The organism is Pseudomonas sp. (assembly GCF_035497915.1).
In the GTDB taxonomy this organism is placed as follows: Bacteria; Pseudomonadota; Gammaproteobacteria; order Pseudomonadales; family Pseudomonadaceae; genus Serpens.
The window spans coordinates 111,096-167,584 of sequence record NZ_DATJCS010000036.1 but is presented as its reverse complement, the minus strand read 5'-3'; the positions used below and the strand labels follow the sequence as shown (position 1 = coordinate 167,584).

Genomic DNA, 56,489 nt, shown 5'->3' with positions numbered 1-56,489 from the left:
CTGGAGTTCTACCTGATCGACCAGGAGAACGTGAACGGCCGCCCGCAGCCGCCGCGCTCGCCGATTTCCGGCAAGCGCCCGCATTCCACACAGGTGTACCTGATCGACGACCTCGACGAGTACGCCGACTGCCTGCAGGACATTCTCGAGGGCGCCAAGGTGCAGGGCATTCCAGCCGACGCCATCGTCAAGGAAAGCGCGCCGGCGCAGTTCGAGGTCAACCTGCATCACGTGGCCGACCCGCTGAAGGCCTGCGACTACGCGGTGCTGCTCAAGCGGCTGATCAAGAACATCGCCTACGACCACGAGATGGACACCACCTTCATGGCCAAGCCCTACCCGGGGCAGGCCGGCAACGGGCTGCACGTGCACATTTCGCTGCTCGATCGCGACGGCAACAACATCTTCGCCAGTGAGGATCCCCAGCAGAACGCCGCATTGCGCCACGCGATCGGCGGTGTGCTGGAGACCCTGCCGGCCTCCATGGCCTTCCTCTGCCCGAACGTGAACTCCTACCGCCGCTTCGGCGCCCAGTTCTACGTGCCCAATGCGCCGAGCTGGGGGCTGGACAACCGCACCGTGGCGCTGCGCGTGCCCACCGGCAGTTCCGAGGCCATTCGCCTGGAGCATCGGGTGGCCGGCGCCGACGCCAACCCCTACCTACTGATGGCGGCCGTGCTGGCAGGGGTGCACCATGGTCTGACCCAGCGGATCGAGCCGGGCGAGCCGATCGAGGGCAACTCCTACGAGCAGCTCGAACCCAGCCTGCCGAACAACCTGCGCGACGCCCTGCGCGCGCTGGACGACAGCGAGATCCTGGCGCGCTACATCAGTCCCGACTACATCGACATCTTCGTCGCCTGCAAGGAAAGCGAGCTGGAGGAATTCGAGCACTCGATCTCCGACCTGGAGTACAACTGGTACCTGCACACCGTGTGAGTCGCCGGGCAAATGCGACACGCATCGCACCGCTGCCCGGTCACTTGCCGGACAATGCGCCCCCCGCCGTGGCCCTGAGCCCGGCGGTCGCTGACCTACATCCGAAAATCCGTCCTCGAGTTCCCCATGGCTTGCTCCTCGCCCACTCGTAAACCCCGCGCCAGCAGCCAGGCGCGCATCGACGCCATCCATGCCGCGGCCCGGGCGCTGCTGGCCGAAGGCGGCGTCGCCGAGCTGAGCATCTATGCGGTGGCCGAGCGCGCCGGCATTCCGCCCTCATCGGTCTATCACTTCTTTCCCAACGTGCCCCTGCTGCTGCAGTCGCTGGCCGCCCAGGTGCACGCCGCGTTTCGCGACGTGCTCGCCATTCCGGTGGAACACGCCACGCTGGGCAACTGGCACGACCTGGCGGCGCAGCTGGAGCAGCGCATGGTGGACATCTATGCCGCCGATCCGGCGGCCCGCCAGCTGATCCTCGCCCAGCACGGCCTGAGCGAGCTGACTCAGGCCGACCAGCGGCACGACCTGGAACTGGGTCGCCTGCTGCACAGCCTGTTCGAGCGGCATTTCCTGCTGCCGGCGCTGCCGGAGGACATCGACATCTTCGCCCTGGCCATCGAACTGGCCGACCGGGTATACGCCAGCTCGGTGCAGCAGCATGGCCAGATCACCCCGCGCTGGCGCGAGGAAGGCCTGCGAGTGATCATCGCCTACCTGGGGCTGTATCTGCCGCCCTGGCTGAACAAGCGCGCCGCACCGCACGCCTGAATTCGATATTTATCGGCATTTATCCTGGATAGATGCCCACGGTTCGGATTGGCAGCCTTCATTTATCGATATTTATCGGCTATATATCCCTGCCATTCGAGGCCCGCAGGGGCCATCCTTAGCCTGTCACCGGATCGCGAGGTTACCGCCATGTCCCGCATCGTCACCGTCGCCGCCACCCAGATGGCCTGTTCCTGGGATCGCGAGGCCAACCTCGCCAACGCCGAGCGCCTGGTGCGCGAGGCAGCCGCGCAGGGTGCGCAGATCATCCTGATCCAGGAGCTGTTCGAAACCCCGTACTTCTGCCAGAAACCCAACGCCGATTACCTGCTGCTGGCCACCGAAGCCGAGCAGAATCCCGCCATCGCCCGCTTCAGCAAGCTGGCCGCCGAGTTGCAGGTGGTGTTGCCGATCAGCTTCTTCGAGCGCGCCGGGCGCGCCCGTTTCAACAGCATCGCCATCCTCGACGCCGACGGCCGCAACCTGGGCATCTACCGCAAGAGCCACATCCCGGACGGCCCCGGCTATCACGAGAAGTACTACTTCAACCCGGGCGATACCGGCTTCAAGGTGTGGAACACCCGCTACGCGAAGATCGGCGTGGGCATCTGCTGGGACCAGTGGTTCCCCGAATGCGCGCGCAGCATGGCGCTGCAGGGCGCCGAACTGCTGTTCTACCCGACCGCCATCGGCAGCGAGCCCCACGACGCCAGCATCACCTCCCGCGACCACTGGCAGCGCGTGCAGCAGGGCCATGCCGGCGCCAACCTGATGCCGCTGATCGCCAGCAACCGCATCGGTCGCGAAGAGCAGGACGGTTACGACATCACCTTCTACGGCTCCTCGTTCATCGCCGATCAGTTCGGCGCCAAGCTGCAGGAACTGAACGAAACCGAAGAGGGCATCCTGGTGCAACGCTTCGATCTGGATGCGCTGGAGAAGATCCGCAGCGCCTGGGGCGTGTTCCGTGATCGCCGGCCGAACCTGTACGGCGCGCTGAAGACCCTCGACGGCAGCCTGGAGTCCTGAACATGGCGCTGAAGACCCCACGCGCCGACGGCTTTCGCATGCCGGCGGAATGGGAACCGCACAGCCAGACCTGGATGCTCTGGCCGGAACGCCCGGACAACTGGCGCCTGGGTGGCAAGCCGGCGCAGGCGGCGTTCTGCGCCGTGGCCGAGGCCATTGCCCGCTTCGAGCCGGTGAGCATCGGTGTGTCCGCCGCGCAGTACGAGAACGCCAGCGCACGGCTGGGCGGGCAGCCGAACATCCGTCTGGTGGAAATGAGCAGCGATGATGCCTGGATACGCGACACCGGCCCGACCTTCGTCATCGATGGCGGCGGCCGGGTGCGCGGCGTGGACTGGGACTTCAACGCCTGGGGCGGCTTCAACGGTGGCCTGTACTGGCCCTGGCAGCGCGACAGCCAGGTGGCCGGCAAGGTGCTGGGCATCGAGCGTTGCGCCCGCTACGTCACGCCCGGCTTCGTGCTGGAAGGCGGCGCCATTCACGTGGACGGCGAGGGCACGCTGCTGACCACCGAGGAATGCCTGCTCAACCCCAACCGCAATCCGCACCTGGACCGCACACAGATCGAAGCTGTGCTGCGCGAGCATCTGGCGGTGGAGACGGTGATCTGGCTGCCGGACGGCCTGTTCAGCGACGAGACCGACGGCCATGTGGACAATTTCTGCTGCTTCGTGCGCCCCGGCGAGGTACTGCTGGCCTGGACCGACGACCCTGCCGACCCCAACCACGCCCGCTGCCGCGCGGCGCTGCGGGCCCTGGAAAGCAGTCGCGATGCCCGTGGGCGCCAGCTGACCGTGCACCGCATGCCGATCCCCGGCCCGCTGTACGCGACCGAAGAGGAATGCGCTGGCGTCGACCGCGCGGTCGGCAGCCAGCCGCGCGATCCATCGATCCGCCTCGCCGGCTCCTACATCAACTTCCTGATCGTGAACGGCGGCATCATCGCGCCCGCATTCGACGACCCGCGGGACGCCGAGACCGAGCAGCTACTGCGGCGGCTGTTCCCGGAACACCGGGTGGTGATGGTGCCGGGCCGCGAAATCCTGCTCGGCGGCGGCAACATCCATTGCATCACCCAGCAACAGCCGGCGCCGCAACGGGCCGATTGATTGGGGCCTGTGGGGCCGGCTTCATGCCGGCCGACTGGGTTAGTAACGATACCGGTGCGCCGTATTCGATTCCGCCGGCCGGCGTAAAGCCGGCCCGACAAGGAAGCGGGTGCTTCGCCCAAGCCTGTAGGGCCGGACCTACCCGGCCAGCTTTATGCCGGCCGACTGGGGTGGGAACGGTACCAATGCGCCGTATTCGACTCTGCCGCCGGCCCTACAAAGGCCCCGCGCCTTACGCCCCGCCTTCCAGCCAGACGTCGCGCGCCCAGTGCCACACCGACTCCCAGGTCTCGTCGTCCAGCTCGCCGGTGTCCTCGCGCCACAGGAACACCTCGCCCTCCGGGTCGACCGCGTAGTAGTCGCGGCCGACCTGGCACAGCGGCACCAGGTAGCGCGGCATGCCGGCGTCCCAGGCATTGGCGGCGACTTCCGGCAGGTAGGTGTGAGACTGCGGATCGCTGGCGGTCACCGGCTCCAGGCGGCCGTAGACCACATCGCTGACCTTCAGCAGGAACTCGCGCAGCTCGAAGGGCAGGTGGATGAGGATCTGTTCCTGGATTTCCACCAGGGTCTCCTCCTCCGGCAGTTCCAGCGGCACCGGCACCGGTTCGTTGAGTTCACGCAGCTGATCGATGACGTCTTCCATCGACGGGACTCCTGTGGGAAATGCGCGCTTTATAGCGCAGCCCGAACACCGCGCAAAAGAAAAACCCGGGACAAGCCCGGGTCTTCCTTCTGCCCAATCGTTCAACCGTTCTGGCGGATACCGGCCAGCAGCCAGGGCTGGTTCTCGCCCTGCTCGCGCTCCATGCGCCAGCTTTCGCTGAACACTTCGCCCTGGTCGAAGCGCGAGGTCTTGCTCACGCCAGTGAAGGTCAGGGTGGCCACGGTCTTGTCCGCGTTGTCGTCCACGCCATCGAGCACCACGTTCAGGTTGTCGATGTAGGTGGACTGGAAGCCATCGCCCAGCGACTGACGCTCCTGGGTCAGGAACTCCAGGATCTGCGGGGTGACGAACTCGGCGATCTTGTCCATCTCGGCGGCATCCCAGTGCTGCTGCAGCTCCAGGAAGTGGCCACGGGCCTGCTCGATGAAACGCTGTTCGTTGAACCAGGCCGGCGCGTTGATCACCGGCGCGGCGGACGCCGTGGCGCCGAGGGCCTGCCCGAAGATGTTGGTGCCCTGGGCTTCGCGCTGCATGACCGGCGGCGCGCCGGCGGTGGCGTACTGCTGCTGGGGCATGGCGGCCTGGGCCTTGCGGCGGCGCGCGGCGATCAGCTTGAAGATCACGAAGGCGATCAGGCCGAAGATCAGCATGTCCATGATCTGCAGGCCCTCGAAGCCGTCACCCATGAACATGGAAGCCAGCAGGCCACCGGCGGCGATGCCGGCCAGCGGGCCGAGCCAGCGGGAAGCGCCACTGGCGGCCGGCGCGGCGGCACCCGGACGCGCGGCCGGAGCCTGGGCCTGCTGGGCCGGAGCGGCCTGACGGGTCTGGTGAGACGGAGCGGAACCAAAGCTCTTCTTGTTACCCAGACGCGCCGCGTCGGCATCCAGGGTGAAGGTCAGGCCCAGGCAGAAGGCCAGGGCAATACTGAGAAAATGCTGCATCAGGGATATCCCAATTGATTGATTCACGCGCGTCATCTTGCCCAGCGGCCGGAGTGAATGCCAGCACAGAGTGTTTCTGGCTGCGTCAGCACAACTAGTGCAGCAGGTAGCGCAGCGGGACGCTATCGAAGCGGCGGCGCAGGTAGCGGCGGGTCTCGGCCAGATCCGGATCGGGCCGTCGCAGCCAGTGGCAGAAGGTGCGCAGGAACAGGCCGCTGAGCAGGCATTCCTGGCCGATACGGTTCAGCCAGACACCCCGCAGCCGCGCGCCGGCTCGCCACCACTGCACCACCCGGCTCAGGCTGTGCAGGCCACCCAGTTGCAGGTGCAGATGCCCCGGCTCCAGCTTGTAGAGCAGCATCTGGCCCGCCAGCGCGTGATAGGGCTCCAGTGCTCTCAGCCAGGCCACCAGCAGCTCCTCCAGCCGCTCGGCTGGCAACAGGGCTGCCAGATCCTCATCGCGGGCACGTGCCAGCATCGCCTGTTCGGCGCGGGCGAACCAGGCGTCGACCAGGGCGTCCTTGTCCGGATAGTGGCGGGCGATGGCGTCCAGGCCGATGCCCAGCGCATCGGCCACCTCATACAGCTGCAGGCGTTCCCAGCCGCGGGCTTCGGCCAGTGACAGGGCGGTATCGAGAATCAGCGCGGCGCTCGTGTCGGACATGGCGATCACCTCGCCGGCAAGTATGGCCGGCACACGGCGAGCGACAGCGCAGCGCGACGGGTGGCCGGTAGCCGCTTTCGTGGGCCACGGCTTTGGTGGGAGCGGACTTGTCCGCGAGCTCTTTCGTGCAGGCCGCGCCCAACAGCTCGCGAATGAATTCGCTCCTACCGGGCGCCGTACCAGCTTGCCGCTAGGTCCCGGTACCGCGCCACCAGGACTGGCTGGCCAGGGCGTCCTGGATCTTCTGTTCCTGGCGCACCAGCTCGCGGTTCCACTCGTCGGCCTTGCCGTCGATGAACTGCTCCAGCGCCTTCTCGCTGCGCATGGCGCGCAGCAGATCGCCCTGCAGGCGCTCCAGGTGCTCCTCGGCGGTGGCCAGTTCGCGGCGCTGCAGATCGATCATCTTGTACAGGTTGGTCTTGTACTGCTGCTGGTTGAGACGGTGCAGCCCGGTTTCCGAACCGCCCACGTACTCGCTCAGGCGGCCCAGGCCGCTGATGTTGTTGCGGTAGCGCTGGCACAGGTTGCGCTGGTACTGCACGCGGCCGAGCATCTGCCGCACGCGCATCTGGCGGATGGCGGCCAGCTTGCCGAGGGTGTTCAGCTGGTCCTTCATCCGCGGCTCCCGAGCAGTTGCTGCAGCGTGCGCACGCTGAACTCGAGGTCGGCGTCCTGGCCGGTTTCCTGGCGCAGGAAACGCTCGATGGCCGGCGCCAGCTGCACGGCGCGGTCGGTCTTGGCGTCGGCGCCCGGGGTGTAGCCACCCAGCGGGATCAGTTCGCGGATCTTCTCGTAGGTGCTGTACAGCTCCTTGAGCAGGCGCGCGGCGTTGCGGTGTTCGGGGCCGGTGACCTGGGCCATGCAGCGGCTCACCGAGGCGCCGATGTCGATGGCCGGGTAGTGGCCGACCTCGGCCAGCTTGCGCGACAACACGATGTGGCCGTCGAGAATCGCCCGGGCGCAGTCAACGATCGGATCCTGATGGTCGTCGCCCTCGGCCAGCACCGTGTACAGCGCGCTCAGGCTGCCGGTCGGACTGGCGCCATTGCCGGCGCTTTCCACCAGCTCCGGCAGCATGCCGAACACCGACGGCGGATAGCCCTTGGTGGCCGGCGGCTCGCCCAGCGCCAGGGCGATCTCGCGCTGGGCCATGGCGTAGCGGGTCAGCGAATCCATCAGCAGCAGCACGTCCTGGCCGCGGTCGCGGAAGTACGCGGCGATGCTGTGGCATAGGTCGGCGGCCTTCAGGCGCATCAGCGGCGACTCGTTGGCCGGGGCCACCACCACCACCGCCTTGCGCAGACCCTCCGGGCCGAGGGAATGCAGGATGAACTCCTGCACTTCACGGCCGCGCTCGCCGATCAGGCCAACCACCACCACGTCGGCCTTGGTCTGCCGGGTGATCATGCCCAGCAGCACGCTCTTGCCCACGCCGCTGCCGGCGAACAGGCCGACCCGCTGGCCCTTGCCGAGGGTGAGCATCGAGTTGATGGCGCGCACGCCGACGTCCAGCGGCTCTTCCACGGGACGGCGGCGCAGCGGGTTGACTGGCGGCGGCAGCGGCGGCAGCAGGTCGTGGCCGGTCAGCTTGCCCTGGTCGTCCAGCGGCTCGCCGAGGCCGTTGACCACCCGGCCGAGCCAGGAGTCGTCGATGCGCAGGCGTGCTTCCTCGCGGATCGGGAAGATGCGCGCGCCGGTGGCCAGGCCCAGCGGCTTTTTGAACGGCATCAGGTAGGTGATTTCGCGGTTGAAGCCCACCACCTGGGCTTCCAGCAGGCTGCCGTCGGTCTGTTCCACGTAGCAGCGCTGGCCGGTCGGCTGGTGACAGCCGAGCCCTTCCAGGATCAGCCCGGACACCCGCACCAGGCGTCCGCTGACCTTGGCCAGCTGGACGCTGTCGAGGGATTTCAGGGCCTCGTCGAGGGCGTCACTGTCCAGCAGCATGGCCGATTACTCCTCGACCTTGAGGTGCCCGGCCAGGGTATCCATGCAGGCGTCCAGACGCTGCTGGCAACCGATGTCGGCTTCCGCCTCGGAGGTGACCACGCGGCATTCGCCGTGGGCCAGACGGTCGTCGGGCACCAGCTTCCAGCGCCGCGCGCGCTCCGGGTCGATGTCGCGGATGCGTGCGCATTCCTCGGGGTTGAGGTGGATCTGCACGTCCTCGTGATTGCCGGGCAGGGTGTTGAGCACTTCCTCGGCCAGGGTCAGCAGCTGTGCCGGATTCAGCGTCAGCTCGACGCGGATCACCTGGCGGGCCACCTTGGCGACCATTTCCAGCAACTGCTCGCGGCGGCCGCGCTCGTATTCGCCCACCGCCGCGCGGAACGATTCCATCATGCGGTCCAGCGGCGCGCTGGCCTGCTCGAAGACACGTCGGCCCTGCAGACGACCGTCTTCCAGGCCCTTGGCCAGACCTTCCTCCAGCCCACGCTGGTAGCCTTCGGAGCGGCCGGCTTCCACACCCTCCTCGCGGCCTTCCTGAAAGCCGCGTTCCTGGCCTTCCTGATAGCCCTCGGCCAGGGCGCGCTGCAGCGCGGCCGGATCGGTGGTCAGGGTTTCCTGACTGTCACCGGCCACCACGCTGCGATGGCGCGGCGGGAAACGGTAGACGCGCCACCCACGGGCATCGCCTCTGATCACTCGTACCGTCATGCGCTCACCTGTCACTCGACCGTCTGTTCACGGAACAGCTGAATCTGGATTTCGCCGTCGGCCGCCATTTCGCGGACGATGGACATGATGTCCTTGCGCACCTGCTCGACGCGGCTGATGGGCACCGGGCCCTGGCGACGCTTGATGTTTTCCATCTGCTGCGCCTGGCGGCGCGGCATGGCGCCCAGCACGGCCTTGACCAGCTCGGCTTCGGCACCCTTGAGCGCGACCACCCACTCTTCCAGCGGCACGGCCTCGATGAGCGCCTGCAGCACTTCCTGGCTCTGACGGGCGAGGATGAAGAAGTCGTACATCTGGTCTTCGATGCGGTCGACCAGCGACTCGTCGTGGCTGCGCAGCAGCTCGAACATCTGCATGCGGTCGCCCTTGAAGCGGTTGAGGATGTCCGCCACCTGCTTCAGGCCGCGCACCTGCGAGCCCTGGGCGGACAGCACGCTGAGGCTGCGGCCGATCAGCTGTTCCAGCTCGGCGATCACGTCGCCGCTGATCTCGTTCAGGTTGGCGATACGGTAGAGCAGGTCATCCTGCTGCTCGATCGGCAGGCATTCGAGCACCTCGGTGGCCTGACCCGGCGGCAGGAAGGCGATGAACACCGCCTGCATCTGCGCGTGCTCGGTGGCGATCAGCGTGGCCAGCTGGCGCGGGTCGAGCCATTCGAGCCGGGACATCTTGGCGCGGATTTCCTCGCCATAGATGCTGTCCAGCAGGGTGCGGGTAATCTCGCCGCCCAGCGCCTTGGCCAGCATGCCATCCAGGTAGCTGCGGCTGGCGCCCTTGATGCTGCTCTGCTCCTTGTAGTCCTCGAAGAAGCGCCCGATCACCTCGGTGACCTGGTTCAGCTTGATGTTGGACAGGCGCGCCATGGCCTGGCTGACGGCAATGATCTCCTCGCGGGAGAAGTGCTTGAGCACGCCGGCGGCGGCCTCGTCGTCCATGCTCAGCATGAGGATGGCGGCCTGCTCGATCGGGCTGGGCAGGGTGTTCGTGGTGACTACCCGGCTGACCGGCTCGGTCGAGTTGGTGGTGTCGCTGCTTTGGGTACTCATGCTTTCTTCTCGTTGCGGCCGATCCAGTGCTTGAGCACCTCGGAGACCCGTTCGGGCTCATTGAGGGCAAGCATCTGCAGGTGTTCGATCTGATGCTCCAGGCCCGAACCGGGCGCCGGCAGGCGGATCTCGGCCAGCGGGTTGAGTTCGCTGAAGATCTTCGGCAGGGCGGGTGTCGGCAGTTCGGGGGCGACCGGCGCCAGCAGGTGCGAATCGTCGCCGGCGATGGCCGTCTGGGCACTGGCGGCCAGGGCCGCGGCGGCCGCCGCCTCCTCGTCCTTGCGCGGGTTGAGGGCGCGGATCGCCGGACGCACGCCGAACAGCAGGATCAGCAGGCTGACCAGCCCGGCCAGACCCAGCTTGCCCCACTCCAGAACCTTGTCGTCCTGCCACCAGGCCAGGTCCGGCTCGACCAGGGTCATCGGCGCGAAGGGCAGGGTGCTCAGGGCCAGCAGGTCGCCGCGCTCGGCGTTGAAGCCGGCGGCGGTGCGCACCATGGTTTCCAGTTGGGCCAGCACGCCCTCGGGCCAGCCGCCCTCGGGCGCCACGTCGGCATTGATCACCACCGCCACGCTCTGCTGACGCAGGCGGAAGGCCGGGTGCTTGATGTGGGTGATGGTCTGGTCGTAGTCGTGGCGACGGTTGCTTTCCATCCGGGTGGAGGTGGCGGCGCGGTTCTCCGCATCGCCGTCGGCATTCGGGGCATTGGCGATCGGCCGGTTGGTCAGCGAACCGGGCACGCCGAGGGCCAGCTGGTCCAGGGTTCGCTCGTCACGCAGCACCTCGCTGCGCAGGCGCGGCGTTTCGCCGTAGACCTGCTGGGTTTCCTCGCGCTGGCTGAAGTCGATGTCGGCGGCCACGCTCACGCGGTAGTTGCCCAGGCCCAGCACCGGGGCCAGCACCTGCTCGATGTTGCTGGCAACCTTCTTCTGGTACTCCTCGTTGGCCTTCCACTGCTGGGTCGGGCCGGTGCCGCCGGCCGCCAGGGCGCGGGTCAGCAGCACGCCATACTGATCGACCACGTGCACGTCTTCGGGCTTGAGGTTGGGCAGGCTGCCGGCCACCAGGTTGGCGATGGCGGTGACCTGGTCGGGCTCCATGCTGTAGCCCGGATCGAGCTGCACCATCACCGAGGCCTTGGCCGGGGCGCGCTTGCCGACCACGAAGGAATGGCTTTCCTCCTGGGCCAGATGCACGCGCGCACTGTTCACACCGCGCAGGGTCATGATGGTCTGCGCCAGCTCGCCTTCCAGGCTGCGCTTGAAGCGCACGTTCTGCACGAACTGGCTGGTGCCCAGCGGCTCTTCCTTGTCGAACAGCTCGTAGCCGGCCGGGCGGCTGACCTTGACGCCCTTGGAGGCCATCAGCATGCGCGCGCGGGCCAGGTCCGACTCGGCGACCAGCACCTGGCCGTTGACCGGGTGCACCCGGTAGCGCACGCCTTCGGCGTCCAGCACCTGCATGACCTCGGAGGCCTGATAGGTTTCGCCGCTGCCATACAGCGGGCGCAGCGTTTCGCTGTCACGCCACAGGTAGAAGACCACCAGCAGCGCCAGGATCGCGGCCACGGCGGCCAGGCTGGCCAGGAACCAGCGGGGGTCGAGCTTCAGGCCCCGCTCGCGGAATGTATTCAGTAGGTTTTGCAGCACGGGTCGGCTCTCGTGACGCTTACAGCGGCGTCTTCAGGATCTCGTCGAAGGCGGAGGACAGCTTGTTGCGTACCTGCAACAACGCCGAGAAGGACACGCTGGCCTTCTGGCTGTCGACCATGGCGCCCACCAGGTCGTCGCTCTCGCCCATTTCCACGGCGCGCTGGGCGGCGCTGGCGCGGTGCTGATCGGCGTCCACCGCGCGGATCAGTTGTTCGAAGGACACGCCGAAACTGCCCGGCTGTGCCTCTTCCGCACGCAGCGCCTCGCGCACCGCGCCGCCCTGGGCGACGCTGGTGAACTGCTGCATGCGCGTGAGCATGTCCATGCGCACCTGTGTGATTGAATCCATGCCCGTCTCCCGCCGGTCAAAAATTGATCTGCATGCCCTGCTCGCGCATGGCGTTGAGGCGATACCGCAGGGCGCGCGGGGTCATGCCCAGGCTCTGTGCGGCCTTGGCCTTGTGCCCGTCGAAACGCCGAATGGTGTCCAGCACATGTTGGTATTCGGCCAGTTTGCCGCTGGCTTTAAGCGCAGCCCGCCCGCCGGTGCCTTCCTGAGGCGCGCCGACCAGGCTGACTGTCGCCGGCTCGGGGGCCGCCAGACCCAGGTCGATCGGCTGGATGAACAGGCCGTTGCGCAGCACCAGGGCGCGCTGCAGGGTGTTCTCCAGCTCGCGCACGTTGCCCGGCCAGGCATGCTGCAGCAACGCCTGGCAGGCGCTTTCGGTGAGCAACTGGTCGGGGTCTTCGTGGGGGGCGCAGCGCCGGATGAAGCTGCGCGCCAGCGGCAGGATGTCCTCGCGGCGTTCGCGCAGCGGCGGAATGTGCAGCGGCAGCACGTCCAGGCGATAGAGCAGGTCTTCACGGAAGCGGCCCTGGGCCACTTCCTCGCGCAGGTCGCGGTTGGTGGCGGCGATGATGCGCACATCCAGTTCGATCTCGCGGCGCCCGCCCAGGCGCTCCACCCGGCGTTCCTGCAACACGCGCAGCAACTTGGCCTGCAGGCCGAGCGGCAGCTCGCCGATCTCGTCGAGCAGCAGGGTGCCGCCGTTGGCCAGTTCGAACTTGCCCGCCTGGCTGTTCACCGCGCCGGTGAAAGCACCGCGCTCGTGGCCGAACAACAGGGATTCGAGCATCGCCTCGGGGATCGCCGCGCAGTTCACCGCGACGAAGGGCGCCTCGGCGGACGCGCCGAAGCCGTGGATGTAGCGGGCCATCAGCTCCTTGCCGGTGCCGGTTTCGCCGCTGATCAGCACCGGCATGCGGGTCAGCGCCACGCGCTGGGCCATGGCCAGCAGGCGCCGGCCGGCGGCCGACTGGCTGATCAGGCCCTCGCGGGCCAGTCCGGCCTGGGCATGGCGCTGCAGCAGGGCGCCAACCTGGGTGGCGCTGAACGGCGCCAGCAGATAGTCGATGCAGCCCAGCTCGAGCAGGCGCGCCGCCACCGCCTGGTCGGCGTACTCGACGATGGGCACCACATGCAGGCGCTGGCAGCCGACCAGCGGCAGCAGCTGCAGCTCGAGCGTGGAAATTTCCAGATCGCGGACGAAGAGAAAGAGGATGTCCAGCCGGGCCTGGCGCACCAGGGCGGGCGCCGGCGGCTCGGCGAAATGCTCAACGGCGCAGCCGGCCACCTGCAACTGCTGCAGCAGCAATGCATAGCTGTGATTGTCCCGACTGCCGACCACGCCGATCGCCGGCGAAGTTAATTCAGCGGCTGCTGGTCGCTCATTGAAGTTATGCATATACCAATCCAGGCAAGTCACGTTTCAGGAACGTACAACGACTACCATCCTTTCCGCGCCATTAGACCAACGGCCAAGTCGGGATTGCCGCGGCGGCAGCTTGTGCACAAGTATCTGGCAGGGCATGGCTGCATTTTGCGCAGCGAGTGTGGCACGCTAGCAGCCAGTCGCCACTGTGCACAGTACCGGACACGATTAATACCCTCAGCCGCCATCAAAATCAATGAAACCGGGGCTTTTGATCTTTTTTGATTTAAGGTTTCGCCCCCCCTGCCGATAGGGTTGCGGAATGGGGTAGGCGCGCCTGACGAGACGGCGCAGCCAGTGGGCCGGCGGCAGCCGTCGGGACCCGAATCCGATGGACAGCAAGACCCGACCACGGATCGCTTACTTATATTCAGGATGTACCTCACCATGACTGGCAACCCGAAAGTGCTCCATGATGTGCCGGCGGACAAACTGCTCCGCCTGAAGACGCACAAGCTGGGCCGGCATTATCACAAGGTGCCGATTTTCATTAAGGAAAGTTCCAGCAAACATCCGCGCATCATTGCCGACTATTTTCTGCGCAACTTTCGCATCACCCTGGAACTGATCCAGGTCAATGTTCATGAAGATTGTCCGCGCGAGCCCGCGCTGCGGTTGTGCAGCCCGCTGGGCCGTATCGGCTTTTCCATCGATCGCGCCCTGCTGGCCGAAGTTCTCGAAAGTTATTACGGCGGTACCGCGCTGACCGGCGAACTGCCGCCGCCGAACACCTCCGAGCAGCGCCTGGGCGAGCGCCTGGGCAAGGAAGTGGCCGACCTGTTCGGTCGCATGCTGCTGGGCGGCAAGTCCATCGGCGCGCTGGAGCGCTACGAGAACGCCTACGAGGAAGTGCACTGGGAGTACGTTGCGGAGTTCCGCTACCAGGCCCCGAGCGGCCTGCAGGGATCGCTGTTCCTGTTCCTCGATCCCGACGTGGTCGATGAGCTGACCAGCCAGGTGAACGATCGACCCGCGCCTCGCCAGGCCTGCGACCCGGTGGCGCAGATCAAGCAGCTGCCGCTGCACCTGGACTGCGTTCTGGCATCGCTGCAGATGAGCCTGGCCGATGTGCTGGCCCTGCGCCCCGGCGACATCCTCATGACCCGCCTGCGCGAGCCGGTCGAGGTCTGCATCAATCAGCACCCGCTGTTCCGCGGCAGCATCTTCGAGGAAAGCGGCAGCCTGTTTCTAACCTCTCTGGAAAGTGTGAAGAACCCATGACCGGACATCTGTCGAACAGCGACCTGGACACCCTGATCAGCGATGGCGAGCTGAGCCTCAACGATCCCGAGCCGCTTGCCGCCCTTCCCGAACCGTCCGAGCCGCAGCGCCTGCCGCAACAGGACCTGAGCTTCTTCGGCAAGATTCCGGTGCATGTCACCCTGGAAGTCGGCTCGAGCGAAGTCACCCTGCAGGACCTGATGTCCGTTGACGTGAGCAGTGTGATCGCCCTCGACAAGCTGGCCGGCGAACCGCTGGACGTGAAGGTCAACGGCGCGCCCTTCGCCAAGGCCGAGGTGGTGGTGCTCAACGGCAACTACGGGTTGCGCATCGTCGAACTGAACAGCAACGGTCTTTCCGGTCTGAAGCCATGATGGCGCGCCTGCTGGCCGTGGCCGGCGTCCTGGTCATCGCGCTGCTGCTGCCGTTTCCGGCGTTTGCCCAGGAAGCCGGCGGCGGCGAGATCGCGCTGTTCAACCTGAACGACACGGAAAACGGCCAGACGCTCAGCGTCAAGCTGCAGATCCTGGTGCTGATGACCCTGCTGGGTCTGGTGCCGGCGATGCTGATGCTGATGACCTGCTTCACGCGCTTCATCATCGTGCTGGCCATCCTGCGCCAGGCCATGGGCCTGCAGTCCAGCCCGCCGAACAACGTGCTGGTCGGCATCGCCCTGGCGCTGACCCTGCTGGTGATGCGCCCGGTCTGGCAGGAAATCCATACCGAGGCCTACGAGCCGTTCCAGAACGACCAGATCAGCTTCGAGCAGGGCCTGGGCGAGGCCAAGCAGAGCATCAGCCGCTTCATGCTGGCGCAGACCAACGAGACCGCGCTGGCCACCATTCTCGACCTGGCCGGCGAGGAGCAGCCCGCGGACATCGCCACCCTGGACTTCACCCTGCTGCTGCCGGCATTCGTGCTCAGCGAGCTGAAGACCGCCTTCCAGCTCGGTTTCATGATCTTCGTGCCATTCCTGGTCATCGACCTGGTGGTGGCCAGTGTGCTGATGGCCATGGGCATGATGATGCTCTCGCCGATGATGATCTCGCTGCCCTTCAAGCTGATGGTCTTCGTGCTGGTGGATGGCTGGACGCTGCTGGTCGGCACCCTGGCCACCAGTCTGCAGCCCCTATAGAGGTAGCCCGTCGTGCTCACTCCGGAAATCGCCGTCGACCTGATCAGCCACGCCGTGCAGATCACTGCGCTGATCGTCTGCGTGCTGGTGATTCCGAGCCTGCTCGGCGGCCTGCTGGTGGCGATCTTCCAGGCCGCCACACAGATCAACGAACAGATGCTCAGCTTCCTGCCGCGCCTGCTGATCACCCTGGGCATGCTGGTGGTGGCCGGCCACTGGATCCTCGGCACGCTGATGGACCTGTTCATCCAGACCTTCCGCCAGGCGGGCGGCCTGGTCGGTTGAGGCAATGAATTCCGGTCAGGCGCTGTTCGATGCCAGCCAGTGGCTGCTGGCCCTGCAACTGTTCTGGTGGCCGTTCGTGCGCATCATGGCGGCGTTGAGCATTGCCCCGGTGTTCGGCCAGCGCTCCCTCCCGGTGCGCGCGCGCCTGCTGCTGGCGGTGGTACTGACCGTGGCGCTGCTGCCCGCCCTGCCGCCCTCGCCGGAGATCGACGTGCTGTCACCGGCCGGCGCGCTGGCCACCGTCGAGCAGATCCTCTTCGGCGTGCTGCTGGGCCTGATGCTGCAGCTGGCCTTCGCGGTGTTCAGCATCACCGGCGAACTCATCTCCACGCAGATGGGCATGGGCATGGCGCGCTACAACGACCCGGTGAACGGCATTTCCTCCACCTCGATCCTCTATCAGGTGTTCTTCATCCTGCTGGTACTGGTGTTCCTGGCGCTGGACGGCCATCTGCTGGTGATCAGCATCCTGCACAAGAGCTTCACCCTCTGGCCGGTGGGCAGCGGCATCCACTACTTCGGCTTCCAGGCCTTCGTGCATGCCATGGCCTGGGTGCTGGCCGCCGCGCTGCTGATCGCCCTGCCGGCGGTGTTCTGCCTGTTTCTGGTGCAGTTCTGCTTCGGCCTGCTCAACCGCATCTCGCCGGCCATGAACCTGTTCTCGCTGGGCTTCCCGCTGGCCATCCTGGTCGGCCTGCTGTGCCTGAAGCTGCTGGTGCCCTACCTGCCGGAAAACTACCTGAACCTCAGTCGCCAGCTGCTGGACAACCTGGCCATCCTGCTGCCGGGAGGCCTCGATGGCTGAGAACCAGTCCAGTCAGGAGAAGACAGAACAGGCGACACCCCAGAAGCTGCAGAAGGCCAAGGAGGAAGGGCAGATCACCCGCTCGCGCGACCTGGCGACCATGGTCTCGCTGCTGGCCACCCTGCTGCTGCTGCGGATCTTCTTCGACTACATGCTCGACGGCTTCGCCCAGATCTTTACCGGCTCGTACATCAACTTCGCGCGCAGCGAGCTGACCCCCAATGACGTCACCCAGGTACTGCTCAACGGCATCCTGACCTTCATCCTCATCCTGCTGCCGCTGCTGATCGCGCCGCTGGTGGTGATCCCCTTCGGCCTGATCCCCAGCGGCTGGATGTTCGCCAGCAAGAACTTCCATCCGAAGCTGGAGAAGCTCAACCCGCTGACCGGCCTCAAGCGCATCGTCTCGATGCAGAACCTCACGGATTTCCTCAAATCCTTCCTCAAGGTGCTGATCCTGATCGCCATGGGCTGGATCCAGATGGTCTACACCCTGCCGCGCCTGATCGCCCTGCAGAAATCCGACCTGGCCACCGCCCTGGGCAGCGCCTTTTCCCTGACCTTCGACATGCTGATCATGATGATGGCGGTGTTCGTGGTGTTCGCCGTGATCGACGTGCCGCTGCAGCGCTTCCTGTTCATGAAGAAGATGCGCATGACCAAGCAGGAGGTGAAGGAGGAATACAAGAACCGCGAGGGCAAGCCGGAGGTGAAGGCCAGGATCAAGCGCCTGCAGCGCCAGCTGGCCCAGCGCCAGATCAGCAAGGTGCTCAAGGACGCGGACGTGGTGATCACCAACCCGCTGCACTTCGCCGTCGCCCTCAAGTACGACCTCAAGAAGGCCCAGGCCCCCTACGTGATTGCCAAGGGGCATGACGAAACCGCGCAGTTCATTCGCGAGAAGGCCATGGACCTCGCCATCGAGGTGGTGCCCATGCCGCCCCTGGCCCGCGCCGTGTACTTCACCACCCAGGTCAACCAGCAGATTCCGAGCGCCCTTTATCAGGCGGTGGCCCACGTACTGACCTACGTCCTGCAGCTCAAGGCCTACCGGCGCGGCAACCGCCGCGTCGAGCCCGTGCTGCCCAAGGAACTGCCCATTCCCTCTTCACTTGCCAACCGAGCGTCAACATGAGCCCAATGCAGCAATTCTCCGCCACCTTGCGCAACGGCAAGATCGGCATCCCCGTGGTGGTGCTGTCCATCCTGGCGATGATCATCCTGCCCCTGCCGCCGCTGGTGCTGGACATTCTGTTCACCTTCAACATCGGCATGTCGATCCTCGTGCTGCTGGTCTGCGTCTCGACCCGCACGCCGCTGGACTTCTCGCTGCTGCCGACGGTGATCCTGGTCACCACGCTGCTGCGCCTGACGCTCAACGTCGCCTCCACGCGGATCGTGCTGCTCGAAGGCCACACCGGCACCGACGCGGCGGGCAAGGTGATCGAGGCGTTCGGCGAGGTGGTGATCGGCGGCAACTTCATCGTCGGCATCATCGTCTTCGTCATCCTCACCATCGTGAACTTCCTGGTGATCACCAAGGGTGGCGAGCGCATCGCCGAAGTGACCGCGCGCTTCACCCTGGACGCGCTGCCCGGCAAGCAGATGGCCATCGACGCCGATCTCAACGCCGGCCTGATCAACGCCGACGACGCGCGCAAGCGCCGCGCCGACGTGGCCAAGGAATCCGACTTCTACGGGGCCATGGATGGCGCCGCCAAGTTCGTGCGCGGCGACGCCATCGCCGGCATCCTGATCCTGCTGATCAACCTGATCGGCGGCTTCGCCATCGGCATGCTGGTCCACGACCTGTCCGCCGCCGAATCCTGGCGCCTGTTCGCGCTGCTGAGTATCGGTGACGGCCTGGCCGCGCAGATTCCGGCGCTGCTGCTGTCCACCGCCGCGGCGATCATCATCACCCGCACCAACGAGTCGTCGGAAATCACCGGCCTGGTGCGCAAGCAGATGCTCGCCCAGCCGTCGACGCTCTACACCGTGGCCGGCGTGATCGCCGTGATCGCGCTGGTGCCGGGCATGCCGCACCTGGCGTTCCTCAGCTTTGCCGCGCTGATCGCCTTCGTCGGCTGGCGGGTCGCCCGCTTCGCCCCGGTGGACGAGGCCGAAAGCCTGGAGAAGATCACCGCGCTGAGCCGTGACCTGCGCCAGGACAAGCCGCAGCCGCTGGCCTGGGAAGACATCCCGCTGGTCGAGCGGCTGTCGGTATCGCTGGGCTACAAGCTGGTCGGCCTGGTCAACGACGCCGGTGGCTCGCCCCTGCCGCTGCGCATTCGCGGCGTGCGCCAGACGCTGTCCGAACAGCTCGGCTTCCTGCTGCCGGAAGTACACATCCGCGACAGCCTGCGCCTGAAGGCCTCGCAGTACGCCATCTACATCAACGGCGAGCGCATCGACGGCGCTGAGCTGTATCCGGACCGCCTGATGGCCATTCCCTCGGCCAAGCTGTACGGCGAGATCGACGGCATCCTCGGCACCGATCCGGCCTACCGCATGCAGGTGGTGTGGATCGAGCCGGCGCTGAAGAGCAAGGCGCTCAACCTCGGCTACCAGGTGATCGACTGCTCCAGCGTGGTGGCCACCCACCTGAACAAGATCATCCGCGAGAACCTGGCGGAAATCTTCAAGCACGACGATGTCGACCACCTGATGCAGCGCCTGGCCGTGCTCGCCCCCAAGCTGGCCGACAGCCTGAAGACCGCGCTCAGCTACACCCAGCAGCACCGCGTGTACCGCCAGTTGCTGCAGGAGGAAGTGCCGCTGCGCGACATGGTGACCATCGCCACCACCCTGCTGGAAGGCAGCGAAAGCACCAAAGACCCGATCCTGCTGGCCTCGGACGTGCGCTTCGCCCTGCGTCGCACGCTGATCAACGGCATCGCCGGCGAGCGCAGCGAGCTGGGCGTATTCGTGCTGGAGAACGCCCTGGAAAACACCCTGATGGGCGCGCTGGGCATTGCCCAGCAGCAGGGCACGGTGAGCCTGGACAACATCCCGGTCGACCCGGCGTTGCTCAACCAGCTGCAGACCAGCATGCCGGTGGTCAAGGAACGCCTGCGCAAGGATGGCCACCCGCCGATCCTGGTGGTCATGCCGCAACTGCGCCCGCTGCTGGCCCGCTACGCCCGGGTGTTCAGCCCGGGGCTGCACGTGCTGTCGCAGAACGAGATACCGGAGAAGGTGGCGATCAATATCGTCGGGACGCTGGGCTGAGCCTGGCGTGAATCGAAAGTTTTCAGGAACACACAGGCATGACCCTTCAAGGCGCTGAAGAACAACGACTCGCACAGGCATACCAGGAGCGGGATTATCAGCAGATCACCAGAATCGCCGAGAGCATGATTAGCAGCGATTACCCGAGCAGCATGCCGTGGCGATACCTGGCGGAAGCCCACAAGAAGCTGGGGAAGCTTGCCGAGCGCGCCTCGCTCATCAAGCAGGCCGCCAAGCTGTTTCCGGATGATCTCGAAATCCAGTTCGAGCTTGCCTGTCTTCACCTGCAATCTGGCGAAGCCCATACCGCCCAGCAGGTGTTTGGCAGAATCCTCCGACTGAACCCCGAGCATGCACCCACCCTGACCCATCAGGGGCATCTGTTGCTCATGGAAGGGAAGCTGGAGCAGGCCGGCAGGAAACTTCTCGAGGCGATCAAGGCCAATCCGCACTTCGCCCTCGCCCACAATGAAATGGGCAAGCTTCTGTTGCTTCAAGAGCAATACGAACATGCCCTGATGGCCTTTGAAACCGCCACGCAACTTGACAACAGTCTTCCTGAATACCGCATCAACCTGGCCAAGTGCCTGACCATGCTCAAGCGCTTCAAGGAAGCAAAGGAGGCCGCTCTACGCGCCCTCGAGCTGGTGCCCAGCGATGTGACGGCCGGGATGCTGCTTGGCGAATCTCTACTCAATCTTCAGGAGTTCGACGAGGCCGAAGGCCTGTTTCGCACCTTGATCGAGATCGAGCCACAGGAACATACCCTGCATCTCAATCTCGGCATCTGTCTGAGCAAGAAGGGCAACCATGTCAAAGCCGCCCGCGCATTCGCCGAAGCCTATCGCCTGAACAAGAAACACCTTCCAACGCTGCTGAAATTCGCGATTTCCCTGAAGACGCTCAAGCTTTACCAGCAAGCCATCGTGGTGGCGCTGGAAGCCGTGAAGACGCTACCCGACTCCGTATTGGCGCATCGTTTTGTGGCGGGCCTGCTAAGAGAGCAGGGCAGAGCCAAGCAAGCCAAGGTTCACTATCGCAAGGCAATCAAGCTGGAGCCGGAAAATACCGAACTGCAGTACCTGCTGGGCGTAACCCTCCTTGAAAATCAGGAATATCACAAGGCTCGCGATCAGCTGGAACTGGCCCACGCGCTGCACGTCGAGCAGGCGTTACCCCACCTGGCCAGCGCTTACGTCATGTGCGGGGAAACGGAAAAGCTGCTTGGACTCATTCCTCAGCTGGAAGCCAGAGCGAAGGATTACTTCTCGCTCAGCACTCTCATGTTTACCTCAACCCAGATCGAGGGACATGACATTCGCTACGCCGACCTGGCACGCCGCTTCAATGCCGTCGCGATGCAAAACCTGCCGAAGTCGGACGTTGCGCTGCCGCGCAAGTCCCCGGAAACGCTCAACATTGGTTTTGTCTCCGGAGACTTTAAGCATCACCCGGTCGGCCTGTTCCTGAAGAACACGATACCCGAGCTGGCAAAGCACCGGATCAAGACCTTTGCTTATTCCAACATTTCCAAAAGCGACGCCCTCACCGAGCATTTTGAAAAATCCTTCCATGCTTGGCGAAACATCCGCTTCATGGATGCCGACCAGGCCTGCGCCATCATCAAGGAGGACCAGATCGATATCCTTGTCGATCTTTCTGGCCATACACGGGACGGTCGCCTGGAAATCTTTGCCCGCAAGCCAGCACCGATTCAGGTCAGCTGGCTTGGCTATTGGGATTCGACCGGCCTGGAAACGATGGATTACTTCCTTGCCGATCCCGTCAGCCTGCCGGAAGGCAGCGCCTCTGACTTTACCGAGACCATCTTCAGGCTGCCGCAAACGCGTCTTTGCTATTCGCCGCCCGAAACCAGTCCTGCCGTCAGCGAAACGCCTGCGCTGAAAAACGGATTCATCACCTTTGGTTCATTCCAGTCCCTGCGCAAGGTCAGCCACAGGGTCATCCAGGTCTGGGCGGAGATCCTCAAGGCTGTGCCGGATGCCAGGTTTCGCTGGCAATGCATGCAGCTGGATTCCAGCGAGAACCGAAAAGCCATTGCGGCCCTGTTCAAGCAGTTCGGAATCAACCCCAACCGCCTGATACTGACCGGAGCCACCAACTGGAACGATTATCTGAAGAAGCATTCCGAAGTGGACATTCTTCTCGACAGTTTCCCCTTCCCTGGCGGAACCACAACGTGCGATGCCGTCTGGATGGGTGTTCCTACCGTGACACTCATGGGAGAAACCATGATTGCCCGGCAGGGAGCCAGTCTGCTGAGTGCCGCCGGACTGGAAGACTGGATCGCGCAGGATATTCAGGACTTCATCGAAAAAGCCGTACGCGCCGCCCGAGACGTGGAAAAACTCAATAACCGGCGACTGGAAATCCGCAATAAAGCGCAGAGTCTGCCCATTTTCAATGCCGAGCTTTTTGCAGCACAACTTTCTGAAGCATTCTTTTCAATTCACGCCCTTCAAGAAGCAAGAACTCCTACTCACTGACTAGAAGTCCAACGAGAAAAAAGACCCGATGAAAACCATAGCCGAGCTTTACCAAACTCACGATGGCAATGTTTCCGACAAATGGAGCAGCTATTTCGCCTTCTACGAAAGGGCCTTCAGTCCGATCCGCAACAACCCCGTTCGGCTACTGGAAGTCGGCATTCAAAATGGCGGTTCGCTGGAAATCTGGGGCAAATACTTCAGCAATGCGCAGAAGCTGCTGGGCTGCGACATCAACCCCAACTGCCGCAAAATCGAACACTCCGATCCCAGAATCAGCGTGATCATTGGCGATATCAAGGCACCGGCCACGCTACAGCAGGTTTTCGAGCAATCGCCCAAATTCGACGTGATCATCGATGATGGCTCGCACACCAGCTCCGACATCATTCAGGCCTTCTGCAAGCTCTTTTCCAGCCTGGAACACGGCGGTCTCTACATCATCGAGGACCTGCATGCCAGTTACTGGAAGCCGTGGGAGGGCGGTCTGAACCTTCGCACCTCTTCCATGGCATTCCTGAAAAAACTTGCCGACGTGATCAACTTCGAACACTGGGGTCTTCCGCAGAGCCGCCTTGAGTATCTCAAGGAGTTCGGGGTTTCTCCGGAGTTGACTGAGGCCCTGCTCGGTGAAATCAATTCCATCGAGTTTGCCAACTCCGTTTGCCTGATCACGAAAAGACCCCATGCCCAAAACCAGCTTGGCAAGCGTCGAATCACGGGTTTGACGGAAGTGGTTGCCCAGGCGCGCCAGGCCGACGGGATGATTTTGACCGCTCCGCAGCAAAAAGACGTCAGCCCTGCACTTTCCGACTCGACCAGCAACCAATTGGTCCATCTGCTTAATGAGAAACTGGCCAGCAAGGACAAGTTGATTGCCATGCTTTCCCAGCAAGTCGTTGACCTGCAGCAACTGCTCGAATTCAAGCCGGAATAACAATGCGCATCGTGCGGCTGTAAATTCAGCCGCACCTCCCCGCCCGCACTTTCGATACATCCCGTCGAACCATGCCCCACCGCCAGGAAACATGGCGGGGCCGTCAATTGGAATGACTACCTACATGCTCGTTCGCCGTTTTTTGTACAGCCTCGCCCTCACCCTGATCACCACCCTCTCCGCCCAGGCGGCCCCGCTGACCATGGTGCGCGACTACACCTACCGGGCCAGCGAGAACGACTCGAAGGTCAGTGCGCGCAAGGCTGCGCTGCAGCAGCTGCAGGCGCTGGTCATCGAAGAGGTGGGCGTGCAGGTGCAGTCATCGCTGGACAGCTCGGAACGCCTGGACGGCGAGGCGTTTTCCCGCACCGTGCAGACCAACATCCAGTCCTTCGCCCAGGCGCTGACCCGCACGCGAATCCTGGAAGAGCAGTGGGACGGCGAACACTTCTTCGTCAAGGCGGAGATCGAGGTCGACCCCGACGGCCTGGGCAGGCAACTGCAGGTGCTGCAGAAGGGCACCAGCGCCGACCCATGCGCCGCCAAGGCGGCCGAATACCAGACCCTGGGCAAGAAGCTTCCCGGCGCGCAGCGCACTGCGGAACTGCTAGCCCTGTCCCTCTCCGTTCCCTTCGATTACGACTGCCATCGCTGGCAGTACGACCTGGCCCCGCTCCTGTTCCATGAAAAAGTGCCGCTGCCGGGGTACCGGGACTACCTGTTCGCCCAGGCGAAAAGCGTCAGACCCGAGGAAGCCGAGCTGCTGCTGCCCATGGTCATCGATCTGGCCTTGCGCGAGGACGATCTTTCGGCAACCGAGTGGCAGCAGATTATCGACGGGCTGGGCCGGCTTCGTCCGCTCCGCGTGCGCCGCGCCTTTTCCGAGCTATCCGGGGGCACCCAGCCGGAGCGAGAAAATGCCACCGCGACCCGGCATCAATCCGTTGAGCAATTGGCGGAACAGATACAGCAGCTCCTTCAGCAGGCCGCTGCTGGAAAAATTGGCACACCGCCCATGTCGCGGAGCGAGGTGGCCAGCGATCTGTACCACGTCATCTTGTTCAGACAACCCAGGCTGGCCGCCCAGCTGCTGGAGCAGGAATACCTCACCATCGGCAACCCGGAACTGGCGCTCAAGGAGGCCGTCACTGCGTTTCTCGGCGCCAAGCCGTTGAGCCTGGAAGATGTTTACTGGAAAGCACTCGATCGGCTGCTGACGCGCTTCGATGCGGACAGGCAGCTTCCGTCCGGGCAAGTCAGCCGTCTGCTGTTGACCCTGGATCAGCATCACACCGAGACCGCAGAGGAAAAGCGATTGGTCGACCTGGTCGCCCACCGACATCGCGACCTGTTGTCCCATGCGTTGAACAAGCGCGCCGCCAGCAAGGACAGGGATCTGCTGTTCATTCGCTACCAACTGCCGGATTCACCGGCCTGCCAACCCGCCGATTGCGCGCGCCAGCTGTTCGGCAAGCACGCGCTCGAGGCCAGCGAGCTGCTGCTGGCCTATGGCCCCCGAGCGAACGAAACACGGCAGGAAGTCCTGCGGAAGCTGGAACGGCTCCTGGCGTCGAACCGATTCCCTCAACAGTATGAAATGACCGTTAACCTGATACGCCTGTTGGGCCTGTTTCCCACGATCGACGACCCGACCCTGGCCCTGCTGGTCCGCGCAATGGGCGATTACGAAGGGGAGCCCACCCGCGAGGCGCACAGGATCCTCGTCAGCCACTATCCGGCCAGTCTGGACGCGGTGCTGCAGGGCATCCACCAGCCCCAAACACCGCGCATGCAGGCCCATCTGGTCAGGGTGCTGGCTGATATGCCGGCAGATCCACGCATACAGACATTCCTCAAAGCACTCGAACCACAGGATCAGACGGTGCGTTATTTCATCGAGGATGCCCTGGCGGCACAGCTCGCGCAGCAACCCTGAAGACTGCGCTCGCACCGGGACAGCCGCCACTTCGAAACGGATCTTTCGCTATAGGAATTGCTAATGTCGCTTCGCTTCTTTCTGTGCGGCCTCGCCCTCACGCTGACCACCAGCCTCTCTGCCCAGGCGGCGCCGGTGACCATGGTCCGCGACTACACCTACCGGGCCAGCGAGAACGACTCCAAGGTCAGTGCGCGCAAGGCCGCGCTGCAGCAGCTGCAGGCGCTGGTCATCGAAGAAGTCGGCGTGCAGGTGCAGTCATCGCTGGACAGTGCGGAACGTCTGGACGGCGAGGCCTTTTCCCGCACCGTGCAGACCAATATCCAGTCCTTCGCCCAGGCACTGACCCGTACGCGGATTCTGGAAGAGCAGTGGGACGGGGAGCGGTTCATCCTCAAGGCGGAGATCGAGATCGACCCCGAAGGCCTGGGCAAGCAACTGCAGGTGCTGCACAAGGGCGCCAGCGCCGACCCGTGTACCACCAAGGCCGCCGAGTACCAGGCCCTGCGCAAGAAGCTTCCCGGCGCACAACGCACTGCGGAAACGCTGGCCCTGTCCCTCTCCGTCCCCTTCGATTACGACTGCCATCGCTGGCAGTACGACCTGGCCCCGGCGCTGATCAGTGGTCAGGAACCGCTGCCGGGCTACCGGGATTACCTGTTCGCTCAGGCAAAGAGCGTCAGGCCCGAGGAAACCGAACTGCTGCTGCCCATGGCAATCAACGCTGCGTTTCGCGAGAGCGAGCTTTCCGCCGGAGAGTGGCAGCAGATCGTCGACGGCCTGGCGCGAATCACGCCGAACAACCTGAAGAGCAGCCTCTGGGACCTTGCCGGCCACACTGAATCCCAACGGGACAGTGCCCACCCCGCGCCTGGCCACCAGCAATCCATCGAGAGGCTGACGGAGCAGATCGAACAGCTGCTTGGCCTGGCCGATGCCGGAAAGATTGCCACGCCGCCCATGTCACGGGGTGAGCTGGCCCACGAGCTGTACCGGATCACCCGGCAGAAACAGCCCCTGCTGGCCGCCGAATTGCTGGTACGGGAACACCTCACGATCAGCAGGCCCGAATGGGTGCTCCGCGATGCCATCGAGGAGGTGCGCACCAGACCTCTGGACCTGGACGCTCCCTACTGGAAGGCTGTCGAACGGCTCCTGACGCGAGTGCACAAGGACGGAGCGGACCTCGTGCCGGCGCCGCAACAGATCTACCACTTGCTTCTGGCACTGGACGCACGCACCAAAACCGAAGAACAAGCGCGCCTGGTGGAACAGGTCGTCGATCGGCACCGCGCCCTGTTTGCCCATACGCTGAAGACCTATCAGTACGTCGACGCCCTGACCCGCGACGAGCTGTCCGTTCGCTATCGGCTGCCCGGTGCGACGGCCTGTGCCCCCGCCGAATGCGCGCGCCAGCTGCGCGACAATGAAAAAGCATACGATGCAAGCGTCCTGCTGCTGGCCTATGGCGCACGGGCAAGCAGCCAGCAGGCGAACATCGTTCGCAGATTGCAACAGACGCTGCTGCCTTTTCAGGCCCGTGCCTATCGATACTCCGAAATGAAGAAGAATCTGATCCGTTTCCTGGCCCTGCACGGTACAGCCAACGAGCAGACGATTGCGCTCATGATCCAGATGCTGGGAGATCTGGATCCCGGCGACTCCACTATTCAGGCAGGCAATATACTGGCGGCCTTCTACCCGGACAGCCTCGATGCGCTCCTGCATGCCTTCCCCACGCAGGAAAGCCTGGTCCAGCAACGCATACTGGGCGTGTTGGGCGACATGCCCGCCGATGCCCGCATCCAGGCATTCCTGGGCCGGCTGGCAGGGGAAATGCCCCACCTGCGTTTCGTCATCGAGGATACGCTGGCGGCGCAGCTAGGCAAGCAATAGCGCCAGCCGACCGGCGGCGCTCAGACGCGCCGCTTCGGCAGGCTGGTTTCAGACAGCCCCAGGCTGTGGCTGAGGGTGTTGACCAGATTCTCGAAAGCCCGCGACGGCTCGGTCACCCGCAGGCCCTGTTCGAAGCCCTTGCGGAAATTCTTGCGGGTCCACTGGCAGACCACCTTGAGAACGATCTGCTGCTCCAGCGTCAGGTCGCTCTTCGGCACCTCAAGGCGAATCTCGTATTCGTCGCCGACCTTGAAGGATTCTTCACCGATGAGGCGCAACCCTCCCAGCGAGACATCGGCGGCGAAGCCCAGCGGCAGATTACGGGCGTTGTCGATCACATCGATACGCAGGCCCTTGATAAACGGGAAACGGCTGAACTTACGCATTCTTCGGCTCGTCTTGATCCAGAGAAAACCATAATGGCATTACGCCCTGGCCGCTAGTCTAAGCCGTTCCGCCGCCCGGACCAATCCGTCTCTGCCCACCCCTGTTAGAATCGCCGGCTTTCGGTTCCAGGGCGCGACCCATGTCACGACTCAACCCCCGCCAGCAGGAAGCGGTGCACTACATCGGCGGGCCGATGCTGGTGCTGGCCGGCGCCGGCTCCGGCAAGACCAGCGTGATCACCCGCAAGATCGCCTACCTGATTCAGCAATGCGGCATCCGCGCCCAGAACATCGTGGCGGTGACCTTCACCAACAAGGCCGCCCGCGAGATGAAGGCGCGCGTCGCCACCCTGCTCAAGCCCGGCGAGGGCAAGGGCCTGACGGTGTCGACCTTCCACAACCTGGGTCTGAACATCATTCGCAAGGAATACGCCAAGCTCGGCTACAAGCCGGGCTTCTCGATCTTCGACGAGGGCGACATCAAGGCGCTGCTCGGCGACATCATGCAGAAGGAGTATTCCGGCGACGACGGTGTCGACGAGATCAAGAACTACATCGGCGCCTGGAAGAACGACCTGATCCTGCCCGAGGAGGCGCTGGCCACCGCCCGCAACCCGCGCGAGCAGACCGCCGCCATCGTCTACATGCACTACCAGCGCACGCTCAAGGCGTACAACGCGGTGGACTTCGACGACCTGATCCTGCTGCCCGTGAAGCTGTTCCAGGACCATCCCGAGGTCCTGGAGAAATGGCGCAATCGCGTGCGCTACATGCTGGTGGACGAATACCAGGACACCAACGCCAGCCAGTACCTGCTGGTCAAGCTGCTGGTGCAGGAGCGTGCGCACTTCACTGTGGTGGGCGACGACGACCAGTCGATCTACGCCTGGCGCGGTGCGCGACCGGAAAACCTCATGCAGCTCAAGGAGGACTTTCCCTCGCTGCAGGTGGTAATGCTCGAGCAGAACTACCGCTCCACCAGTCGCATCCTCAAGTGTGCCAACGTGCTGATCGCCAACAACCCGCACGTGTTCCAGAAGCAACTGTGGTCGGAGATGGGCCACGGCGACCCGATTCGCGTGATCCGCTGCAAGAACGAGGACGCCGAGGCCGAGCGCATCGCCCTGGAAATCTTCACCCTGCACCTGCGCACCCAGCGCCCGTACAACGAGTTCGCCATCCTCTATCGCGGCAACTTCCAGGCCAAGCTGATGGAGCTCAAGCTGCAGCACCACCAGATTCCCTACCGGCTGTCCGGCGGCACCAGCTTCTTCGCCCGTCAGGAGGTGAAGGACCTGATGAGTTACTTCCGCCTGCTGGTCAACCCGGACGACGACAACGCCTTCCTGCGGGTGATCAACGTGCCGCGCCGCGAGATCGGCTCGACCACGCTGGAGAAACTCGGCAACTACGCCACCGAGCGGGGCATCTCCATGTATGCCGCCTGCGAGGAGATCGGCCTGGGCGAACGACTGGACAGCCGCTACACGGAGCGGCTGAGCCGCTTCAAGCGCTACATGGACACGCTGCGCCAGCAGTGCGCCGAGGACGACCCGATCCAGGCGCTGCGCAGCATGGTCATGGACATCGATTACGAAGGCTGGATCCGTGGCAACAGCTCCAGCGACAAGGCCGCCGACTACCGCATGGGCAACGTCTGGTTCCTGATCGACGCGTTGAAGAACACGCTGGAAAAGGACGAGGACGGCGAGATGACCATCGAGGAAGCCATCGGCAAGCTGGTGCTGCGCGACATGCTGGAGCGCCAGCAGGAAGAGGAAGAGGGCGCCGATGGCGTGCAGATGATGACGCTGCATGCCTCCAAGGGCCTGGAATTCCCCTACGTGTTCATCATGGGCATGGAGGAGGAGCTGCTGCCGCACCGCTCGAGCATCGAGGCCGACACCATCGAGGAAGAGCGCCGCCTGGCCTACGTGGGCATCACCCGCGCCCGGCAGAACCTGGCGATGACCTTCGCCGCCAAGCGCAAGCAGTACGGCGAAATCATCGACTGCCTGCCCAGCCGCTTCCTCGACGAACTGCCCCAGGACGACCTGGAGTGGGAAGGCCTGGAGGAGGCGCCGCAGGAAGTGAAGGCGGCGCGCGGCAACGACGCGCTGGCCGGTATCCGTGCCATGCTGAAGCGATGAACGACGCCAGCCAGCGCACCCTCGCCCATTACCAGCGCAACGCCAAAGCCTTCGAGGCCGGCACCCGCGAGCACGATGTCAGCCAGAACATCCAGGCGCTGCTGCGCCACCTGCCGGCGCGGCCGGGCCTGGCGATCCTCGACTTCGGCTGCGGCCCGGGCCGCGACCTGTGCGCCTTCAAGGCGCTCGGCCATGCGCCGGTGGGCCTGGACGGCTGCGCCGCGTTCGTGGGCATGGCGCGCCAGGCCAGCGGCTGCGAGGTCTGGCTGCAGGACTTCCTGGCCCTCGATCTGCCCGCCGAGCGCTTCGATGGCATCTTCGCCAACGCCGCGCTGTTCCACATCCCCGGCGCCGAACTGCCTCGGGTGCTGGGCCAATTGCGCGACAGCCTGAAACCTGGCGGCGTGCTGTTCAGCTCCAACCCGCGCGGGCACAACGAGGAAGGCTGGCAGGGCGAGCGCTACGGCGTGTGGCACGACTGGCCCCACTGGCGCACGCTGCTGAGGGAAGCCGGCTTCGCGGAACTGGAGCACTACTACCGCCCCGCCGGCCTGCCCCGCGACCAGCAACCCTGGCTGGCCAGCGTGTGGCGCAAGGCCTGAAAGCGCACGAACCCTGTAGGAGACTTCAGTCGCGAGCTTCTGGCGTCGGCCGGCACGAAAAAGCATCGCGGCTAAAGCCGCCCCCACCAAAAGCCGGGCGCCAGCCGGCCCTCGGTGCCCCGCCGAGGCCCTGTCGGCCGGCATAAAGCCAGCCCCACCAGGTTCTCTGCGCGCCCCCGGCAAATACCCTGCAGGGCCGGGTTTATCCCGGCCAAGGCCGGCGTAAGGCCGGCCCCACAAGGGTTCAGTGTCCTGTCAGGCAGGGTAGATAACGTTTTCCTTGTCCACCACGAACCCACCCGGCGACCCGCCGCGGCCAGAAAATACACTGACCGCCCTACCGGCGAAGCGTCGCCCTGGCCGCCAGCACCACGCCCAGCGCCGCCACCCCCAGCCCACCCGCCAGCAGAAACAGCCCTGGATAGCCAAGCAGTTTGGCCAGCACGCCACTGAACGCGCCCACGATGCCGCCGAGCAGCAGCTGCACCGAGGCCTGCAGGGTGAAATCGGCGCCCTCGTGCTCCGGGCGGCACTGACGCATCATCGCGGCGAACAGCACCACGGTGGACAGGCCATCGGCGAACTGCTCGAACAGCGCCACGGCGTACACCGGCGCCACCTCGGCCCGCCCGACCAGCAGCGCCATGCCGGTAATGCCGACAGCCTGCAAAACACCGCCGAGCAGCAAGGCGCGCAGCACGCCGAGGCGCGCGTACAGCCAGCCGCCCACCAGCGCCCCGCCAATCCCCACCAGGCTGCTGACCAGGGTGAGCTGTCCGAGTGCCGCCGCGCCCCAGCCCTGGTCGACCAGCATCGGCTTGATCATCGGCGAGCCCAGCGCATCGCCGAGCTTGAAACTCAACAGAACCAGCAGCCACAGCCCCATGCCCGGCAGCGCCAGCAGGCCCCGGTAGTGCCGCCAGGGCAGGGTCACACCCGCCGGCTCGGCAAGCGCGGCGTGGAACGGCAGTACGCGACGTTCGGGGAAGCGCAGCAGCGGAATCAACAGCAGCAGCACCAGCAGACCCAGACCGAGCAGCGTCCATCGCCAGCCCAGGTCATCGGCCACCAGCAGCAGGCCGCTGCCGCCGGCCAGCATGCCGGCCTTGTAACCGCCCACCTGCAGGCTGTTGCCCAGGCCGCGCCAGCGCTCGGGCAACAGGCGCACGGTCAGCCCATCAGTCGCCACGTCCTGGGTGGCCGCCGCCAGGTTGATCAACAGCAGCAGGCCGAGCAGCAGCGGCAACCCGGGGCCGAACAGCTGCGCCTGGGGCAGCCAGGCCAGCGCGATCAGCAACAGTGCCACCCCGGCCTGCAGCGGCAGGATCCAGCCGCGCCGATGGCCGAGCGGCGAGCCGCCCAGACGGTCGACCCACGGCGCCCACAGCACCTTGAGCAACCAGGGCAGCGCCAGCAGCTTGAGCAGGCCGATCAGCGCCAGATCGACGCCGTGCTGGCGCAGCAGCACCGGCAGGGCGTGGGCCATCAGACCGGAGGGCAGGCCTTGGGCGACATACAGCGCGGCCAGCAGCGTCAGGGTCGAAGGCAGGGGATAGCGGAGCGGGGACATGGGCGCGGCATCGGGTGAAAGGATGCCGAACATACCGGCAAACGCCATCGGTCGGAATGGCGGGCAGGGAGGAGGGAACCTCGCCTCCGCTGGCCGGGATAAACCCGGCCCTACAGGTAATCTCAGGCTGCACAGGTGAATCCCGGCTACGCAAGGACCAACCGGGCACCGACCGCCGACCGAATGCCCCGGCACGCCACTCGGAAAAGCGGGTAAAATGCCCGCCCTCCACGTTCACCCGAGCCGTCGCCCGATGTCCCAGCCCTTCCGCCCCGAGCTGCTGTCCCCCGCCGGGACGCTCAAGTCCATGCGCTACGCCTTCGCCTACGGCGCCGATGCGGTGTATGCGGGTCAGCCGCGCTACAGCCTGCGGGTACGCAACAACGAGTTCGATCACGCCAACCTGGCGCTGGGCATCGCCGAGGCCCACGCGCAGGGCAAGCAGTTCTACGTGGTGGTCAACATCGCGCCGCACAACGCCAAGCTGAAGACCTTCATCAAGGACCTGGAGCCGGTGGTGGCCATGGGGCCAGACGCGCTGATCATGTCCGACCCGGGGCTGATCATGCTGGTGCGCGAGCACTTCCCGCACATGCATGTGCACCTGTCGGTGCAGGCCAACGCGGTGAACTGGGCCAGCGTCGAGTTCTGGCGGCGCCAGGGGCTGACCCGCGCCATCCTGTCCCGCGAGCTGTCGCTGGAGGAAATCGGCGAGATCCGCGAGCAAGTGCCCGGCATGGAGCTGGAGGTGTTCGTACATGGCGCGCTGTGCATGGCCTATTCGGGCCGTTGCCTGCTGTCCGGCTACATCAACAAGCGCGACCCCAACCAGGGCAGCTGCACCAACGCCTGCCGCTGGGAGTACAAGACCCACGAAGCCAAGGAAAACGAGCTGGGCGAGGTGGTGCATCAGTACGAGCCGATCGCCGTGCAGCCGGCCAATGCGACCCTGGGGGTCGGCGCGCCGACCGACGAGGTGTTCCTGCTCGAAGACGTGACCCGCCCCGGCGAGTTCATGGAGGCCACCGAGGACGAGCATGGCACCTACATCATGAACTCCAAGGACCTGCGCGCCGTGCAGCACATCGAACGCCTGGTGAAGATGGGCGTGCACTCGCTGAAGATCGAGGGCCGCACCAAGAGCCACTACTACGTGGCGCGCACCGCCCAGGTGTACCGCCAGGCCATCGACGACGCGGTCGCCGGCCGGCCGTTCGACAAGTCGCTGATGGATACCCTGGAATCACTGGCCCACCGCGGCTACACGGAAGGCTTCCTGCGCCGTCACGTGCATGACGAATACCAGAACTATGAGCGCGGCTTCTCGCTGTCCGAGCGCCAGCAGTTCGTCGGTGAACTGACCGGCGAGCGCAGGAATGGGCTGGCCGAGGTCAAGGTGAAGAACCGTTTCGCCCTCGGCGACCGACTGGAACTGATGACCCCGCAGGGCAACCTGAACTTCCACCTCGAAGCGCTGGAGACGGCCACCGGCGAGCGCCGCGACGTGGCGCCGGGCGATGGCCACACCCTGTACCTGCCTGTGCCGGAGAGCGTCGACCTGCAATACGCCCTGCTGATGCGCGACCTGCAGGGCGGCAGCACGCGCGGCTGATTACGCGGGGGCCGGGCGGTCAGCGCTTGTTCTGGCCGCCAGCAGGGCCACCGTAGGAGCGAATTCATTCGCGAGCTTTGGGTGTCGGCCTGCAACAAAGACTCGCGGATGAATCCGCTCCCACACCAGCAGCCAGCGCCGATCGGCCCTGCGGGAGAGACTTACAGCTGGTAGTCGCCCGCCGCTTCCGGCTGGTATTCGACTTCCAGCAGCGTCAGCGTCAGGGTCTTGCCGCCCGGCGCCGGCCACTCGATCTTCTGACCGGTGGTCAGGCCGAGCAGTGCGGTGCCCACCGGCGCCAGCACCGAGACGGTGCCTTCCTTACCGGCGTTCTGCGGATAGACCAGGGTCAGGTGATAGTCCTTGCCGGTGCTCTCCTCGCGGCAATGCACGCGGGAATTCATGGTCACCACCCCCGCCGGCACCTCATCGTGACCGACCACCGTGGCGCGCGACAGCTCCGCCTCCAACGCCTCGGCGGCCGGGGTGTATTCCTCCAGACTGTCCAGCAGCTTTTCCAGACGCTGCATATCGAGGCGGGTGACGGTGATCGAGGGTGCGCTGCTCATGGCCTGCTGCTGACTCCTTGGTTGTTCGTTCGCTGAATACGGAAAAGCAAAAACCCCGCCGAAGCGGCTGTGTGAACGAGCAAGCGAAGTGAGGCCGGAGGGGCCGATGCGTCGTATGCGCAGTGTCACACAGCCTGGAAGGCGGGGTTTGCGTACCGGACTGAACCTACCATAGCCGGACAAATAAGCAAGGGGACCGGGTTACAGGGCCTCGAAGGCCAGCGCCTCGCCCGCCTGCTCCTGAACCACGCGGCCGAGCAGCTCGCCCAGCCGCTCGCCGCTGGTATCGCAGATCCAGCGCTCGCTGATCTGGTCGTAGTCGAAATGGAAACCGCCGGAACGGGCCGCCACCCAGAGCTGACGCAGCGGTTCCTGGCGACTGAGGATCAGCTGGCTGCCGTTCTCGAAGCGCACGGTGAGCACGCCGTTGCTGTTTTCCAGGTCGACGTCCAGGCCACTGTCATCGAACACATCCTCGACATCCTGCTGCAGATGGTCGACCAGATCGTGGAAACGGGCTTCACTCAGCGTCATGGCACTCTCCTCAAATGCGCGCAAGGATGGCCGGTGCCCGACTCGCCGGCAAGTCCCGGCGCGGCGCATAGGCAAGCCAACAGGGGGCCGGTATACTCCGGCGCAATCACCGCCTTTACAAGGATTTCCGCCATGAAGCGCCTGTTGCCATCGCTCCTGGTGCTCTTCGTGTTCAGCGTGGGTCTCAGTGGCTGCGGTCAGAAGGGTCCTCTGTACCACCCGGACGAGCCAAACGCCGGGCACAGCAAGGACCGGTTCGAATTCTAGAGCCCGGAGCCCGGCACGCGGGCCCGGTCAGCCCAGGAGGCTGCATGCAACCCTTCAACTACCGCGACAACGTACTGTTCGCGGAAGGCGTGGCTCTGCCCGCCATCGCCGAGCGCTTCGGCACCCCCACCTATGTCTATTCCCGCGCCCACATCGAGGCCCAGTATCGCGCCTACGCCGATGCGCTGGTCGGAATGGCGCATCTGGTGTGCTTCGCCGTCAAGGCCAACTCCAACCTGGGCGTGCTGAACGTACTGGCGCGCCTGGGCGCCGGCTTCGATATCGTCTCGCGCGGTGAACTGGAGCGCGTGCTGGCCGCCGGCGGCGAGCCGGGCAAAATCGTGTTCTCCGGGGTCGGCAAGAGCCGCGAGGATATGCGCCGCGCCCTGGACGTAGGCGTGCACTGCTTCAACGTCGAATCCGCCGAAGAACTCGAACGCCTGCAGGACGTGGCCGCCAGCCTGGGCAAGCGCGCGCCGATCTCCCTGCGTGTGAATCCGGACGTCGACGCCGGCACCCACCCGTACATTTCCACCGGTCTCAAGGAAAACAAGTTCGGCATCGACATCGCCAAGGCCGAGGCCGTCTACGCTCGCGCCGCCGAGCTGCCGAACCTGGAAATCATCGGCGTGGACTGCCACATCGGCTCCCAGCTGACCAGCCTGTCGCCGTTCCTGGATGCGCTGGATCGCCTGCTGGTGCTGATCGACCGCCTGGCCGAACGCGGCATCCGCATTCGCCACCTGGACCTGGGCGGTGGCCTGGGCGTCCAGTATCGCGACGAGCAGCCGCCGCTGGCCGGAGACTACATCGCCGCGGTGCGCGAGCGCATCGCCGGCCGCGACCTGGCCCTGGTCTTCGAGCCGGGCCGCTCCATCGTCGCCAACGCCGGCGTGCTGCTGACCCGCGTGGAATTCCTCAAGCGCACCGACCACAAGAACTTCGCCATCATCGACGCGGCGATGAACGACCTGATCCGTCCGGCCCTGTACCAGGCCTGGATGGACATCGTACCGGTCGAAAAGCGTGACGCGCAGCCGCAACCCTGGGACATCGTCGGACCGATCTGCGAGACCGGCGACTTCCTCGGCAAGGACCGCGAGCTGGCCCTGGCCGAAGGCGACCTGCTGGCCGTGCGCTCCGCTGGTGCCTACGGTTTCGTGATGAGTTCGAACTACAACACCCGCGGCCGCGCCGCCGAGGTGCTGGTGGATGGCGAACAGGTCCATGAAGTGCGCCGCCGTGAAACCCTGACCGAGCTGTTCGCCGGCGAAAGCCTGCTGCCCAACTGAGGTCATCGCATGCTGCTGCGCTTCACCAAGATGCATGGCCTGGGCAACGACTTCATGGTCCTCGACCTGGTCAGCCAGCACGCGCATATCCAGCCCAAGCACGCCAAGGCGTGGGGCGACCGGCATACCGGCATCGGCTTCGATCAGTTGCTGATCGTCGAGCCGCCCAACGACCCGGACGTGGATTTCCGCTACCGGATCTTCAACGCCGACGGCTCGGAGGTGGAGCAGTGCGGCAACGGCGCGCGCTGCTTCGCCCGTTTCGTGCTCGACAAGCGCCTGACCAGCAAGCGGCGCATCCGCGTGGAAACCAAGAGCGGAGTCATCGAGCTGCGCGTGCGTTCCGATGGCCAGATCAGTGTCGACATGGGCGCCCCTCGCCTGGCGCCGGCGCAGATTCCCTTCCAGGCCGAGGCCGAGGCGCTGAGCTACCGCGTCGAGGTCGACGGACGCGACGTGGAGCTGGCGGCGGTTTCCATGGGCAACCCGCATGCCGTGCTGCGCGTCGACAATGTGGATACCGCCCCCGTGCACGAGCTGGGGCCAAAGCTGGAGCACCATCCGCGCTTCCCGCAGCGGGTGAACGTCGGCTTCCTGCAGATCATCGACCGGCATCAGGCGCGCCTGCGCGTCTGGGAGCGCGGCGCTGGCGAAACCCAGGCCTGCGGCACGGGGGCCTGCGCCGCCGCCGTGGCCGCCATTCGCCAGGGTTGGATGGAGTCGCCCGTGCAACTCGAACTGCCTGGCGGGCGTCTGAGCATCGAATGGGCCGGCCCCGGCCGCCCGGTGATCATGACCGGTCCCGCCATGCGCGTGTACGAAGGACAGATCCGCCTATGACCGAACAGCCCCTCACCCTCGATGCCGAGGCCGTGGCCGAGTACCTGCGCCAGCATCCGGAGTTCTTCGTCGACTTCGAGGAGCTGATCCCCGAGCTGCGCATTCCCCATCAACCGGGCCAGGCGGTTTCGCTGGTCGAGCGCCAGGTCAAGTTGCTGCGTGAGCGCAACATCGAGCTGCGACAGCGGCTCAACCAGCTGATGGATGTGGCGCGCGACAACGACCGCCTGTTCGACAAGAGCAAGCGCCTGGTACTCGCCCTGCTGGATGCCGGCAGCCTCGAGGATCTGGTCAGCGCCGTGGAAGACAGCCTGCGCCACGACTTCCAGGTGCCGTTCGTCAGCCTGGTGCTGTTTCGCGACACGCCCTGCGATGTCGGCCGGATCATGCCGCTGGGCGAAGCGCAGCAGGCCATCGGCGGCCTGCTCAGCGCCGGCCGCGCCATCAGTGGCGCGCTGCGCCCGACCGAGCTGAAATTCCTGTTCGGCGAGGACAGCGAGCAGATCGGCTCCGCCGCAGTCATCGGCCTCGGCAACCAGGGCCAGCTCGGCGTGCTGGCCATCGGCAGTCCCGACCCGCAGCACTACAAGAGCTCGCTGGGCACCCTGTTCCTCGGTTACATCGCCGAGGTGCTGGCCCGCGTGCTGCCGCGCTGCGCCTCGCCGCTGCGCCAGGTGCGCTGACCCGAACCGTGGGAGCGGACTTGTCCGCGAGCTTTTTGCCGCGCGGACAAGTCCGCTCCCACAGGTGCCACCCATGCAAGCCGACCTCGATACCTACCTTGAACAGCTGCGCAGCGAGCGCCAGCTGTCGCCGCACACGCTGGACGGCTACCGCCGTGACCTTGGCAAGGTGCTGGCCTGGTGCGAGCAACGGGGCATCGCCGACTGGTCCTCGCTGACACCGCAACAGTTGCGCCTGCTGCTGGCCGAACTGCACGAGCAGGGCCTATCCGGGCGCAGCCTGGCGCGGCTGTTGTCGGCGGTGCGCGGCCTGTACCGGCATCTGCTGCGCGAGGGCCGTTGCCGTCACGATCCGGCCGTCGGCCTGTCGCCGCCCAAGGGCGAGCGTCGCCTGCCGCGCGTCCTGGATACCGATCGTGCCATGCAGCTGCTGGACGCGTCCGTGGACAACGACGCCATCGCCCGCCGCGACCACGCCATGCTGGAACTCCTGTATTCCTCCGGCCTGCGCCTGGGCGAACTGGTCGGCCTGGACCTGCCCGATCTCGATCTGGACGCCGGCCTGGTGCGCGTCACCGGCAAGGGCGGCAAGACCCGCCTGCTGCCCGTCGGCCGGCAGGCCCGCGAGGCGCTGCGTCTGTGGTTGCGCGAGCGGCCGCACCTGGAGCCGCAGGATGCCGCGCTGTTCGTCGGCGTGCGCGGCGCGCGCATTCACCCGCGCACCGTACGCCAGCAGGTACGCCAGGCCGGTGTCCAGGCGCTCGGCCAGCACCTGCATCCGCACATGCTGCGCCACAGCTTCGCCAGCCACCTGCTGGAATCCTCCCAGGACCTGCGCGCCGTGCAGGAACTGCTCGGCCACGCCGATATCGGCACGACACAGATCTACACCCACCTGGACTTCCAGCACCTGGCCAAGGTCTACGACAGCAGTCATCCCCGCGCCAAGCGCCGTAGAAGCGACGAGCCATGAGCATTGAGCTGATCACCTTCGATCTCGACGACACCCTCTGGGAGGTCGCGCCGGTGCTGGAAAACGCCGAAGCCGCGCTGCGCGAATGGCTGGTCACCCATGCGCCGCGCATCGGCGCAGCGGACGTCGAGCAGCTGTGGCACATCCGCGCCGCGCTGGTGGAAGCCGAGCCAGCGCTCAGGCACCGCATCAGCGAGCTGCGCCGGCGGGTGCTGCTGCGCGCCCTGCGCAACGCGGGCTATGAGGACGAGGAAGCCGGCGAACTGGCCGAGCAGGCCTTCCAGGTGTTCCTGGCCGCCCGGCATCGGGTCAGCCTGTTCCCTGACGTACAGCCGACCCTGGAGGTGCTGGCCAACCGTTATCGGCTGGCGGTGCTGACTAACGGCAATGCCGACGTGCGCCGGCTCGGCCTGGCCGATTATTTCCAGTTCGCCCTGTGCGCCGAGGAGCTGGGTGTCGGCAAGCCCGATCCGCTGCCGTTTCGCGAAGCGTTGCGCCGCGCCGGGGTCGAGGCCAGCCAGGCGGTGCATGTCGGCGATCACCCGCGCGACGACATCCAGGGCGCCCGCGCCGCCGGCCTGCGCGCCGTCTGGTACAACCCGCGCCGTTGCGCCTGGTCCGACGCCATCGAGCCGGATGCGCAGATCCATCGCCTCGACCAGTTGCCGGCACTCCTGGCACGCTGGTCGGGCCACTGACCGTCCCACCTAAAGCGCGCCCGGGCGCTGCCGATACGCTGAAACCAGCGGGGCGCTCTCCTTTCGTGCACAGCGCAATGCAGCCTTCCGTCTAGAGTCATGGCGTTTGGCTATTAGACGGCGCTATGCTTGCCCCATGAGTTGAAGGAAGGGCCGATGAGTAAAGTCAGTGTTCTCATAGTGGATGATGCAGCGTTCATCCGCGATCTGGTGAAGAAGGGCCTGCGCGTCCATTTCCCGGGAATCCGCGTCGAAGAAGCCGCCAATGGCCGCAAGGCCCAGCAGTTCCTGAGCCGCAACAGCGTCGACCTGATCCTCTGCGACTGGGAAATGCCGGAAATGTCCGGCCTGGACCTGCTCAACTGGTGCCGCAGTGAAGAAGGCCTGAAGAAAACACCATTCATCATGGTCACCAGCCGCGGCGACAAGAGCAATGTCGTGCAGGCGGTGCAGGCCGGCGTCAGCGATTACATCGGCAAGCCCTTCACCAGCGAACAGCTCCTGTCCAAGGTCAAGAAGGCCCTGCAAAGCACAGGCCGCCTCGATGACCTGCAATCCCAGGCCGTGCCCGGCTTCACCAGCACCCTGGTCAACGACTCCCTGAGCGCCCTCACCGCCGGTCGACCCGCTGCTCCGGCCACCCCGACTCCTCCCGTCGCCAGCCCGGAGCCGGCCGCTGAAGCCCCGGCTGCCGCGACTCCAGCCGAGCCCGAACCCCGGCCGAAACCGGCGCCCAAGGCTGCCGAGCCCGCCAAATCCGCCAACGGCCGCTCGCGCGGGCAATTGCGCCTGTCCAGCGGTACGCTGCCCTGCCTGATCAAGGCGCTCAGCCTCAAGGATGCCTCGCTGCTGATCAACCGCGCCGGACTGATTCCCCAGGTGCTGGAAAGCGCCGTACTGGACCTTCAGCATGGCGAAGACAGCGATGTCGCCCGGCTCAACGGCTATGTGCACGCCATCGCCGCCGCCGAGCCCAAGCCGACCAGCGAGTGGCTGCAGCTGATTGTGCGTTTCGTCGACAGCGACCCGCAGAAGCTCGAATACCTGTCCCGACAGATCGCCCGCGGCACCGCCCAGCGGCACTTCGTGCCCGGCGGCTGAGGCGCCCGCCCAAAGGGCTCGCGGACAAGTCCGCTCCCACGAAGCGCGGCCGGCGCGCACCTGTGGGAGCGGACTTGTCCGCGAGCTTTTCGTATAACACCGGCGCTCCGTAAAGCCGAGCCTTTCACACCCTGACGCCCTGGCAGTCGCAACCGGACACCGGCCTCGCTAGTCTCTCGACTCGATCCCTCGCATCCACCTGACGCCATGCCGCTTCGCCTGTTCGTCATCGCCGCCCTGCTGGGCACCACCGCCCAGGCCAGCAACCTGACGGTGTACAAGTACACCGATGCCGCCGGCGTGGTCACCTACAGTGACCGCGCCATCCCCGGCGCGGCCGTGCTGCGGCTCAACGACGACGTCGAGGAAAAGCTCGAAGCACGGGTGCATCTGGACATCAGTCGCCACGCCGCCGGCGAAACCCTGCGGGTACATAACGAACTGTATGCGCCGGTGCAGATCGAGCTGAGCCTCGAGGACGTCGACAACGCCATCGGCGCGCCGGATCAGCCGATCCGCTGGATCCTGCCGCCACGCAGCCACATCCGCCTGGTCACCCTCGCGCCCCGTGATCCCATCCGCCCGCTGAGCTATACCCCGCGCCTGCGCCACGTGCTGGGCGATCCGCGCCTGCTGCCGACCCAGAGCCGTTACCCGCTGCCCTGGCTGGGCGGCCCGTTCCGCCTCAGCCAGGGGCCGAACGGCCGCTACAGCCATTTCACCGCCAAGGGACGCCATGCGGTGGATATCGCCATGCCCATCGGCACACCGATCCTCACCGCCCGCGCCGGCGTGGTGGTCAGCCTGGAAAACCAGCAGAGCGGCCGGGGCGGCAACCCCTCCGGCAACTACGTGCGCATCCTCCACGACGACGGCACCATGGGCGTCTACCTGCACCTGCAACAGGGCTCCGTGCGCGTACGCGAGGGCCAGCGCGTCGCCCAGGGCCAGCCTATCGCCCGTTCCGGCAACACCGGCAACAGCACCGGCCCGCACCTGCATTTCGTCATCCAGCGCAACGTCGGCATGGCGCTGGAATCCATACCCTTCGCCTTCAGCCAGCCAGTGGACCGGCTGCCGAATTTCGCGATGGGTGGGGAGTAGATGCCGCAAACCTGTAGGGCCGGGTTTATCCCGGCCGACGGGGTAGGGGGCGATACCGTGGCGCAGGCCTTGGCTCCGCAGTGCGGCGTAAAGCCGGCCCTACAGGAACAGGCGCAGTCCGCTCTGCTGGCCATCTGCAATTATTTTCAAAAAACATTTAAGCCCCCTGACGAAAGCGTCGCCTTGAAGGTTTAGCGGGCAATCGAAGCCAGCTTTCCAAAGACAGATTTCTCTGAAGGAGGCCCAACATGGCCATCTCGATTCATACCAACTACGCCGCTCTGCTCACCCAGACCAACATGGGCAAGACCAACAACGCGCTGGGCACCAACCAGCAGCGTCTGGGTACCGGCTACCGCGTGAACAGCGCTGCCGACGACGCCGCCGGCCTGCAGATCGCCACCCGCCTGAACGCCCAGGGCCGCGGCCAGATGGTCGCCCAGCGCAACGCCCAGGACGGTATCTCCTTCCTGCAGACCGCCGAAGGCGGCCTGAACGAATTCACCAACATCGTGCTGCGCATGAAGGACCTGGCCATCCAGGGCGCCAACAGCATCAACAGCACCAGCGAGTACAACGCTCTGAACGCCGAGTTCGGCGCTCTGAACGCCGAGCTGCAGAACATCGTCGACAACACCAGCTACGGCGCGGGCAACAACCTGTTCACCGACAAGCTGACCGGCACCCTGACCCTGCAAATCGGCGCCGCCTCTGCCGAGAACATCACCGTTGCGTTCACCGGCATCACCGACGTGACCGTCGCGACCGGTGACGTGTCCGACCAGGCTGCTGCTGCCGCCACCATCGACGAGCTGGATACCCTGCTGACCGCCGTTGGTAGCGCCCGTGGCGAGATGGGTGCCTACATCAACCGTCTGAACCACACCATCAACAACCTGGCCAACATGGCCGACAACACCAACACCGCCATGGGCCGCATCATGGACACCGACTTCGCTGCCGAGTCGACCAAGATGACCAAGAACAACATGCTGATGCAGTCCAGCGTCGCCATGCTGAAGCAGACCAGCCAACTGGGCGGTCTGGCCCTGTCCCTGCTGGGCTAAGCAATACGCGGTTCGGACCCTCGAAAGAGGATCCGATTTCTGCAAAAAACCCCGCTTCGGCGGGGTTTTTTATTGGGCCGGATTTGTGAGGCGGTTCACATACCTTGCCTTTCGTCAGCTCGCCCGGGGTGTGCCGGCAGTTACCGGAACGAACCTTGCTAAATGCCATGACAAGAATCGGTTCTCGGTTTTTTTGACGCCCACCTCACAGAATCCATCGCCATGAACCTTCACAGCCCCTCGATTCGCGACCTCATCCGCCTACGCACCGGCCAAGGTGAGGGTCACCTACTCTTCCAGGCGCGACAGTTTCAGTTGCGCCAAGCGGGGAGCGGTCAACGCATTGAGCTGGGTTATGCCGGCAGCCGGGTGCTGGAACGCCTGCTGCGCAGCCCGGGCGAAGTGGTGAGTCGCGAGGAATTGCTGGAGTACGGCTGGACCGACCGGGTGGTCAGCCAGGGCAGTCTTAACCAGCAGATCTATGTGCTGCGGCAGATTCTCGGCGACGAGAAGGGCCGGCAGATCATCCAGACCCTGCCGCGCCGGGGGTATCTGTTCAATCCAGAGTTTATCGAAGCGGATAGCGTGGAGGCTGCGCTGCCGGAAGTGAGCGTTCTGCCGCCTATCACCCAGAGCAAGGGCACGCGCCGTGCACTGCCGAACTGGATGAAACTGGGTGGCCTGCTGGCGCTGACGCCCTTGCTGGCCACCTGCGCGGCGCAACTGTAGGGCGGTCAGCGTTTTTCTGGCCACCGAGGGGCAATCCGTAGCGGTGGACAAGGAAAGCCTTGTCCTTCCCACAACCTGAGACGCCTTGGCTGCGGGCCGAAGCCAAGAGCTCGCGACTGAAGTCGCTCCTACAGGGTCCGTGCGTGGTTCCCGCTTTGGGTGATCTGTTCCGGCCGACGGCGGTGGTAGCCAACCGGCAGCCGGAACAGCGCCGACCGCCCTTGTATCTCGACTAGCGACCTTTTTGAGGCGATAGTCCCCGACTGATCATCGGGGGAAGGGAGTGCAAGACGCGACCGCCCTAGGGCTTCGAGCCTGCGACGTAGAGAGTTCTGCCCCCTTCCACACTCATCCGCCAAGTCCGAACGGTATCCAGGGCCCGCCCGTGGCGTGAGCTCGCATAAGCAAGGTTGGACCGGATGCAGTGATGATCCTGTCATCGTTTCACGCCAGGAGTTCAACATGGTCGCCGTTGTGGGCATCGACGTTGCCAAACACACCTTCGATATCGCCACCCTTCAGCCCAACGGCAAGTACCGCACACGCAGCAAGCTGGCCAACGATCCCAGCGGCTTTGCTCAGTTGTGCGAGTGGCTGGAGAAACACGCCGGTCCCGATGCCTGGGTCGTCATGGAGGCTACCGGCATTTACCACGAGGCGTTAGCCAACTGCCTGTTCGAGCAGGGCTATCGCGTCAGCGTGGTCAATCCGGCGCAGATCGCCGCTTATGCCAAGACCCAGCTGTCGCGGGGCAAGACCGACAAGACGGATGCCAAGGTGATTGCCGGCTTCGGTCAGGACCAACTGGCCAAATCGCGGCTGCGACTCTGGCAACCTGAACCGCCGGCCCAGAAGCGTCTGCGCGCGTTGGTGCGCCGTCTGGCGGACCTGCGCGAAATGGAGCAGATGGAGCGCAATCGTCTGGAGAGCGCCGACGCGAATATCCAGGACTCGATCCACACCGTGCTGCGCCACATCGAGGAGGAAATCCGCCGCACCCTGAAGGCCATCGAGGAGCACATCGACAACGATCCCGACCTGCGCCAACGCAAGGAGCTGCTGGTGAGCATCAAGGGCTTCGGCGATCAGACAGCCGCCCTGCTCCTGGGCGAACTGGGCGATCCGCTGGCGTTTCGCAGCGCCAAGGCCGTGGCGGCTTTTGCCGGGCTGACGCCCAAACCGAACCAATCAGGGGAGCATCAGGGGCCGACGCCCATCTCGCGCATCGGCTCGGGCTTCCTGCGCAGCCGGCTGTACATGCCGGCGATTTCGGCCATGCAGCACAACCCCGCCATCAAGGCCCTGGCGAAGCGCCTGAGGAGCCGTGGCAAGCGCGGCAAACAGATCGTCTGCGCGGCGATGCGCAAGCTGCTGCACATCGCCTATGGGGTGCTCAAATCTGGCCAGCCCTTCGACCCCGAATTGGCGCTTGCGCGGTAGTGGGCAAGACGGTATCTACGAACCGGACGGCGCCAGCTGGCGGTTCAGCTTCGCCTGCGGATAGGCCTCGCCGAACAGTTCGCGGTACAGCACCTCGGCCCGCTCGGTCAGCAGCAGCAGCTCGATGCGGCGGTTGATGCCGTCGGTGGGTTCCAGCGGATTGAGCGGCATCACGTCGGCCAGGGCGGTGACCTGCAGGATGCGCTCGCCGGGCAGGCCGGCCTGGACCATCACGTTGCGCGCCACCAGGGCGCGGTCGCCGGACAGGTTCCAGTTGTTGTACAGCGCGCTGCGCCGGTACTGGGTGGCGTCGGTGTGGCCGCTGATGATGATGCGGTTTTCCACCTTGGAAAGCACATCCGCCAGATTGCTCAGCAGCACCTTGAACTGCGGATTCAGCTTGGCGCTGCCGCGCTCGAACATGTAGCGCTGCTCGTCGTCCTTGATCAGGATGCGCAGCCCCTGCGGCACCACCGCCACTTCCAGGTTGGTCAGCGCATCCAGCTTGCCGGACAGCACGTCGATCAGCTCGGCCAGTTGCTCCAGTTCCTGACGGGTGCGATAGATCTTGCTCGGAACGGGTTCCTCGATCTGCTCGTCCGCCTTCTTCTCTTCCGGCTGCGGCTCCGGTTGCGACGGCTTGGCCTCCAGCTCCACCGGGGCGTCAAAGCCGTCGAAGATGTTGATCATGCCCTCCATCAGCGGGTTGCTGACCGGATCCTCGGCGGTGATCGGCGACGAGGATTTGCTCGGGTTGATGATCCACAGCACCATGAACAGCGCCATCATCGCCAGGGTGAAGTCGGCGAAGGCAACCTTCCAGGCGCCGCTATGGGCTTCGTCATGGCTCTTCTTGCTGCGTCGCCTGACGACGATTTCCTTCTCGCCATCGCGCTTCTTCTTCAGGCTCATGCCGCGTCCCGCTCTTCTTCATAGCGGTTGACCCAGGCTTCCAGCTGGCTGAAGGCGGGCTTGACGTCCTGCTCGATCAGTTTGCGACCGGCGTCCACCGACAGCAGGGTGGGCTTGCCGGCGACGTGGGCGACCAGGGTGGTGCGCACGCATTCCAGCGCCGAGATTTCGGTGCGCACGCGCTGGCTCATGGCAGTGGCGAGCGGCTGGAACACGCAGTAGCAGAAGAAGATGCCCAGGAAGGTGCCGACCAGCGCGGCCGCCACGCTCAGGCCCACGTCGGCCACCGAACCGCCGATGTTGCCCATGGTGATGATGATGCCCATGATCGCCGCGAGGATACCGAAGCCGGGCATGGCTTCGGCGACCTGGTTGAGCGAGCGGGCCGGCAGCAGCAGGGCCTCCTCCATGGCTTCCAGTTCCTGTTCGAGGAAGCCTTCCAGCTCGTGGGCGCTGATCTTGCCCATGGCCATCAGACGGAAGTTGTCGGCGATGAACGCCATCAGGTTGGGCTCGGCGATGATCAGCGGGTACTTGCCGAACACGCTGCTCTGCTGCGGTGCCTCGATATGTTCGTCGAGCACCTTGAGGCCGCCGATCTCGACCATCTCCAGCAACTCGTAGAGCAGCATCAGCAGCTGGCGCTGGAATTCCTCGCCACGGCGCTTGTAGACGATGACGCCCTTGGCCTGCTTGGCCATTTCGATCAGCACTTCCTTGGGGTTGCCGACCACCAGGCTGCCGAACGCGGCGCCCACGATGATGAGCAGCTCCGCCGGTTGCCAGAGCATGGCCAGGTCGCCACTGGCGAGTGCGTAGCCGCCCAGGACACAGGCGACGATGATGAGAGATCCGAGAATTTTCTGCATGACGGGCTCGTTCAGTTAGGCTCGTTCAACAAGGTGCAGGCCCGCTGGATGGCCTGCTTGATCAGCTGGCAGATACGTGCGTCGCTGAGTTCCAGAACCAGCGCGATCTCCTTGAGGCTGAGTTCGTGCTGGTAATACAGGGTCAGGACCAGTTGCTCGCGTTCCGGCAGCCGGCCCAGAACCTGGGCCAGCAGACGCTCGCGTTGCACCTGCTCCTCGAAACCGTTGTCGCCGAAGCGGCCCTCCTGGCCGGCCTGCAGCAGGCCGTCGAGGCTTTCGATGGCCTCGCAGGACAGGTCCACCAGATAGCTCTGGTAGGCCTCCTCGCTCAGGCCGGTGTGCGCGACGATTTCCTCGTCGCTGGGTTCGCGCCCCAGCCGACGGGTCAGTTCGCGCACCGCGTCACGCAGCTTGTGGGTCTGCTGGCGCACCGGACGCGGCCGCCAGTCCTGGCGGCGCAACTCGTCGAGGATGGCGCCGCGCACCCGCAGGCTGGCAAAGCGGGGAAAGCTGTCATCCGGCTCGCCATAGCGGCGCAGGCTGTCGAGCAGCCCCAGCAGGCCGATCTGCTCCATGTCTTCGCGATCCAGCGCGGAGCTGGCCTGCAGCGACAGTTGGCTGACGATGCGCTTGACCAGCGGCAGGTACTTGAGCAGCCAGCGCTGCTCATCCTGCGGCGCGAGCAACGCGGGCTCGGGATGCGGAACGGTCTCGGCAGCGCAGGAGGCATTCATGGCTATTGGGCCAGTAGTTTGTTAACCAGCAGATGCTCGAAGGACACCCGCAGGTTGCGCTCGACGATGTCCTGACGCAGCGCCTCTTCGAGCAACAACTGCAGCTCGGCGATACTCAGGCTACGCACCACTTCGTAACGCATGCCCGACAGGCGGGCGACCACCGAATTGCGCACCACCGGCGCGAACTGCTGCAGTGCCTTCTTGTCGATCTCGGCGCTGGCCTGCACGGCCAGGTCGATCACCAGGTAGTGCTCGCGCTGGTTGCCGCGCAGATTGACGTAGATCTTTTCCACATTCAGAAACTGGAAATCGGTCAGGTCGACCGCGTCGCGCCGCGCCGGCCGCTCGGTTCTCTCGCCGCCGATGGCAAAGAAATCCTCGATGGACTGCTTCCAGAAGAAATTTACGGCGGTACCACCGGCGACCAGCAGGATATTCAGCACCAGGAGCGAAACGACAACGCGGGACGACATACTTTTACTCTTGCAAGGGATCGGAAGGCATCAAACCGTGGCCAGCACATCGCGCGGTGCGGTGCGGCTGATCGGCTCGCTGTCATGCAGCGGATTGCCGCGCACCAGTGCCTCGCTGGAACCTCCCTGGTCCTGGCGGGACTGCTGTCCCGAACGGCCGTCGCCGCCCACCTGCACGTTGACCTGCACGAACTGCTGGGTCAGCAGTTCATGGCGCAGCCGGTCACTGGTTTGCTGTAGCAATCTCAGGGTATCGGCCTGGGCAGCGTTGATTTGAACGCTGATTTTTCCGGACTCCTGGCTGACCTGGATTTCCAGGCTGCCCAGCTCCGGGGGATCGAGGCGGATGGTGGCCACCTGCTGACTCTGCTGGACCTGCAACTGCACGTTCTGGCGCAACGCCTGCAGCATCTGTTCGCCACGCTGAGCGTCGTTGCCCTCCAAGCGCACCAGGCGTTCGGCAACCGCGCCCGTCGGAGCGCTTGTCGAGGTGCCACCACTGGCAGGCGCCGCATCGCTCAGCGGACGCGCGGCGCTGACGGCGGACAACGACTCCAGTGGAGCCTGGCTTTCGCCGCTGCCCAGCACCATGGGTGCTTCTGCGCGCGTCGCCGCGAACGGGCCTGCCGTGTCGGGGCGCGGCTGCGGTTGCAGCTGCGCGGGCAGCGGCTGCGCCTCGGCAGCGCCTGCCGCCTGCCTGGCGAGCATGTCAGCCTGCGCCAGCATTTCGCCCGGTGCCGAGGCGCGACTGACAGGCGCCTGAGGCATCTGCTGGGCCTGCACCTGCTGTTGCTGCTGGGCGGCCAGCAGGCCGAGCAGCGCTTCGGCCTGTTCGGGGCCCTGGTCCGGGGAAACGGTTTCTATCGGCGGCATCTGGGTCGCAGTGGCCGGAGCCGGCTGATCCGCCGACAGGTTCGTCAGGCTGCTGAGGAGCGCCTGCAACTCGGCGTCGAAGGGCAGCGCTTCAGGCGTCGCGCCTTCCTGCCGACCGGCGGAAGCGGCCGGGGCTTGCGCCGCTGCAACCGTCGCTCCCTGTTGCAGCAGGGGATTCTCGGGCATCGGCTGGGCATTGCCGAGTTGCGTCGCTGTAGTCACCGCAGGCTCTCCACCCAGGCGTAGGCGCTCGGGCCGTCCGCGGGTTGTTCGGAATGGTTCATCAGGATGCGCAAGCGCTGGCATTCGTCCTGGCAGCGTTGCAACGCCAGGCCGTGGATCTGCTGGACCTCGCGGCAAGCGACCAGCACCGCCTCCGGAAGCGGCTCGCGGCGCCGCAGGTCGATCAGCAGTTCGCGAAGCGCCGAGTCGACCGCCTTGAGATCGTCCCAGGCCTCGCGGTGCAGCACCTGCTCGAAACGCACACGCAGGTCGAGCAGGCGTTGCAGGTCATCGGCGGGCGTCACGCACGCCCTCCCAGCCTTCGCGCAGTTCGCGCAACAAACCGACCACCTCGTCGACGCCTTCCAGCGACAGGGTCACGCTGACGTCGGTCAGGCGGTAGATCATGTAGTCATACAGGCGCGCCAGGCCGGTCACCACGTCGCCACCGCTGTCGAAATCCAGCGCGCTGGACAGGCCGTTGAGAATGTTCACGCATTTCTCGACGGACCGGCCTTTCTCCAGATAACGCTTGGCCTCGATATGGCCACGCATACGCTCCAGTTCGTCGAGCAGGCCGTCGAAAAGCACCAGCACCAGATCGTAGGGCGAAGCGGCGGCGACCCGGGATTCCAGGTCGACCATGCGGTAGCTGTCGTAGGTGTCTTCTTGGTACATGGCGATTCCGTATCAGGTGAAGTACAGACTGGAGGTCTGGTTCATCTGGTTCATGATGGTGACCAGGTTGGTGTACTGCGACAGGTAGCGCTGGTAGAGGTTGTCGTACTGGGTGTCGACGCGCTCGCGCTCCTTCTCGACCCGCTTGAGCGAGTCGGCGATGGTGTCCTTGCGGTTCTTGAGGATGCCGTTGACGCTGCTGGTGTACTTGGCCAGGCCGGTCTCACGATCCAGCAGGGCACCGAGGATGCCCTTGTCGGTGCCGCCGGTTCCCTTGAACAGGGTGTCCAGGGCGCCGGGATTGCTGGCCAGGGTCTTATCCAGGCGAGCGCTGTCCAGGGTCAGGGTGCCTTCGCGAGTGTTGCTGATGCCCAGGGAAACCAGCGAAATCTGCTGGCCATCGACGGTTACGCCCTTGCGGATCAGGTTATCGATCATGCTCTTGATCGAGCGCACCGTGCCGTCGCCGGCCAGCGGGCCGCGCTTGCTGTCTTCCGAGCCGCTGGCAGTCAGCTTCTTCAACTCGCCGGCCAGGGCGTTGTAGGCATCGACGAATTCCTGGACCTTGGCCTTGGTGCCGTCGTTGTCCTGGGCGATGTCGATGGACAGCGGCGCGTCGCCAGTGGCGTGGGCCTTGCTGAAGGTCAGGCTGACACCATCAATAATGTTGTCGTAGGTATTGGAGCTGTTGGTCAGCGCAATACCGCTCGCTTCGTCGGCACCCAGGTAGACAATCGCGTCCTTGGCTGCAGAGAGCTGCTTGGAGCCCAGCGAGGCGGCGGTCGTGGCTTCGTCGGCGCCGTCCAGGCTAAGCGAGATCTTCTGCGCTACACCGGTTTTTTCGCTGGTCAGCACCAGGTTGGTTACACCACCACTACGCACTAGGGTGGCACTGACACCAAGCTTGTTGGTCTTGGCCTGGGCATTGATATCTGCCGCCAGCTTGCTCAGATCCAGGGTGCCGCCGGTCTGGTAGGCAGCATCGGCGAGATCAACCGTTAATCCGGTGGCCTCGGCGTTGCCAGGCTGGCCAATTTGCAGGCTGCCACTCGCCGGCAGGCTTTGCAGGGCAACCTGATCCTTGCTGGCCAACTGCTTGACGAAGAACTGATAGCTGCCGGCCTGCGCCTTGGAGGTCACATTGGCGGTGGCATAGCCCTCGCTGCTCAGCGTGGCCTTGTTCTGCAGGATCGAGCCGCTGACGCTGTTCAGGCTGGTCAGCTTGGTCTGGAAGGTGCTCAGCGCCGAGCTCAGCGAGTTGATCGCGGTCTGCTGCGCGGTGTAGTTGGTCTTGTTGCGATCCAGGCGCGAATAGCTGTACTGGGTATCGTACTGGGCCAGCTGGGTGGCCATGGTATAGGCGTAATTGGAATCGTAAGTCGTCATGTCTGAGCACCTCTAGTCGTAGGCAGGCAATTACGATGCCAAATTGCCACGCATGGATTCATCACCGTTTCCGCGCCATCCGGCTGAAAACCCGCTTCCGCCCGGCTCAGGCGCGGCACAGGGCGGAAAGTCCCTTTCCGGTCGTCCGGTCACGGCATCTGCTTTGTTAGGGCGACCTGCGAAGGAGGGAACTTAAGCGCCAAAAGGCTGACGGGGGAGAAGGGCTGCGTTAATGAAGCAGCCGCAGGTAGCGCTCACGGACCAATCCGCTCCCACGGAAGCGGCGGTGCGCGGACTTGTGGGGCCGGGTTTATCCCGGCCGACAGGGCTGGGAAGCACAGCAAAGGTACGGGAATGCAACTTCGCTGGCCGGCGTAAAGCCGGCCCCACAGGGTTCAGTAGCCCTGCTGACCGTAGACGGTGGCTTCCTGACCGGCGCCGGTCAGCAGCTGACTGAGGATTTCGTTATGCATCGCCAGCAGCCGGCCATTGCGCTCGTTGCGCTGCCGGCAGTCGTGGGCGATTTCGCCGAGACGCTGCCACTTGCGGGTCAACGCGTCACGCTGGGGCGCCGGGTAGGCGGCCAGCAGGCGGGCCATGCTCGGGGCGTCCACCGCCAGGCCGAAGGCAGCGAGAATCTTGCTGCGCCGCGCGTCGCGCTCGGCGATGGCGGCCAGCCAAGGATCCAGGCGCCCGTTCAGCGCCTCGATGGCCAGGCCATCATGGGCCAGCAGGCGCTCATGCAGCTCGTCCAACAACGGCAGCACCTGACCAAAGGCTTCCAGATCGGCGGCGATGTCGCTGGCAATCATCGCCAGCAGCTGGGCCTTCTGACTCACGCCTGCTTACCACCGTGATAGGCCAGGATGCTGGCGGCCAGCGCCTCGGCATCGAGGGGGATTTCGCCGCGCTGCAGGGCCTGCTTGATCTCCTGAACCCGCGCCAGATCCACGTCCGGCAAGGCGTTCAGGCTTTCCTGCAGGGGCTCCAGGCTCATCTGCGGCTCGCCGGTGTGCTGGCGCTCGCGCTTGCCGACCGGCACCTGGGCACGGGCGGTCGCGGTTTCCACGGCGCCGAGCTGGACAGGCTTGAGGGATCGACTGATTTCCATGATGTATTCCAAGAAACGGGTTCGCTTGATTACCAGAGGCGACAAAATTACGGCAAACCTTAAATGCTTTTTTGCAGGGCGAATCAAAAAACCGTCGGATGGCATCCGACTTTGCGCTGCCGGACCTGTTGGAGCGACTTCAGTCACGAGCGCTTGGCGCGGCCCGCATAAAAAACATCGCGGCTGAAGCCGCTCCTACAACAGCGGAGCCGGGCCCGGAGGCGCCTGTGCCGGGTCGCAAACGAAAAACGGAGCCCGAAGGCTCCGCTTTTGGAACAACCCAGCGCTTAGCGCCAGTTGTACAGTTCCTTCTCGGTGATGCGCATCGTTTCGCGCATCTTGTTCAGGAATTCCGTCTGCGATGCATGGATGCGGGTATTCAGGTCGGACTGGGCGGCCACATCGTTGAGCACCTGGTCGGAGGTTTCGCGCAGCGCCTGCAGCACGTCATCCGGGAAGCGCTTGAGGACAGTGCCCTGCTCCAGCAGGACCGGCAGTGCCTTGGCGTTGTTGAAGATGTAGTCGTCCATCATGTCCAGCGCGGCGGCGCGTGCGGCCTCGCTGACGATGGCCTGCAGGTCGGCCGGCAGCTTCTCGTAGGCGGACTTGTTGACCAGCAGCTCGACCAGCGCCTGGGGCTCCTGCCAGGCCGGGAAGTAGTAGTACTTGGCGGCCTTGTTCAGGCCGAAGGCCAGGTCGTTGTACGGGCTGACCCAGTCGGTGGCATCGATGGCGCCGGTCTGCAGGGAGGTGAAGATTTCGCCACCCGGCAGGTTGACGGTGGTTGCACCCAGCTTGGCCAGCACTTCGCCGCCCAGGCCCGGCATGCGGATCTTCAGGCCCTTGAGGTCGTCGACGCTGTTGATTTCCTTGTTGAACCAGCCACCCATCTGCATGGTGGTGTTGCCGGCATTGAACGGCTTCACGCCGTGCACGCCGTAGGCTTCATCCCACAGGGCCTGACCTTCGCCCTTGTGGATCCAGGCGTTCATTTCCAGGGTGGAGAAACCGAACGGGATCGAGGTGAAGAACTGCGCGGCCGGAACCTTGCCCTTCCAGTAGTAGGGGGTGCCGTGACCCATCTCGGCGGTGCCGCGGGAGACCGCGTCGAACACTTCCAGCGCCGGAACCAGCTCGCCGGCGGCGTAGACCTTCACGCTCAGACGGCCACCGCTCATGGTGTTGATGCGCTCGGCCAGACGCTCGGCCGCGGTGCCCAGGCCCGGGTAGTTCTTCGGCCAGGAGGTGACCATCTTCCATTGGAAGGTTTGCGCGGGGGCTGCTGCGGCCTGTTGGGCAGCGGGGGCAGTTTCGTCCTTGCAACCAGCCAGACCCAGCGTAGCAAGCAGGGCAGCGGCGGCGCCGAACAGATGGCGACGATTCATGATGTCTCCCTAGGAGGTCGGACCCTTGCGGGTTGGTTTTTCTGATGGGGGGGTGGCCTGTAGCCAGGCGGCAGGGCTTTTTACCATATCTGACGGATGGAAGCTGAATGCCGCAGCCCGCGCCGCGCTTGTGGGAGCGAATCCGCTCGCGAGCCTTGCTGTCAGCCTGCAGGCTGGCCGGCCGCCGAACAGCTCGCGGACCAGTCCGCTCCCCCAGGATCGACAGTGGCGTGGCCTTTCGTTGGCCACCCACCCTCCACCCCGTTGAGTCCCGTGGCTACAGCGCCTCCAGCTTGGCGTAGCTGAGCATCAGCCACTTGCTGCCCTCGTCGAAGTTCACCTGCACCCGCGCCTGGGCGCCGGAGCCTTCGAAGTTGAGGATCACGCCTTCACCGAACAGGGCATGACGCACCCGCTGGCCGAGGCTGAAGCCGGTCTGCGGCACCTCGGCGCCGGCGAACAGCGAAGCGGTGCTGGTCGTGGACCCACCGTAGGGCCGGCTGACGCTGTTGGACAGGCGCACTTCCTGCACCAGCCCGGCCGGAATCTCGCGCACGAAGCGCGACACCCGATTGTAGGTTTCGTTGCCGTACAGCCGCCGCGTCTCGGCGTAGGTCATCACCAGGCGCTGCATGGCCCGGGTCAGGCCGACGTAGGCCAGCCGGCGTTCCTCTTCGAGGCGGCCGGGTTCCTCCAGGCTCATCTTGTGCGGGAACAGGCCTTCTTCCATGCCCACCAGGAACACCAGCGGGAATTCCAGGCCCTTGGCGCTGTGCAGGGTCATCAGCTGCACGCTGTCCTCGTCCTCGGCGGCCTGCTGCTCGCCCGCTTCCAGCGAGGCGTGATCGAGGAACGCGGACAGGTGCGTCTCGCCCTCGGCCAGGTCTTCGTATTCGAAGGCGCGCGCGGCGGACACCAGCTCCTCCAGGTTCTCCACCCGGGTCTGGCCCTTCTCGCCCTTCTCGTCGCGGTGGTAGGCCAGCAGCCCGGAGCGCTCGATGACCTGCTGGGTCATGCTGTGCAGGGGCAACCCCTCGACCCGCAGCGCCAGTTCGTCGATCAGCTCGACGAAGCCGTTCAGCGCGCTGGCGGCCCGCCCGGCGATGGCCTTGACGCCGATGGCCTGGTGGATGGCGCCCCACAGCGACAGCTCATGGGCGCGGGCGAAATCGCGCAGGGTTTCCAGGGTCTTCTCGCCGATGCCGCGCGCCGGCAGGTTGATCACCCGCTCCAGCGCCGCGTCGTTGTGGCGGGTCTGCAGCAGGCGCAGATAGGCCATGGCGTTCTTGATCTCGGCGCGCTCGAAGAAGCGCTGGCCACCGTAGATGCGGTAGGGAATGCGCTCGCGCAGCAGCGCCTCTTCCAGCACCCGTGACTGGGCGTTGGAGCGGTAGAGAATGGCGATCTCGCGGCGCTTGAGCCCTTCCTTGCGGGCGCGCTCGATGCTTTCCACCACGTAACGCGCCTCGTCGTGCTCGTTGTAGGCGGCATACAGCATCAGCGGTTCGCCCTCGCCGCCGTCGGTCCACAGCTCCTTGCCGAGGCGGTCGCTGTTGTTGGCGATCAGCGCGTTGGCGGCCTTGAGGATGGTGCCGGTGGAGCGGTAGTTCTGTTCCAGGCGGATCATCTGCACATCGGCGAAGTCCTCGCCGTAGCGCTGCAGGTTCTCGATCTTGGCACCGCGCCAGCCGTAGATGGACTGGTCGTCGTCACCCACCACCATCAGGCTGTCGCCGCCCTGGCCGAGCAGGCGCAGCCAGGCGTACTGCACGGCGTTGGTGTCCTGGAACTCGTCCACCAGCAAGTGGCGGAAGCGCTGCTGGTAGTGCGCCAGCAGGCCGGGCTGGTCGCGCCACAGGTCCAGGGCGCGCAGCAGCAGCTCGGAGAAGTCGATCACGCCGGCCCGCGCGCACGCGGCCTCGTAGGCCGTATAGATGGAACGCAGGGTGGTCAGGTAGAGATCGCCGCCGGCCTGGATATGCTGCGGACGGATGCCCTCGTCCTTCTGGCCGTTGATGAACCACTGGGCCTGGCGCGCCGGCCACTTGCTGTCGTCCAGGCCCAGCTCGCGGATCACCCGCTTCACCAGGCGCTGCTGGTCGTCGGAATCGAGGATCTGGAAGTTTTCGGCCAGGCCGGCTTCCCGCCAATGGGCACGCAACAGGCGATGCGCCAGCCCGTGGAAGGTGCCGACCCACATGCCCTGCGGGCTGTGGCCGAGCAGCCGGCCGATACGCTCGCGCATCTCGTGGGCGGCCTTGTTGGTGAAGGTGACGGCCAGGATCGAGTGCGGCGTGGCATTTTCCACGCCGATCAGCCAGGCGATACGGTGCACCAGCACGCGGGTCTTGCCCGAGCCGGCGCCGGCCAGCACCAACTGGCGGCCAAGCGGGGCGGTGACGGCCTGACGCTGGGCGTCGTTGAGGGTATTCAGCAGGGGGGAGAGGTCTTCTAGCATCGCGGCATTCTAGGGGTTGCGAGCGGCGAGGGCGAGCGGCGCCGCCGCGCGGACCTGTGCATTCGCGAGCTATCAGCGCCCGGATAGGGGCGCCCTGCAAAAAAGCTCGCGGACCAGTCCGCTCCCACAAAAACGGCGGCGGAACCCCACTACTTGCAAAACGCCACCCGCAGGGCTTGGGCCGACCGTTGGGCTCGGGTATGCTCGCCCAACGCCTGGGCCCCAACACAATTAAAAAACGCCTATGACCGCTTCCCTAGACCCGGCTGTCAGCCTGCCGGTCGCCGCTGCGCCGGCCGTCGAACATCAGTTCGCCGCGCAGATCGCCATCGAGCGGACCCGCATGCTCTATGAGGGATCGCGGCTGCCAACGCTGTTCATGCTGATCTGCGGACTGGTCTCGGCCGGAGCACTCTGGCCTTCCCTGAGTTCGCCACTGCTGCTGTCGGGCTGGCTGGTCGCGCTGTTCACCCTGGGAGCGCTGCGCCTGGTGCAGGTACGCGCCTTCGAGCGCGCCAGCGCCGAGCGGCAGGCCGAACCCTACTGGGTGCG

At 65.2% G+C, this 56,489-nt stretch carries 56 protein-coding genes (2 of these 56 cut by a window edge); 30 read left to right on the top strand and 26 right to left on the bottom strand.

The annotated features are described in order from the left end of the window. From VL129_RS11040 to aguA, 4 genes are all read left to right on the top strand, one after another. Positions 1-939, top strand: partial view of a glutamine synthetase family protein gene (locus VL129_RS11040; RefSeq protein WP_325412868.1) — the 3' portion only. Its footprint begins 438 nt before the window's first position; only the last 939 of its 1,377 coding nucleotides appear in the window; its start codon lies beyond the left edge, outside the window; it ends in the stop codon at positions 937-939. A 126-nt stretch (positions 940-1,065) separates the two neighbouring features. Further along, positions 1,066-1,707: a TetR/AcrR family transcriptional regulator gene (locus VL129_RS11035; RefSeq protein ID WP_325412867.1), complete on the top strand. Its 642-nt coding sequence runs from the start codon at positions 1,066-1,068 to the stop codon at positions 1,705-1,707. Positions 1,708-1,857: 150 nt separating this feature from the next. Continuing rightward, positions 1,858-2,736 (top strand): N-carbamoylputrescine amidase, encoded by an 879-nt coding sequence (gene aguB, locus VL129_RS11030; RefSeq protein WP_325412866.1) that lies wholly within the window; start codon positions 1,858-1,860, stop codon positions 2,734-2,736. A gap of 2 nt (positions 2,737-2,738) precedes the next feature. After that, entirely contained in the window at positions 2,739-3,845 is a 1,107-nt protein-coding gene (aguA, locus tag VL129_RS11025; protein ID WP_325412865.1) for an agmatine deiminase, read from the top strand. 232 nt (positions 3,846-4,077) lie between these two features. On the opposite strand, the gene VL129_RS11020 is transcribed toward aguA, so the two are convergent. The 10 genes from VL129_RS11020 to VL129_RS10975 form a co-directional block, all read right to left on the bottom strand. Then, positions 4,078-4,491, bottom strand: coding sequence for an SMI1/KNR4 family protein (locus VL129_RS11020; protein ID WP_325412864.1), 414 nt, complete (start codon positions 4,489-4,491; stop codon positions 4,078-4,080). Between the two features lie 101 nt (positions 4,492-4,592). Continuing rightward, positions 4,593-5,456 (bottom strand): Tim44 domain-containing protein, encoded by an 864-nt coding sequence (locus tag VL129_RS11015; RefSeq protein ID WP_325412863.1) that lies wholly within the window; start codon positions 5,454-5,456, stop codon positions 4,593-4,595. Between the two features lie 94 nt (positions 5,457-5,550). Further along, a complete protein-coding gene (locus VL129_RS11010) occupies positions 5,551-6,120 on the bottom strand; it encodes a TetR/AcrR family transcriptional regulator (protein ID WP_325412862.1) in 570 nt (189 codons plus the stop codon). 190 nt (positions 6,121-6,310) lie between these two features. Continuing rightward, positions 6,311-6,736 carry a flagellar export protein FliJ gene (gene fliJ / locus VL129_RS11005; protein WP_325412861.1) on the bottom strand — a complete coding sequence of 142 codons (426 nt, stop codon included), beginning with the start codon at positions 6,734-6,736 and terminating at the stop codon, positions 6,311-6,313. Then, complete coding sequence (gene fliI / locus VL129_RS11000) at positions 6,733-8,064, bottom strand: flagellar protein export ATPase FliI (RefSeq protein ID WP_325412860.1); 1,332 nt, start codon at positions 8,062-8,064, stop codon at positions 6,733-6,735. Before fliI ends, fliJ begins: the two co-directional genes overlap by 4 nt. Before the next feature lie 6 nt (positions 8,065-8,070). Next, complete coding sequence (fliH, locus tag VL129_RS10995) at positions 8,071-8,775, bottom strand: flagellar assembly protein FliH (protein WP_325412859.1); 705 nt, start codon at positions 8,773-8,775, stop codon at positions 8,071-8,073. An 11-nt stretch (positions 8,776-8,786) separates the two neighbouring features. Continuing rightward, a complete protein-coding gene (locus VL129_RS10990) occupies positions 8,787-9,842 on the bottom strand; it encodes a FliG C-terminal domain-containing protein (protein WP_325412858.1) in 1,056 nt (351 codons plus the stop codon). Beyond that, positions 9,839-11,491, bottom strand: coding sequence for a flagellar basal-body MS-ring/collar protein FliF (gene fliF / locus VL129_RS10985; protein WP_325412857.1), 1,653 nt, complete (start codon positions 11,489-11,491; stop codon positions 9,839-9,841). Before fliF ends, VL129_RS10990 begins: the two co-directional genes overlap by 4 nt. 19 nt (positions 11,492-11,510) lie before the next feature. Beyond that, positions 11,511-11,843, bottom strand: coding sequence for a flagellar hook-basal body complex protein FliE (gene fliE / locus VL129_RS10980; RefSeq protein ID WP_325412856.1), 333 nt, complete (start codon positions 11,841-11,843; stop codon positions 11,511-11,513). 16 nt (positions 11,844-11,859) lie between these two features. Beyond that, positions 11,860-13,239 (bottom strand): sigma-54 dependent transcriptional regulator, encoded by a 1,380-nt coding sequence (locus VL129_RS10975; protein ID WP_325412855.1) that lies wholly within the window; start codon positions 13,237-13,239, stop codon positions 11,860-11,862. Positions 13,240-13,653: 414 nt separating this feature from the next. Here VL129_RS10975 and VL129_RS10970 point away from each other — a divergent pair, with 414 nt between their 5' ends. The 11 genes from VL129_RS10970 to VL129_RS10920 all read left to right on the top strand — a co-directional run bounded on the left by VL129_RS10970 (position 13,654) and on the right by VL129_RS10920 (position 27,216). Continuing rightward, complete coding sequence (locus tag VL129_RS10970; protein ID WP_325412854.1) at positions 13,654-14,487, top strand: FliM/FliN family flagellar motor C-terminal domain-containing protein; 834 nt, start codon at positions 13,654-13,656, stop codon at positions 14,485-14,487. After that, positions 14,484-14,861, top strand: a complete 378-nt coding sequence (gene fliN, locus VL129_RS10965; protein WP_325412853.1) for a flagellar motor switch protein FliN — start codon at positions 14,484-14,486, stop codon at positions 14,859-14,861. Before VL129_RS10970 ends, fliN begins: the two co-directional genes overlap by 4 nt. Then, a complete protein-coding gene (gene fliP / locus VL129_RS10960; protein WP_325412852.1) occupies positions 14,858-15,622 on the top strand; it encodes a flagellar type III secretion system pore protein FliP in 765 nt (254 codons plus the stop codon). The genes fliN and fliP overlap by 4 nt, the downstream gene beginning before the upstream one ends. A 12-nt stretch (positions 15,623-15,634) precedes the next feature. Further along, positions 15,635-15,907, top strand: a complete 273-nt coding sequence (locus tag VL129_RS10955) for a flagellar biosynthetic protein FliQ (protein WP_325412851.1) — start codon at positions 15,635-15,637, stop codon at positions 15,905-15,907. Between the two features lie 4 nt (positions 15,908-15,911). After that, on the top strand, positions 15,912-16,712 hold the full coding sequence (gene fliR, locus VL129_RS10950; protein WP_325412850.1) for a flagellar biosynthetic protein FliR: 801 nt from the start codon (positions 15,912-15,914) through the stop codon (positions 16,710-16,712). After that, positions 16,705-17,847, top strand: a complete 1,143-nt coding sequence (gene flhB, locus VL129_RS10945; protein ID WP_325412849.1) for a flagellar biosynthesis protein FlhB — start codon at positions 16,705-16,707, stop codon at positions 17,845-17,847. The genes fliR and flhB overlap by 8 nt, the downstream gene beginning before the upstream one ends. Continuing rightward, the gene (locus tag VL129_RS10940) at positions 17,844-19,940 is read left to right on the top strand and encodes a flagellar biosynthesis protein FlhA (protein WP_325412848.1); all 2,097 of its coding nucleotides are present in this window, start codon (positions 17,844-17,846) and stop codon (positions 19,938-19,940) included. Before flhB ends, VL129_RS10940 begins: the two co-directional genes overlap by 4 nt. 38 nt (positions 19,941-19,978) lie before the next feature. Next, positions 19,979-22,447, top strand: a complete 2,469-nt coding sequence (locus VL129_RS10935; RefSeq protein WP_325412847.1) for a tetratricopeptide repeat protein — start codon at positions 19,979-19,981, stop codon at positions 22,445-22,447. A gap of 28 nt (positions 22,448-22,475) precedes the next feature. Beyond that, positions 22,476-23,384 carry a class I SAM-dependent methyltransferase gene (locus VL129_RS10930; RefSeq protein ID WP_325412846.1) on the top strand — a complete coding sequence of 303 codons (909 nt, stop codon included), beginning with the start codon at positions 22,476-22,478 and terminating at the stop codon, positions 23,382-23,384. 124 nt (positions 23,385-23,508) lie between these two features. Then, a complete protein-coding gene (locus tag VL129_RS10925; RefSeq protein ID WP_325412845.1) occupies positions 23,509-25,320 on the top strand; it encodes a hypothetical protein in 1,812 nt (603 codons plus the stop codon). A 63-nt stretch (positions 25,321-25,383) separates the two neighbouring features. Continuing rightward, on the top strand, positions 25,384-27,216 hold the full coding sequence (locus VL129_RS10920) for a hypothetical protein (protein ID WP_325412844.1): 1,833 nt from the start codon (positions 25,384-25,386) through the stop codon (positions 27,214-27,216). Between the two features lie 20 nt (positions 27,217-27,236). Here the strand turns inward: VL129_RS10920 and VL129_RS10915 are convergent, their stop codons facing one another. After that, entirely contained in the window at positions 27,237-27,602 is a 366-nt protein-coding gene (locus VL129_RS10915) for a PilZ domain-containing protein (RefSeq protein ID WP_325412843.1), read from the bottom strand. Between the two features lie 140 nt (positions 27,603-27,742). Here VL129_RS10915 and rep point away from each other — a divergent pair, with 140 nt between their 5' ends. After that, positions 27,743-29,752 carry a DNA helicase Rep gene (rep, locus tag VL129_RS10910; protein ID WP_325412842.1) on the top strand — a complete coding sequence of 670 codons (2,010 nt, stop codon included), beginning with the start codon at positions 27,743-27,745 and terminating at the stop codon, positions 29,750-29,752. Further along, positions 29,749-30,354, top strand: coding sequence for a class I SAM-dependent DNA methyltransferase (locus VL129_RS10905; protein ID WP_325412841.1), 606 nt, complete (start codon positions 29,749-29,751; stop codon positions 30,352-30,354). Before rep ends, VL129_RS10905 begins: the two co-directional genes overlap by 4 nt. Before the next feature lie 337 nt (positions 30,355-30,691). Here the strand turns inward: VL129_RS10905 and VL129_RS10900 are convergent, their stop codons facing one another. Next, entirely contained in the window at positions 30,692-31,924 is a 1,233-nt protein-coding gene (locus tag VL129_RS10900; protein ID WP_325412840.1) for an MFS transporter, read from the bottom strand. Positions 31,925-32,177: 253 nt separating this feature from the next. Between VL129_RS10900 and trhP the strand changes: the two genes are divergently transcribed. Continuing rightward, the gene (gene trhP / locus VL129_RS10895; RefSeq protein ID WP_325412839.1) at positions 32,178-33,536 is read left to right on the top strand and encodes a prephenate-dependent tRNA uridine(34) hydroxylase TrhP; all 1,359 of its coding nucleotides are present in this window, start codon (positions 32,178-32,180) and stop codon (positions 33,534-33,536) included. Between the two features lie 161 nt (positions 33,537-33,697). Here the strand turns inward: trhP and rnk are convergent, their stop codons facing one another. Together rnk and cyaY are read right to left on the bottom strand one after the other, a co-directional pair. Then, positions 33,698-34,105 carry a nucleoside diphosphate kinase regulator gene (rnk, locus tag VL129_RS10890; protein ID WP_325412838.1) on the bottom strand — a complete coding sequence of 136 codons (408 nt, stop codon included), beginning with the start codon at positions 34,103-34,105 and terminating at the stop codon, positions 33,698-33,700. Positions 34,106-34,306: 201 nt separating this feature from the next. After that, positions 34,307-34,639 (bottom strand): iron donor protein CyaY, encoded by a 333-nt coding sequence (cyaY, locus tag VL129_RS10885; protein ID WP_325412837.1) that lies wholly within the window; start codon positions 34,637-34,639, stop codon positions 34,307-34,309. Between the two features lie 132 nt (positions 34,640-34,771). Between cyaY and lptM the strand changes: the two genes are divergently transcribed. The 11 genes from lptM (at position 34,772) to VL129_RS10830 (ending at position 44,833) form a co-directional block, all read left to right on the top strand. Next, entirely contained in the window at positions 34,772-34,906 is a 135-nt protein-coding gene (gene lptM, locus VL129_RS10880; protein ID WP_027589647.1) for an LPS translocon maturation chaperone LptM, read from the top strand. A gap of 44 nt (positions 34,907-34,950) precedes the next feature. Beyond that, a complete protein-coding gene (lysA, locus tag VL129_RS10875; RefSeq protein WP_325412836.1) occupies positions 34,951-36,198 on the top strand; it encodes a diaminopimelate decarboxylase in 1,248 nt (415 codons plus the stop codon). 9 nt (positions 36,199-36,207) lie between these two features. Continuing rightward, positions 36,208-37,038: a diaminopimelate epimerase gene (dapF, locus tag VL129_RS10870; RefSeq protein WP_325412835.1), complete on the top strand. Its 831-nt coding sequence runs from the start codon at positions 36,208-36,210 to the stop codon at positions 37,036-37,038. Then, positions 37,035-37,721 (top strand): DUF484 family protein, encoded by a 687-nt coding sequence (locus VL129_RS10865; protein WP_325412834.1) that lies wholly within the window; start codon positions 37,035-37,037, stop codon positions 37,719-37,721. Before dapF ends, VL129_RS10865 begins: the two co-directional genes overlap by 4 nt. A 73-nt stretch (positions 37,722-37,794) precedes the next feature. After that, positions 37,795-38,694 (top strand): tyrosine recombinase XerC, encoded by a 900-nt coding sequence (gene xerC / locus VL129_RS10860; protein WP_325412833.1) that lies wholly within the window; start codon positions 37,795-37,797, stop codon positions 38,692-38,694. Continuing rightward, on the top strand, positions 38,691-39,392 hold the full coding sequence (locus VL129_RS10855) for an HAD family hydrolase (protein WP_325412832.1): 702 nt from the start codon (positions 38,691-38,693) through the stop codon (positions 39,390-39,392). Before xerC ends, VL129_RS10855 begins: the two co-directional genes overlap by 4 nt. A 156-nt stretch (positions 39,393-39,548) precedes the next feature. After that, on the top strand, positions 39,549-40,493 hold the full coding sequence (locus VL129_RS10850; protein ID WP_325412831.1) for a response regulator: 945 nt from the start codon (positions 39,549-39,551) through the stop codon (positions 40,491-40,493). A 207-nt stretch (positions 40,494-40,700) separates the two neighbouring features. Continuing rightward, positions 40,701-41,597, top strand: coding sequence for a M23 family metallopeptidase (locus tag VL129_RS10845; RefSeq protein WP_325412830.1), 897 nt, complete (start codon positions 40,701-40,703; stop codon positions 41,595-41,597). 248 nt (positions 41,598-41,845) lie between these two features. After that, positions 41,846-42,664, top strand: coding sequence for a flagellin N-terminal helical domain-containing protein (locus tag VL129_RS10840; RefSeq protein WP_325412829.1), 819 nt, complete (start codon positions 41,846-41,848; stop codon positions 42,662-42,664). 222 nt (positions 42,665-42,886) lie between these two features. Beyond that, positions 42,887-43,393: a winged helix-turn-helix domain-containing protein gene (locus VL129_RS10835; RefSeq protein WP_325412828.1), complete on the top strand. Its 507-nt coding sequence runs from the start codon at positions 42,887-42,889 to the stop codon at positions 43,391-43,393. Between the two features lie 462 nt (positions 43,394-43,855). Beyond that, positions 43,856-44,833, top strand: a complete 978-nt coding sequence (locus VL129_RS10830; RefSeq protein WP_325412827.1) for an IS110 family RNA-guided transposase — start codon at positions 43,856-43,858, stop codon at positions 44,831-44,833. A gap of 15 nt (positions 44,834-44,848) precedes the next feature. Here VL129_RS10830 and VL129_RS10825 read toward each other — a convergent pair whose 3' ends face one another. The 12 genes from VL129_RS10825 to uvrD form a co-directional block, all read right to left on the bottom strand. After that, complete coding sequence (locus tag VL129_RS10825) at positions 44,849-45,745, bottom strand: OmpA family protein (protein ID WP_325412826.1); 897 nt, start codon at positions 45,743-45,745, stop codon at positions 44,849-44,851. After that, a complete protein-coding gene (motA, locus tag VL129_RS10820; RefSeq protein ID WP_325412825.1) occupies positions 45,742-46,614 on the bottom strand; it encodes a flagellar motor stator protein MotA in 873 nt (290 codons plus the stop codon). Before motA ends, VL129_RS10825 begins: the two co-directional genes overlap by 4 nt. Before the next feature lie 11 nt (positions 46,615-46,625). Continuing rightward, entirely contained in the window at positions 46,626-47,348 is a 723-nt protein-coding gene (locus VL129_RS10815) for a FliA/WhiG family RNA polymerase sigma factor (RefSeq protein ID WP_325412824.1), read from the bottom strand. A 2-nt stretch (positions 47,349-47,350) separates the two neighbouring features. After that, the gene (locus VL129_RS10810) at positions 47,351-47,824 is read right to left on the bottom strand and encodes a flagellar basal body-associated FliL family protein (RefSeq protein WP_325412823.1); all 474 of its coding nucleotides are present in this window, start codon (positions 47,822-47,824) and stop codon (positions 47,351-47,353) included. Positions 47,825-47,854: 30 nt separating this feature from the next. Then, positions 47,855-48,919, bottom strand: a complete 1,065-nt coding sequence (locus VL129_RS10805; RefSeq protein WP_325412822.1) for a flagellar hook-length control protein FliK — start codon at positions 48,917-48,919, stop codon at positions 47,855-47,857. Beyond that, a complete protein-coding gene (locus tag VL129_RS10800; protein WP_325412821.1) occupies positions 48,916-49,224 on the bottom strand; it encodes a hypothetical protein in 309 nt (102 codons plus the stop codon). The genes VL129_RS10805 and VL129_RS10800 overlap by 4 nt, the downstream gene beginning before the upstream one ends. Further along, entirely contained in the window at positions 49,208-49,597 is a 390-nt protein-coding gene (gene fliS, locus VL129_RS10795; RefSeq protein ID WP_027589633.1) for a flagellar export chaperone FliS, read from the bottom strand. The genes VL129_RS10800 and fliS overlap by 17 nt, the downstream gene beginning before the upstream one ends. Positions 49,598-49,609: 12 nt before the next feature. Then, entirely contained in the window at positions 49,610-50,983 is a 1,374-nt protein-coding gene (gene fliD / locus VL129_RS10790) for a flagellar filament capping protein FliD (protein WP_325412820.1), read from the bottom strand. A gap of 395 nt (positions 50,984-51,378) precedes the next feature. Then, a complete protein-coding gene (locus VL129_RS10785; RefSeq protein ID WP_325412819.1) occupies positions 51,379-51,822 on the bottom strand; it encodes a flagella synthesis protein FlgN in 444 nt (147 codons plus the stop codon). Further along, positions 51,819-52,094: a flagellar biosynthesis anti-sigma factor FlgM gene (flgM, locus tag VL129_RS10780; RefSeq protein ID WP_325412818.1), complete on the bottom strand. Its 276-nt coding sequence runs from the start codon at positions 52,092-52,094 to the stop codon at positions 51,819-51,821. Before flgM ends, VL129_RS10785 begins: the two co-directional genes overlap by 4 nt. Positions 52,095-52,381: 287 nt before the next feature. Beyond that, positions 52,382-53,479, bottom strand: coding sequence for a TRAP transporter substrate-binding protein (locus VL129_RS10775; RefSeq protein WP_325412817.1), 1,098 nt, complete (start codon positions 53,477-53,479; stop codon positions 52,382-52,384). A 277-nt stretch (positions 53,480-53,756) separates the two neighbouring features. Then, a complete protein-coding gene (uvrD, locus tag VL129_RS10770) occupies positions 53,757-55,937 on the bottom strand; it encodes a DNA helicase II (protein WP_325412816.1) in 2,181 nt (726 codons plus the stop codon). 244 nt (positions 55,938-56,181) lie between these two features. On the opposite strand from uvrD, the gene VL129_RS10765 reads away from it, so the two are divergent. Next, positions 56,182-56,489, top strand: partial view of a putative bifunctional diguanylate cyclase/phosphodiesterase gene (locus VL129_RS10765; RefSeq protein ID WP_325412815.1) — the start only. 2,578 nt of this gene lie beyond the right edge of the window; 308 of the gene's 2,886 nt are visible here — the first part of the coding sequence; the start codon lies at positions 56,182-56,184; its stop codon lies beyond the right edge, outside the window.

Coding starts and splice junctions, on each gene's coding strand:
- VL129_RS10915 (WP_325412843.1), bottom strand. CDS start 27,602: ATGCGTAAGTTCAGCCGTTTCCCGTTTATCAAGGGCCTGCGTATCGAT.
- fliP (WP_325412852.1), top strand. CDS start 14,858: ATGATGGCGCGCCTGCTGGCCGTGGCCGGCGTCCTGGTCATCGCGCTG.
- fliI (WP_325412860.1), bottom strand. CDS start 8,064: ATGCTGCTGGACAGTGACGCCCTCGACGAGGCCCTGAAATCCCTCGAC.
- fliE (WP_325412856.1), bottom strand. CDS start 11,843: ATGGATTCAATCACACAGGTGCGCATGGACATGCTCACGCGCATGCAG.
- trhP (WP_325412839.1), top strand. CDS start 32,178: ATGTCCCAGCCCTTCCGCCCCGAGCTGCTGTCCCCCGCCGGGACGCTC.
- rnk (WP_325412838.1), bottom strand. CDS start 34,105: ATGAGCAGCGCACCCTCGATCACCGTCACCCGCCTCGATATGCAGCGT.
- flhB (WP_325412849.1), top strand. CDS start 16,705: ATGGCTGAGAACCAGTCCAGTCAGGAGAAGACAGAACAGGCGACACCC.
- rep (WP_325412842.1), top strand. CDS start 27,743: ATGTCACGACTCAACCCCCGCCAGCAGGAAGCGGTGCACTACATCGGC.
- VL129_RS10900 (WP_325412840.1), bottom strand. CDS start 31,924: ATGTCCCCGCTCCGCTATCCCCTGCCTTCGACCCTGACGCTGCTGGCC.
- VL129_RS10920 (WP_325412844.1), top strand. CDS start 25,384: ATGTCGCTTCGCTTCTTTCTGTGCGGCCTCGCCCTCACGCTGACCACC.
- VL129_RS10970 (WP_325412854.1), top strand. CDS start 13,654: ATGACTGGCAACCCGAAAGTGCTCCATGATGTGCCGGCGGACAAACTG.
- VL129_RS10935 (WP_325412847.1), top strand. CDS start 19,979: ATGACCCTTCAAGGCGCTGAAGAACAACGACTCGCACAGGCATACCAG.
- VL129_RS10825 (WP_325412826.1), bottom strand. CDS start 45,745: ATGAGCCTGAAGAAGAAGCGCGATGGCGAGAAGGAAATCGTCGTCAGG.
- aguB (WP_325412866.1), top strand. CDS start 1,858: ATGTCCCGCATCGTCACCGTCGCCGCCACCCAGATGGCCTGTTCCTGG.
- VL129_RS10925 (WP_325412845.1), top strand. CDS start 23,509: ATGCTCGTTCGCCGTTTTTTGTACAGCCTCGCCCTCACCCTGATCACC.
- VL129_RS10930 (WP_325412846.1), top strand. CDS start 22,476: ATGAAAACCATAGCCGAGCTTTACCAAACTCACGATGGCAATGTTTCC.
- lptM (WP_027589647.1), top strand. CDS start 34,772: ATGAAGCGCCTGTTGCCATCGCTCCTGGTGCTCTTCGTGTTCAGCGTG.
- dapF (WP_325412835.1), top strand. CDS start 36,208: ATGCTGCTGCGCTTCACCAAGATGCATGGCCTGGGCAACGACTTCATG.
- VL129_RS10830 (WP_325412827.1), top strand. CDS start 43,856: ATGGTCGCCGTTGTGGGCATCGACGTTGCCAAACACACCTTCGATATC.
- VL129_RS10850 (WP_325412831.1), top strand. CDS start 39,549: ATGAGTAAAGTCAGTGTTCTCATAGTGGATGATGCAGCGTTCATCCGC.
- lysA (WP_325412836.1), top strand. CDS start 34,951: ATGCAACCCTTCAACTACCGCGACAACGTACTGTTCGCGGAAGGCGTG.
- VL129_RS10865 (WP_325412834.1), top strand. CDS start 37,035: ATGACCGAACAGCCCCTCACCCTCGATGCCGAGGCCGTGGCCGAGTAC.
- VL129_RS10835 (WP_325412828.1), top strand. CDS start 42,887: ATGAACCTTCACAGCCCCTCGATTCGCGACCTCATCCGCCTACGCACC.
- aguA (WP_325412865.1), top strand. CDS start 2,739: ATGGCGCTGAAGACCCCACGCGCCGACGGCTTTCGCATGCCGGCGGAA.
- fliR (WP_325412850.1), top strand. CDS start 15,912: ATGAATTCCGGTCAGGCGCTGTTCGATGCCAGCCAGTGGCTGCTGGCC.
- VL129_RS10975 (WP_325412855.1), bottom strand. CDS start 13,239: ATGCATAACTTCAATGAGCGACCAGCAGCCGCTGAATTAACTTCGCCG.
- uvrD (WP_325412816.1), bottom strand. CDS start 55,937: ATGCTAGAAGACCTCTCCCCCCTGCTGAATACCCTCAACGACGCCCAG.
- VL129_RS10815 (WP_325412824.1), bottom strand. CDS start 47,348: ATGAATGCCTCCTGCGCTGCCGAGACCGTTCCGCATCCCGAGCCCGCG.
- VL129_RS11035 (WP_325412867.1), top strand. CDS start 1,066: ATGGCTTGCTCCTCGCCCACTCGTAAACCCCGCGCCAGCAGCCAGGCG.
- VL129_RS11020 (WP_325412864.1), bottom strand. CDS start 4,491: ATGGAAGACGTCATCGATCAGCTGCGTGAACTCAACGAACCGGTGCCG.
- VL129_RS11015 (WP_325412863.1), bottom strand. CDS start 5,456: ATGCAGCATTTTCTCAGTATTGCCCTGGCCTTCTGCCTGGGCCTGACC.
- VL129_RS10840 (WP_325412829.1), top strand. CDS start 41,846: ATGGCCATCTCGATTCATACCAACTACGCCGCTCTGCTCACCCAGACC.
- VL129_RS10775 (WP_325412817.1), bottom strand. CDS start 53,479: ATGAATCGTCGCCATCTGTTCGGCGCCGCCGCTGCCCTGCTTGCTACG.
- VL129_RS10855 (WP_325412832.1), top strand. CDS start 38,691: ATGAGCATTGAGCTGATCACCTTCGATCTCGACGACACCCTCTGGGAG.
- cyaY (WP_325412837.1), bottom strand. CDS start 34,639: ATGACGCTGAGTGAAGCCCGTTTCCACGATCTGGTCGACCATCTGCAG.
- VL129_RS11010 (WP_325412862.1), bottom strand. CDS start 6,120: ATGTCCGACACGAGCGCCGCGCTGATTCTCGATACCGCCCTGTCACTG.
- fliS (WP_027589633.1), bottom strand. CDS start 49,597: ATGTACCAAGAAGACACCTACGACAGCTACCGCATGGTCGACCTGGAA.
- xerC (WP_325412833.1), top strand. CDS start 37,795: ATGCAAGCCGACCTCGATACCTACCTTGAACAGCTGCGCAGCGAGCGC.
- fliJ (WP_325412861.1), bottom strand. CDS start 6,736: ATGAAGGACCAGCTGAACACCCTCGGCAAGCTGGCCGCCATCCGCCAG.
- flgM (WP_325412818.1), bottom strand. CDS start 52,094: ATGGAAATCAGTCGATCCCTCAAGCCTGTCCAGCTCGGCGCCGTGGAA.
- VL129_RS10810 (WP_325412823.1), bottom strand. CDS start 47,824: ATGTCGTCCCGCGTTGTCGTTTCGCTCCTGGTGCTGAATATCCTGCTG.
- VL129_RS10845 (WP_325412830.1), top strand. CDS start 40,701: ATGCCGCTTCGCCTGTTCGTCATCGCCGCCCTGCTGGGCACCACCGCC.
- VL129_RS10940 (WP_325412848.1), top strand. CDS start 17,844: ATGAGCCCAATGCAGCAATTCTCCGCCACCTTGCGCAACGGCAAGATC.
- fliD (WP_325412820.1), bottom strand. CDS start 50,983: ATGACGACTTACGATTCCAATTACGCCTATACCATGGCCACCCAGCTG.
- motA (WP_325412825.1), bottom strand. CDS start 46,614: ATGCAGAAAATTCTCGGATCTCTCATCATCGTCGCCTGTGTCCTGGGC.
- VL129_RS10990 (WP_325412858.1), bottom strand. CDS start 9,842: ATGAGTACCCAAAGCAGCGACACCACCAACTCGACCGAGCCGGTCAGC.
- fliN (WP_325412853.1), top strand. CDS start 14,484: ATGACCGGACATCTGTCGAACAGCGACCTGGACACCCTGATCAGCGAT.
- fliH (WP_325412859.1), bottom strand. CDS start 8,775: ATGACGGTACGAGTGATCAGAGGCGATGCCCGTGGGTGGCGCGTCTAC.
- VL129_RS10905 (WP_325412841.1), top strand. CDS start 29,749: ATGAACGACGCCAGCCAGCGCACCCTCGCCCATTACCAGCGCAACGCC.